Source organism: Amycolatopsis roodepoortensis, assembly GCF_014873915.1.
Taxonomy (GTDB): Bacteria; Actinomycetota; Actinomycetes; order Mycobacteriales; family Pseudonocardiaceae; genus Amycolatopsis; species Amycolatopsis roodepoortensis.
The window spans coordinates 1-55,068 of record NZ_JADBEJ010000007.1; the positions used below are offsets into that span (position 1 = coordinate 1).

The following is a 55,068-nucleotide window of genomic DNA, read 5'->3' on the forward strand; positions in this document are numbered from 1 at the left end:
ACCAGCCGGATGCAGTACCGGACGCCCGGCAGCACACAGATACCGGTCGCGCAGGCACAAGCCGGTGACCTGCTGTTCTGGGCGCACAACACGGCGAACGCCGAGACGATCCATCACGTCGCCTTGGTCGTGAAACCCGGCGAGCTCGTCGAGGCCCCCGAGAACGGGAAGACCGTTCGACAACGCCCGTACGCGCTCAACAGCGCGGGTTTGATGCCCTCGGCCGTGCGGGTGGGCGCATGAGCGAGCCGACCACGCAGGAGCCGGACGACGAAGTGATCCAGCCTGCATCACCTGTGAAGGCGGATCCGGTGATGCAGCCTGGATCAGCCGAGCGGGTGCCGCTGGTGGTGGCGGGGGCGTCCGGGGGAGTGGGCACCTCGGCGGTGGCGCGGCTGCTGGACGGCCGCGACGCCGGAGTGTGGCGCACCGACAATCTCGGACCGCTGATCATGCCCGATGTGCTGGTCGCCGGGGTCTCGGTGCAGTCGATGACCCGGGCCCGCCGCGCGCTGACGATGTTGTCGCTGCTGGGCGGGCGCCCGTTGCTGATCGTCGTCGGTGACGGCCGCGGACGCGCTCCCGCCGATTCGCGGGCCTTGCTGACGCTGCTAGGGCCGCTGGTCCAGGACGTCGTCCACCTCCCGTACACGCGGGCCTGGCGGAACTGCACCAGCCCCTACGGACTCACCCCGCCGAGCGGGCGGGCATTTCGCCGCGCGGTGACGCGGGCGCGCGAGGCGTGCGCCCTTCCACCGCTGGCGCTACCGACGATAAGGAGGCGCTGATGCTCGGTCATCCGAGACAGCCGAAACCCACACCACCGTTCGACTTGGATCCGCCGCCGTCCATGCCTCCTGGCTTGGAAAATTTCGGTTCGGACGTGGTCAGCTGGGTGAAAGGCCTGGGGATCCTCTCCGTGATCGTCGGGCTGGCGATTTGCGGGATCATGATGGCGCTCGGCCGCCGCAACCGGTCGGAGATGGCGGCGCAGGGCGCGATCGGAATCCCGTGGGTGATCGGGGCGGCGCTGATCATCACCGGCGCGGCCGCGATCGTCCGTGGCCTGATGTGGGACGAGTGACCGCGATGAGCTGGAGCTCGCGGGCCCCGCGCCGTCGACGCTGGCCGCTGGTCCTGGCCGGGATTGTCGTTCTCGTTGTAGGTCTGGTGATCGCCTCGGCGGTCTACGCGGATTCGCACGATCCGACGGGAACGGCTCCCTCCGCCGCGCCGACGGCGCCGGACGCTGCCCCGGCGGCGGGGCTGACGTGGCCGCCGAATGACGTGCGGTGGTTTTCCTTGCAGGGAACCATGGTTCCGCTGTCGCTCGCGCATGGACCGTCCACAAACGACGGAGTAGTCGCGTCGGGCTTCACCCACGATCCGAACGGCGCCGTCATCGCGGCGGTCAACGTCTTGACGCGGTCGTCCGGGCTCGCCGGCGACGAAACCGTGTTCGGTCCGGCGATCGCGCGGCAGACCACCGGCGACGTCTCCGGCTATCTCGCCTCGATCCGGGGCGTGCGTGCGGCACTCGAGCAGCGGGGCGGGGCACCGGCGACGGTGGTAGTCGGCTACCGCCTGGTTGAGGTCGGTGTCGACGACGTCCGGATGGACGTGCTCAGCCGCGCCACCAATCCGGCCCGCCCATCCCAGCACGCACTGATCACCGGCACGGCCCGGGTGCGGTGGCTGGACGGGGATTGGCGGCTGGTCGTCCCGACCGGCGCCGGCCGCCAGGTCGACCAGGTCCCGCCCGGCTTCGCGCCGATGCCTGGCCAGCAACTCACCTCGGCCGGTTGATCAGGTCCGATCAGGGAGAAGGGGAGCGGGATGTGCCAACCGGGAAACCTGCTGGCGACCGTCGTCTGCGAGGTCGTCCGGTGGGGCGACACGGCATCCACGCTCGCGCCCGTTGCCGCACAGCAGGGAGCGCAAGCGGTCGGCGGGTCCGTGTTGGACGGTGCCGCGAAGTCCGCGGGGCAGGCAGCGGGGCAGCTGATCACGACGTCACTCGGCTGGTGGACGGTCACGTCCTCGGTGGACTTCGGGTCACCGGCGCTGAAGACGGTGCGCGCGTACACGATGCCGTTGACGATGATCCTGCTGACGCTCGGTGTGATCGCGGCGGCGATCCGGACCGCGTTGGCTCGCAAGGGCGAACCGCTGATGCAGCTGGTCACCAACCTGGTCACGTTCATCATCATTTCGGCGGCCGGGCTGGGATTGCTGGCAGCGATCCAGGCGGGCGGCGAGGCCTACAGCGCGTGGATTCTCAAGGACGCGGGCAAGCACCTCGGCGACCGGTTCGCGGTCGCGGCCGCGAATCCTTACACGGCGTCCTTCGGAATCATCATGATCTCCCTGTTCGCCATCCTCGTGGCGCTGGTGCAATGGATTCTGATGCTCTTCCGGACGGCGGCGCTCGTCGTGCTGGCCGGAATGCTCCCGCTCGCCGGTGCAGCCTCCGTGCTGCAAGGACGGACCGACTCGATCAAGACCGTCGTGACGTGGTCGCTGACGATCGTCATCTATCCGCCCGTCGGCGCGACCATCTACGCCACTGGATTTTTGACGCTGGGAACGGGCGCGGACCTGCTCACGATGCTGCGGGGGCTGGTCATCCTCATCATGGCGGTGATCGCCCTGCCGATGCTCGCCAAACTTTTCTCCTGGGCGGGAACGTCGCTCGCCTCGGGTGGCGGGGGCCTGGCGGCCGCCGCCGGGCTCGCCGGGTTGGCGATGGCCCGGCGCGGCGCGGGGAAAGGGAAGAAAGGCGACAGCTCCGATACCGGGGGCGACAGCGACGGCGATACCGACGGCACCGACACCGGCGGCCCGGATCCGTCCGAGGGCACCAACCCCGGCGGTCTCGCCACCGAACACACCCGGGAAATGGAGACCGGCGGCCCGGAGTCGCCGGGCGGATCGCGTGGGGACACCCCGGCGAATTCCGACAGTGCGGGCCCGGCTGAGGAGCCGGGGCCGGGAGCGGCGGCGGATCTCGCCGACCCCACGCCGTCCGGCGGTGAGGACGAAGCGGCGGCCGCGGCGACGGCCGGAGCGAGCGGCGGCGCCACTGCCGGGGGCGATACACCCGCAACCTCAGGCGGAGGCGGCAATCCCGTTGCAGCGCAAGCGGAACAGGCGATCGGCGCGGCAGAAAGCGCGACGGAGACAGCGACCGACCCCGCCCCGCTGGGATCGGACGAACCGACATGACCACACACCACAGGCCGGGTGATGCAGCCTGGATCACCCCGTCGCGGCATGGATCACGGGGGACGTAGGGATGGCACGGACATACGGCGGCTGGAGGAGAAGACGAGGATTCGAGGTCTTCGGGTTGCCCGGGAGCTCGCTCGCCGCGGTGCTGGTGGCGCTGTGCATCCCGGTGCTGGTCGGTCTCGTCGACGCGCAAGCCGGGCTGTACGCGCTGATACCGGGCCTTCTGGTCGCGGCGGCGGTGCTGGTGCGCTCGGCCGGAACACCGGTGGTGGTGATCGCCGTCCGCCGCTGGATCTGGGCCCGCGCTCACCGCCGGGGCTTCACCTCCTACCGGTCCGAAGTGGTCGCGAAGCTTCCCGGCCCCTCCTACCTTCCGGGGCCGCTGGCGCCGCTTGAGCTGCTCGCGGTCCGGCAGGTGACCGGCGAGCCGGCCGCGTGGATCTGGGATCGGCGCGGCGGCTACTTGACCGCGCAGGTCCGGCTCACCTCCACGGGCACGCTGATGGCGGATCCAGCGGCCGCGCAGTCCTGGGTGGACAGCTTCGGAGCGTGGCAGGCCGGGCTCGGGCATGTCGCGGGAATCCGGTCGGTGACGATCGTGGTGGAGACCGCGCCGTCTGCCGGATCCCGGGTCCGCGACTACGTGCTCGCCCACCAGGTCGACGACGCGCCGGAACTGGCGCGGTCGCTGATGACGGACGTGCTCGACGAGCTACCGGGCCAGACGGCCGAAGTGCACCAATGGGCGGCCGTCACCTTCGATCCCCGGAAGCTGCCGACGTCACCGAGAACGATGGTCGAAGCCGTCGCGGACACCTCCGTCGCGCTCGGCGGGGTCGTCGACGGACTGAACAACGGCGGTGTGCGGGTCCTCGGCCGCGCCACACCGGGATGGACCGCCGCCCGGGTCCGCGCAGCATTCGACCCCGGCACCCGGTCCCAGATCGAACGCGACCGCGCCGACGAGGCGCCAGTGAGCTGGCAGCAAGCCGGACCCCAAGCCGCCACCGAGGAATGGGACCACCTGCAACACGATTCCGGGTTCTCGGTCACTTACGCGCTGCGCGATCTTCCGGCCACGCGGGTTCGCCACGAGGTTTTACGCCGTTTGATGGCGCCGGGCCGGTGGCCGCGCCGGGTCGCAGTCACGTACCAGCCGTATCCGGCGGCGACGGCCGCCTCGGTGGTCGACGCCGAAATGCTCGCCGCGTCGGTCCGACAGTCCGCGGCCCGCAAGGCGCGCCGGGACTTCACCCCGCGCGAGCGGCTCGACGCGGAACAGGCGACGTCGACGGCGGTCGAGCAGGCACGCGGCGCGGGCCTGGGGGAGCCGGGAATCCTGGTCACGGTCACCGTGCTGGACAAAGCCGATCTTCCGGCGGCGTGCGCGGACGTGGAGAACCGGGCGAGGGGCGCGCGGCTGCGGCTGGTGCGCCTCTACGGCGCCCAGCTGCTCGGCTTCTGCTCGACGCTCGGTGTCGGCGTCGACCCGCACGAGCTGGCCGCCCGGACACCGGGGAAGGCGAAATGACCCGCCCGGCCCCGGAAACCCCGGGTTCGGTGATCCAGCCTGCATCACCGGCGGAGCAGGCGGCGGCCGCGCTGTCCACGGTGGACGCGACGGCGGACGACACTGTCGAGGCCTTCGCCGCCGATCAGAACCGCGCTCTTCCGGAGCCGGACGCCGGGCTGCCCGCCGAGTGGATCGCCGCGCGGGACAAGCCGGTGCCGCCCGCGCTCGGCTGGCGGATGCGAGGCGCGGGCCGGTCACCTATCACCCCCGGTCTGCCGCGCTGGGTCGGCTCGACGACGCAGGTATCCGGGCTCTATCCGTTCGTTTTGCCTGCCGGAGTGCCCGCCGCCGGCGTCCCGATCGGCGTCCACCAGTTCACCCGTGAGCCGGTGGGTTTCGACGCGGGGGAGTACCTGCGCAACGGGTGGGCGACCAACACGGCGACCTATTTGACCGGTGAGCCCGGGACGGGCAAGTCGACGGTCGCGCGCCGGATCATGTGGGGCCTGTCCGCGTTCGGCACCGGCGTCCTGGTGCCTGCCGACACCAAGGGCGAACACAGGCGTCTCGTCGACGCGCTGGGCGGCACCAGCGTCACCCTGGGCCGTGGCCTGCACCGGATCAACCTGCTAGACCCGGGCCCGCTCGGGCTGGTGCTCCACCAGGTGAGCGCGGCGGACCGGGACCGGATCCGGCAGGAGATCCAGGCGCGGGCGCTGACGCTGGCCGAAGGCGGGCTCACGATCGCGTCCGGCCGCCCGCTCGACGACACCGAACGCCTCGGCCTCGCCCTGGCCTACGAATTGCACCGGCGGCGCAGTCCTGGGACGACGCCGACGCTGTCGGACCTGGCGGTGATCCTGCGGGAGGCTCCGGAGGAGATCCGCGCGGCGATGCTCGCGGTCGACTCCGCCGAGCTGGCGCGGCTGCTGCGGCCGCTGCTGGTCCGGCTGCACCTGCTGCTGCGCGGACCTCTCGCCGGGCTGTTCGACGGAGAGTCGACGTTCTCGATCGACCCGGGCACGCCGGGGGTGTGCCTGGATCTGTCCCGGCTGACCACCGACGCCGAAGATACCGCCGTCGCCGTGGCGATGCTGGCGGCGTGGGGCTGGTCCGCGGCGCTGATCGACGCCGGGCAGGCTCTCGGAGTCCGGCGGACCTGGGTGCAGCTCTATGACGAGTACTGGCGGGTCCTGCGCGCCGGTGCGGGCATGGTCGAGCTGTCCGACCAGATCACCCGCCTCGGGCGGCACCTCGGCGTGCAATCGATCATGGCCACGCACAGCGTCGATGACTTCGAGGCACTGCCGACACCGGAAGACCGGGCGAAAGCCCGGGGGATTATCGCGCGCTGCTCCATCTCGATCTGCCTCGCACAGCCTCAGTCCGAATTGGACAAACTGAGCCGCATCGTCCCGATGAGCCCTGACGAACAGGCACTGATCCGGCATTGGGCCGCTCCTCCGACCTGGGCCCCGGCGCTCCAGCATCCCGGGCGTGGAAAGCTCATGATCAAGCCGCGCGAACGACTGGGGATCCCGGTCACGATGCGGCTGCCCGCGTCGGAAAAACCGTTCCATGACACGGATCAGGCATGGGCGGCGTAGCGGAGCCGAAACCGGGACGGCGCGATGATCTGCTTGTGCCGTGGCTGGTCCTCGGCCTCGGCGCGGCCGTCGAGGTGTTCGCCGGTCTGCTGTGGATCGCGCAAGGTGCCGCGACCATTCTGGACGGACGCGGCTGGGTGCCGCCCGCGTTCGGCTGGGGGATCGGGCCTCTGCGTGAGCTCGCCACCGGCCGCGCGGAGATCCCGAAGGCCTCGACGTTCGTCGTGCTGGGCGTCCTGGTGCTCGCCGTCGCGGCCGGGGTGATCCAGGCTGCATCACTGATCCGTCGACGTCGACGGGACTATCGGCGTCTCGCCCCGGCGCGTGCGGTGAACGCCCGCGCCGACGTCGAGGGCATGACCGCGAAGCCGCGGGCGGCCGAGACCGCGCGCCTGCACCCCGCGTTGATGACGGCCGGACGGGTCGGCGGCCGCGCGGATGTGCGCGACGTCCTCGGCACCGTGCTCCCGTCCGGCCCGGAGATCTTCCCCGGTTTCGAGGACGTCGAGGTCGCGTGGATGGCGCCGCGCTCCGGAAAGACGACGTCGCGGGCGGTTCCCCGCGTGCTCGCCGCGCCCGGCGCCGTGGTCGCGACCGCGAACAAGCCGGATCTCTACCGGGATACCTGGCTGTACCGGCAGAAACTCGGCACGGTGTGGCGCTTCGACCCGCAGCAGGTCACCCGCGCGAAGCAGACGTTCTGGTGGGATCCGTTGCGGCTCGTCGTCGACGACGAGAGCGCGCGGCAGCTGGCGGCGCAGTTCGTTCAGGCCATCGTCCCCAACGGGGGAGATCCTTTTTGGGCCGACGCCGCGGCGGACCTGCTTTCCGCGTTGTTCCTCGCGGCCGCGCTGAACCGCCTGACGATGCGGGACGTCTGGCGGTGGCTCAACGCCCCGACCGACGACGAACCCGTCCGGATCCTGGAGGACAAGGGCGCGGGCAGCGTCGCCGAAAGCCTGCGCGGCACGCTCAACGTCTACCCCGAAACGCGGGACTCCATTTTCCAGACCGCCCGCACCGGCGCCAGTTGCCTGCGGAACCCGAACGTGCTGCGGTGGGTCACCCGTCAGCCGGGGCTGCGCGAATTCGACATGCGGGACTTCGTGAAGTCCAAGGACGCGATGTACCTCATGTCCAAGGACTCCGCCGGCGCGGCCGCGCCCCTGCTCGCGGGGTTCCTCGACCAGCTTTTCGACTGCTGCCAAGAGGAAGCTGAACGCCACGGGGACCGGCTCCTGGTCCCCGTCACCGCCTGCCTCGACGAGGTCGGGAACATCGCGCCGTGGGACAGGCTGCCAAAAGTGGCGTCCTTCGCCGGATCGATCGGCGTTCAGATCATCGCCATCCTTCAGTCCTGGGCGCAGGGCAAAAAGGTCTGGGGAGACGTCGGCATGGAAATGCTGTACGGCGCGGCCACGCTGAAGCTGTTCGGCGCCGGGATCGATGACGACCGGCTGATGCAGCGCCTCGCCCAAGCGGTCGGCAAACACGACGTGTTCCAGCGGTCGACGACCTACAGCGACGGCGGACATTCGGAAACCTCGAGTCCACAGGAGCGGGACGCGCTCCCGCCGGACGCCGTCCGCGCGCTGCCCAAGGGAACCGGGCTGGTGCTCGCGACCGGGCGGCGGCCGGTGCTGGTCCAGCTCATCCCGTGGTACGAGACGTCCTATCGCGACATTGTCGAGGAGTCGAAAGCCGCCTACTACGAAGAGCTTGACGCACGACTTCGCGAGGGCCGCCCCTGATGCAGGCTGGATCACCCGCGAAGAAGGAGAAGAAGAAGCCCGAGGCCGCGAAGTGGGACACCGCGGAGTTGCTGGAATGGCTGGAGAACTGTCTCTTCCCGGTCTACCTGCGGCCGCTCGGACGGCCGGGGATGCGCTGGTGCAGCCGGTGGTGGGCGCACGCGGAGGCCTGGGTCCGGCTCGCCGCGTGTCATCGCGCGTGGAAGGAACTGGCCCCGAACGCCGGCGCGGGACTGTCCACCTGGCACCGCGATCACCTCGACCCGATGCTGCTGGCGTTGCTGGGGGAGAACGGGCCGTTCGCCGCGTGCACCCCGAGGTCCCATGCCGATCCGACGCGCGCCCGGCACGCGCAATCGCCCCCGTACGACCGGGAACCCGTGCCGACCGAACCGCCCGGCGCGCCATGACGGACGAGCATCTTTTCGAGCTGGGCAGCTGGGCCGGTGACGCCACCCGTCCCGGCCGACACACGATCTCTCCGGCCGAACTCGTCGCCGGGCTGTCCCGCCGGGACCGGGAACGCCGCGTCCGCGCGCTGGTGGATCAGGCCCACGAGATCGTGGACGAAGCCCTGCACACTCATTTCGTCGCCCACGAGCTGACCGCGAGCTGTCTGATGTGGTCGGGCGGCAATGACAGCAACGTCCTCGCGCACCTCATGCGCGGCCGCGTCAGCCACGCCGTCCACGCCAACACCGGGATCGGGATCGAAGCCACCCGGCAGCATGTCCGGGACACGTGCAGGCAGTGGAAGCTGCCCCTGATCGAGAAGGCCCCCGCCGAGAAGGACAGCTACGAACGTTTCGTACTCGCGCACGGCTTCCCCGGCCCGGGGCAGCACGACCGCATGTTCCAGCGGCTCAAGGAACGCACCTTCGACGCCGTCCGCCGCCGTTTCAACACCGACCCGCGCCGTCAGCGGGTGCTGTTCCTCGCTGGCCGCCGCCGCGAAGAGTCCCGCCGCCGCGGCGGAAACGCCGTCGCCGGGATCGCGCCGCTGGCGAACTGGACCAAGCTGGACCTCAACACTTACCGGGCGATGCACCCTGACGTGCCCCGTAACGAGGTCGCTGATCTGCTGCACATGTCCGGCGAATGCCTCTGCGGCAGCTTCGCCCAACGCGGCGAACTCGCCCACTTGCGCACCTTCTACCCCGAGGTCGCCGCCTACCTCGACGACCTCGGCCGCCGGGCCCTGGCGAACGGGGTACCGCCTCGACGCTGCGAATGGGGCTGGGGATGGAACCGCACGGCCCGGTCCCGCACCTCCGGGACCGCTTCCTTGAGCAGGCTCTGCGGCTCGTGCCAGCGAACCGGCCAATTCAGCTTCCGGCAGATGCCAGATAGACACGCCACTCCGAGCCGCCGGACCCCGTCGTGATCCAGCCTGCATCACTGTGGTCGACGCGGTCCACGCTTGGTTCACGGACGTGATCAGGTGATGGCAGGCTGTGCCCGTGGCTTCCGTGGGCGAAATGATCAAGGCGCTACTCGGCGCCGTCGAAAAACTCGACGCAGCCCACCAGGCTCTTGAACACGCCCAGCCGGAGTTTGCCGACGCCGAAGCCGCCTACCTCCAGGCCCTCGGCGAGGCCGGTTACGAGGCGAAGGAGGTATTGACGATCTGCACTTCGGTGCCGCCGAAGGTCACCGAATACCTCGATGAACTCCGCGCCGTTCGCGGCAGGATCATGGGTTACGTCGACGACCTGCGCGGCGAGCACGGGCCCGCCGCTGCTGAAACCAGCAAGTCGGACGCTGCGGCCAGGCCGTCCTCGCCGGCCGTCACGCCGCCGTCCTACACGAACCAACATGGTGACGCATACCCGAAAGAGGCGGCAGAGCTCGCGGCGTTGCTGCCGAAGCGATGCCTTCACGGCGCCCCGAAGCAGAAAACGGTGGGAGTACCGCGTGTCAACGGCCGGATCGCGCCGCCGATCAGATCGGGCGGCGGGAAGAACGATCCACAGGTGATCGACGCGAAGAAGTTGCTGGAATCCCTGGGCTTCAGCGAGACACAAGCGGACTTCCTGAAGTACCACGTCGAGGTGAAAGCAGCCGCTCTTGCGCTGAAGTACCCTGGTGTGGAGAAGGTGGAGATGGCGATCAACAACACGCCATGCGGAACGGAGCAGTTCCAAGGCTTCAAGGCGGTGTGCGACAGGGTGCTGACGATGGCGTTTCCCTCGAACGGAGCCAAGAGTTTGACGCTGCATGGCTCTTACCAGGACAATCGCCCATTCCGCAAGCACTACGGAAGGCCAGTCACGTGACCAGCACACTGCCCGATCTGGACGCGGTCCGGCGTGACAACACGGCGACGGTCGCCACCTTGCGCGCGATTCCCGACGCGATCGGCCTGCTCCGATCCGCGGCCACAGTCGACCCGGATAACGGCGAGCCCCTCGGCATCGTGTGGGACTTCTGGAGTCACCACATCGAGGACGACCAGCCGATGATGCGGGTCGGTCTTCGCGGGAACCTCGGCGTGCTGCGCTGGTACACAGCTGAGGCGTCGTACGCGCCCGCGGGCACCACGGAGCGCGACGGTGACCATGAGTACTGGCATGGCGGATACCCCCAGAGCTGGTGCGAGGGCGAGGAAATTCCCGCCGAGTACGTCTATGCCGCCGTCGGCGAGTTCATCGCCACTGGTCAGCGCCCCACGGTCATCCGCTGGATCAACACGAAGGATGTTCCCAATCTGCGCACGCCCGCGCCTACGGACGAGTCCGAAGCGGCAGAGCAGGTCTGGCGCGCTGCCGCTTCGTAGTACCTGGGCAGGCACAGGAAGTCGCCAGCACATGCCGTGATCCAGCCTGCATCACTCTGAGGCCGGGCCAGGCTGAGCAGCGGCCTCGCCGAGACCGGGCTGCATACAGATCCGGTACAAGCAGTCCCAGCAGAGAACCCCTCCGGGCCCGGCGGGCTTTCCGCATCCACAGCGCTTTGGTCGACGTGCTTCCTGCTCCATACTCCCGATGATATGCGAAAACCGTCGTACACTCGCACGCATGTTCGAGAAACCCATGGACACCGTGCCGGAGGAGCGGCTGCCCCTTCGCCCGGGACGGATCACGGAGACGCCCGCACGCTGCCCCTGGGGCTGCGACCTGCGGATCGTCACGGCGACGTCGACGTGGTCGCATTGGTATCGGGCGCCGGAACGGACGTGCGAGGCGTGCCGTCAGGTACCCGGCGCCGGCGGGCCCGGCCGCGGGTCCTGGGTGACCATCGACACGGCGGTGCCGAATCAGAAGCCCGCGAGTGAGGCCGACGGATTGGCGTTGTCGCTGATCGTGACTCCGCCGGACGTTCCTGCCGGGCCCGGACGGATTTCGTTGGTGCATCACGGGGACACGTTCGGGTCCATCGATCTGTCGTTGTGCCGGACGTGCTCGACGGCGCTCGTCCTGGCGCTCACCGTGAACGTCGAGCGGCGGCAGATGGGCGTGGGGCGGGTTCTGGTCTCCGCGGCCCGCGCGCGGTGCACCGGCTACGCGGTCACGATGGTGCCGTTCCGGGATCCGGTGTCGACCTTGTTCTGGGCCCGGGTCGGGTTCTTGGGCGAGGTCGGCCCGAAGGCCTGCACGCACCAGTGGAATGCGGGCGTCAGCGGTGATGGCAGCTGGGAATTCGCGGCCTATCAGGCGAACAACGGCGTTCCGGGGCGTGTTCACAGGACCCCCAGCTCGTGAAGCTGGATCTGCTCCGTCCGCAACGGCCTAGTCCGCCCGCCGGTCGCGGTGATGATGCAGCGTGGATCACCAGGGCCACGCCGGGATGATCCAGGCTGCATCACCCGGGCGCGGCTGGTCGCACTCGTTCGAGTTTCCTCACGCGTCGGGTAAGGGCTTCGACCTGCTGTTCGAGTGCCTGGATCCTCGCGATTTGCTCGCCGAGCCGCGCGGCGATGTTGTCGTCGTCCGCGGGTTTCTCCTCGTCCGGGGTGGGGTGGCTGGCGGGATTGAGCACGTGGGCGGCCGCTGCCGCTGCGGCGGGGAGCGGACTGTTCTCGTCGCCGGTCACCGCGACTTCTTGGGGGTCTGGGTCTGCTCGGCGGCCGGCGAGGGCGCGGGCGCGGGCTTCGCCGTCTCGGTGGGTGCGGCGCTGTCGTGCTGGGCCTCGGCGGGCGTGGCGACGCGCTGAGCGGCGGCGAGGGCCTGGGCTCCTTCCGGATCGGTGAGGACGACGTCGGGTTCTTCGGCTCCGGCCGTTTCGGCCGGAGTCGCGCCCGGTGCCGCGACGTTGTCGGCTTCGGCTGCCGGTTGCTCGGGCCCGGGTGCTGGGGGAGCGGGGTTCTGGTTCTCGGTGTGCACCGGTTCCTGCGGGTTCTGTGGGACCGGCCCGGTCTCGGGGCGCGGCCGGTGTGCGTCGTAGTCCTGGCGGGCGCTCTTGAGCGACGCCAGAGCGGTCTGGTACTCGGCCGTGGTGTTCTCGACACGCCGGTCTGCTTTGGCGACGGCGGCGATGCCCCGGCTGACTTCCTCCTCGGCGCGGTTGGCGATATCGGCTGCGCGTTTCCTTTCCCAGTCGGGCCGGTTGCTCGCGGCCAACTCGTCGTAGTCCTGCCGTTTGGTGGCGGCGTCCTGCTTGAGCCATTCGAGACGGCGTTCTTGCTCGGCGAGGTCGGCGACGGCTTCGCGCGCGGTGCTGTTCGCGCGGTCGGCGCGCTCGCTGAGCTGCTCGACGCGGTTGGCCCGGCGTTCCTGGTCCCGCGCGGCAGACTCCGCGGCCCGTTTCGCCTCGCGGTCGGCCTGCTCGGCGCGGCGGTCTTGATCCCGCGCGGTCTGCTCCCGGCGGCGCTGCTCGTCCCGCTCGCCCTGTTCCTTGGCGCGTTTCTCGTCGCGGGCCTGTTCCCGCTCGTCCATCTCCTTCCGGCGTGCCTGGTCACGCTCGGCTTGCTCCTTGGCGCGTTTCTCGTCGCGGGCTTTCTCCCGCTCGTCCATCTCGGCGCGGCGTTCCTTGTCGCGCTCGGCCTGCTCGGTTCGGCGCTGCTCGTCGCGCTCGGCCTGTTCCTTGGCGCGTTTCTCGTCGCGGGCTTTCTCCCGCTCGTCCATCTCGGCGCGGCGTTCCTTGTCGCGCTCGGCCTGCTCGGTTCGGCGCTGCTCGTCCCGCTCGGCCTGCTCGGTGCGGCGCGCCAGATCTCGTTCTTCTTGCTCCTGGCGCCGCTCGGCTTTGTCGAGCTCCCGCTGGCGCTCGCGTTCCTCTTCGGCCTGGATGCGCTGGAGCATGTCGAGGTGGAGCAGGCGCAGCTGCGCGAGGGTCTGGGCGACGGCGGCGGTGTCGCGCAGGGGCGCGCTGGGCAGGGTCTCGAGTTCGTTGTTCGCGGGCATGGGCGTCTCCCCGGATCGGTGGGTCAGCGACGTCGCGGAACGTCCGTCGGCGTTTGAGGCCGGGGGATCGTCCTGGCGGCGCTGGTGTCGATCCCGGCTACGCCCTGCCGGGGTGTGACCGGCCGTGTGGCGGCCGGACGGTGTGGGGTGGTGAGTGCGCGGCGGGCTTGGAGCACGTGCTCGCGCGCGGTGAAGGCCGCGTGAGCGGCGGCTCGCCGGTCGGCGAGCTCGTGCCAGGCCTCCACCTGCACCAGAACCGACGCTACCGCGATCACGATGCGCACGGCGACGTCCCGGTCCGGATCGTCCTCACCGGACTGGTTGACGAGGATTCCGGCGCTGACACGAAGATCGCGCGCCATCTGCGCGACAGGGCCGGGGGAGGAGGACGGGATCATCGGCGCGTGCGCGGCGAGCCGTCCGGCGCGGTCGGCGGCTTCGGCGGCCGCGCGGAGCTCGTCGAGGTCGGTGTAGGCCGCGGCGGCGTGAAGGACGTCGCGGGTGGCTTTCCCAATGGTTCTGAATTCGTCGTCGGTGAGTTCGTCGGGGGCGTTGGCGGCGGCGCGTTCGAGCGCGTCGACGGCGGCGGAGACGGCCTCCGGTGTGTGGTCGGCGGCGCTGTTCCACGCGGTCCGGAGCTCGTCGAGGCGGAGTTCGGGCGCGAGTTTCCCGAGTTGGTACAGGATCGGGCGCCCGGTGCTGTCGGTGCGGATGCCGACGCGGTAGTCGAGCAGGGCGCCGGTGGGGTCGCGGTGTTCGGCGACGGTGATCCCGGCGGCGCGGAGCCGGTCGACGAAGCCCTGTTCGGCTCCGGCTTCGAGGGCGATCACGGTGCACCAGTGCCGTAGCCGCGCGGTGTCGGGCAGCGCGTGCCGGTCTCCGTCGACGGCGTGCCGTTCGGCTTTCGCTCGGCTGGCCTCGGCTTGGTGGTAGGGCCTGCGCGCGGTGCCGTCCGCCGATCCGGTCGGCGTCAGCCCGTACCGGGCTTCGTACTCGTGCCGCATGTCTTCCCAGGCCCGGGTGTAGTTGATCCAGCCTGCATCACGGCCGTTCTCGCGGATCCGGGAGTAGGTGATGTGGATGCCGGTGTCGTCGTGGCGGGTCGCGATCCAGCGCACTGCGGCGCCGTCGTCCGGGCCGTTCCACAAACCGGAGCGGCGCATGGTCGTTTCCGCGATCTCGCGCCACTGGTCATCGGTGAGGACGGGGTCGTCGTCGTGGTTGGCGACGATGATGTGCCCGGTTTGGCCGGTCGGGGAGACGCCGGCGAGCCGGGCGGGGAGGTCGAGGGTGCTCGCCATGTCGCGCACCGACTGCCCGCCATCGGTGCGCGGTACGGGCGTGTGGATCTCGGGGACTCCGTCCCAGCTGGCGATGGTGCGCGGGTCGACGTGCTCGGTTCCGCCGCGCTCGGGCCCGACGCCCGGCCCGTAGAGGTAGGAGAGAAGCCCTGTGGTGTTCGACCCGCTCGGGGCCGCGTGCACGATCATGGAACGCTCTATCTCGGCGCGATGAGGTCGGCGAGGCGGTTGGTGACGTGGTTGTGCCGGGAGAGCTGGGTGCGCAGGTAGGTCAGCGCCGCGTGGAGGGCTTGTGTGGTCGGGGAGACTCCGGAGTTCGCGGTCGCGGCGAGCTGATTCAACGACCCGGCGACCGATGCCAGTAACCGGCGTACTCGCGTCTGCTCGGCGAGGACCTGACGAATCAGGGTGACCTGTTCGGCGGTGAGCCCGGCGGGGCCGCGTCCCTCGGTGAGCCGGTAGCGGCCGCTGGCGACGGCGAGCGCGGCTTGGGCGATGAACGTGACCGGCGACTGGCCGCGCGCGGCGGCTGCGGTCTCGATGACGAGGAGTTCGGACGGCGCCCAGTCGATCGGCGCGGTTCGTTTGGTGCGGGTTTCGCCGTCGAGGCGACCCCTTCGCCGGGTCGTCATGCAGCTGGCTCCCTCTACCCCCTTGGGTCCAGCGTGCCACGACGTGCGGCGGTAGTGCCGTGTTTTCCTATGGAAAACACTATCTTGCTCCTGAGAACCAGACGTGTTCAGCCTCAATGAAGCTTCTTCAGTGGGAACCCAACAAGCATTCGCCTGCGCTGAAGGAAAAGGCGTTGGGTTCGCGACGAACCCAGTCGTGCGACGACGGCAGGGACGGCGATCATCGGTCCGGAGTGGAGGGTGCGTCCGGCTGTTCGATTGGCCGGGACGCGAGCGTGCGGGCGATCTCGGAGTAGTCGATGGCCGTCTGCATGCTGAGGCCGAACGCGGCCGCGAGGTGTAGCGGATCGGCGTCGACGGCCAGGGCTTCGGACAGGATGCGGTCGGCGCGCAGTCGCTCCAGCGGGATGTCGCGCATGGCCAGGTGCCAGGACAGGTAGTAGTCGCTGACCGGACCGCTCCCGGCAGCGGATACGCGGCTGAGCAGCACGTGCCTGTTGCCAGTGTGCGGCCACTTCCGGCGTCGCTGGACAAGCCAGTTCCGAAGCAGCCGATGCACCAGATCGGGCATCGGGCGGGCCGCTCCGGCGATGCGGATCCGCTTCCAGCGGAAGTCCAGATCGTCCAGGGTGAGCGTTCGGACCGCCGTCGCGCGGACGGCGTAGACGGCGACCAGGCCGACGACGAGCCGTTGCAGCGGAGAGACAGCGGCCTGCCGAATCGTGGCAGCTTCGGCTTCGTCCAGCGGCACTGTTTGGCGCTTCGGTGCGCGTCCGACGTGGACTTTCCGGGCGGGATCGGCGAAGGAAACCCTTGCGCGGCGGGCGAAGGCGAACAGGGAGCGCAGCGAGGTGAACGTGCCCGCCCGCTCGTGTCCGCGCTGGGCGTCCAGCACGGCGCGGACGTCGGCTTCGGTGACCTCCCGGAGGTGTTCGTAGGTGCGGGACCAGGTTTGCAGGTGCGGGTGCGTGCGGCCGAAGTAGGCGTAGAGGGTGCTGCGGGCTCGTGGTTTCGTCCTGGGGCCGCCGTCGTTCAGCTCCCGTAACCAGGCCCGGACCGGATCTCGGAATCCGTCCGGCAGATCGGCGGTCTTGCGATCGATCCAGGCGTGCATCGTCGGCACCGTGTCTTCGCGCAGCACGTCGTGCTCGGCCAGGACGGCCGCGACAACCGGCCACTCCGCAGAGCTGGGCAGCGCGGCCCGGACCCGGCTGAGCGCCACTGCGGCACCGGTTTCCGGCGTGGTGAGGACGTGATGCAGCTCGGCAACCGCCCGCCCGACAGTGACCGGCGGCCAGCCCGCCCCGGCGGCCCGTTCCGCGAGACCGGCCAAGGCGGCACGGTGCTGGGCGGGCAGCGCGGGGTCGGCCAGGGCGTCGTCGACGGACACCGGCGAGGGCTTGGCCCGGGAGCGATTGCGGGACGGCTCGCAGGTCTGGCAATACAAGCGCGGACGACCGGCAGGATGAGGGACCGGTGCGATCGTGCCGCCGCAACGGCGGCACGATCGCGGCAGCGGAGGTTCGGGCAGGCCCCGGCGCCGCGCGGCGGCGGACGGTCGGCAGGCCAGGCAGAACTCGCGGGGACGACCACCCCGGCGATTCGTGCCCGTTTCGATCGGCTCGCCGCAGCCCCGGCAGGTCCGTGCCGTCGCGGGCGCAATCGGATCGGTCACCGGGGCGGCAGGGACCGCCCGGTGCGCGGCTTCGGCGTGATCCGGCGGCCCGCGACCGCGTCGCCACCAGCCGCCTTCTGCGCCGTGTCCTCCGCCTCGACGGGCGCGGGCACCGTCTCCGGCTCGGCGGTGATCAGGTCGGCGATCTCACAGCCCAGCACCGCGCAGAACGCGTCGAGTTCTTCCGGGCGCAGCACGCTGGGCGTTCCGGACCACAGCCCGGACATCTTCCCGGTGCTCATCTCCAGACCGCGCGCGGCCAGCAGCCGACGCATCTCGCTGGCCTTCCAGATGCCCCGGTTCGCTGCGGCCAGCCGCAGGTTCCACTTCATCCGAGCAGTCCTTTCCAGCGTTGCGCGGCGCGTTCCTGGCCGCGGGCGACCGCGTCCTCGATGCGGGTGTTGCGGGCGTGGACGTAGTGCATCGTCGTGGCGATCCACGAGTGCCCGAGCAGCTCCTGGATCGCGAGAATGTCCACGCCCAGCTCATAGAGCTGGCTGGCGCAGTAGTGCCGCAGCACGTGCGGAGTGACCTTCCCCGCCCAGCTCGGCAGGTGATTCTCGACCGCCACCGTCAGTGCTCGACGAGCCACGTTGTCGGCCAGCCGCGCGCCAGGGTCGTCGCCGGCGCGGCGCTCGGACGGGAACAGCGGAACGCCGGGCAGATCGAAGTTGCAGTCGAACTGGCCCAAGACGTCTTCGATGTACCAGACCAGCAGTGTGTCCGCGCCGTTGAGCAGCGGCACGAGGCGCTGTTTCGGCCCGCGCCTGCCCGATCCCTTGCCGTGCCGGACATTGAGCTTGCCGAACCGGCCCAGTTCCCACCGCACGTCGGCGAGATCGAGCATCCGGGACTCGTTGATCCGTAGCCCGACGTCGGCCAGCAGCCGGGCCACGGCGTAGTTGCGGGCGTTCGGCGCGAACTTCCGGCATGTCGCCAGCTCTTCGCGCCACCCGGTGAACAGCTGCTCCATCTCCGCCGTCGTCGGCGGGATCCGCACCTGCGCCTCGACCGCCATCCGCGGCCGGTTCATCTCGTCGATCGGGCACTCAACGACCCGCCCGGTCAGCTGGTGCAGCTCGACCGAGTACCGCAGTTCCAGGAACCCGAAGTAGGTCACCAGCGTCTGCGCTCGGCTCGCCCGCGTCGACGGCGACGCCTCCCGCAGCACGCGGCCGAAGTACCGGTCGGCGTCGCGCGGCTCCATCTCCCACAACGGACGCCCGAACCAGGCCCGCACCTGGTCGAGATTCGAGGTGTCCGTGCGGATGCTGCTGTCGACCAAGCCCGCCGCGTTTCGCGCAAGCACGTATTCCGCCAGCACGTCCAGCTCGAAGTCGGCCAGCTCGTCCTCGGTCAGCGGCGTGCGGCGCTCGTGCAGCGACTGCACCACGGCCAGAGACAAACCCGCCCCCTCGGACTTCACTCACACTGAAAACTCGTCAAGTTCAGAGCGAGCTTGTCAGCACCGCTGATGCAGATTCAATGGCCGTGCCTCGATCAGGTGACACGCCGCAGGCCCATGTCCAGCACGGAAGCCGCCGTCGGCAACGACCAACGGAACGCCTCGAACTCAACTGCAATTGCGTAGCGGAGCGTTGACGGCGGACGGCGCGCCCTGCGAGGCCGGCCGCCCGGCGCTCGAAGCGCCGGGCGGCCGGACGAACCCCGCCATTACGCGACCGAGGACCCGATGCGAGACCCGTTCGCGCGGGAGCGGCCGGACCGCGTTGGCGGGCGCTCGATGCGCCCGACGACGCGAGGAACGCGCGGTTCACCGACCCGGCGTCGGCATGGCTGAGCGAAACCCTGAGCGCGACGAGCGCCACGAACGCGACCACGTCGGCGTCCTGGCGCGACACGGAAAGTCCTCTGTGGACACGTTTCGGACCTCGCGTGACCTCGCGTGACCTCGCCGTCGTCGCGGGTCGACGGCTGCGGCGGTGTGTGCGGCACACGTACGGTGGAGAGCATGGGGACCATTGAGACAGCAGCGGCCGCGCTGCAAAAACAGGAAGAGGCCAAGCGGCGAGAAGAAGCGGCCGCGCGGCTGCCGCTGATCACGCCGCTCGCCCGAGCGGCGCGGGTTGCCGCCGAGCTGGCCGAGGTTGTCGCGGGTGCCCAGAGGGCGCGCAACGACGCGCCTGCCGAGGTCCGCGCCGAACTCGACGCCGTCGTGGCTGCGGCGAAACACGCGGCCACGAAAGCGGCGGACGCGCAGGCGGCGGCGTGGGAAGCCGCCCGGCAAGGCGGCTGGTCGGCGCGAGACCTGCGAAAGCTAGGACTCCGGCCCGGCCGCCCGAAACCCGTTTCGACCGCTGAGCCCGCGGCCGAGACCGCGCCGTCGAACGAGAACCAAGCCCGCGCGGCCATTCCGGCTTAGCTGCCGCCTCGTCGAGGTGATCCAGGCTGGATCACTGACAGAATCGCGAGCGGGTGCCGGTCGGGCGAAGCGGGCCGCTACTGCTCGGATGCTTGCTCGCAGAGCGAGGCCAGTTGCTGCGGAGACAGAACGATGACCTTCGTACAGTTGTTCTCTTCGTCGAGCACCACGATCGTCGCCTCGCCGTCTCGGCCCGGCTCCAAGCGCAGTGTTTCCGTCGGCTCGATCTGCATACGCGATTGCGGCATCGAAAGTCCTCTCCACTTGTCGGCGAGACCGTCCAAGTATTCCGGTGCACCACCGCGATCCCAACTCCCGGCGCTCGCAAACGGGCACACGAACGCCACGGCCTGCGGTGTCCGGGGCGAAACCTGGTGCAGCTGATCCAGGCTGCATCATCGTGGCCGTCTTGTGCTCGGCTCGCCGCCGGGTGCTCGATCTGCGCGTGGCTCGGACGGCTCGGGTAGCCAGACTCCCCCGGCCGACGTCGACACGTCGCGGCCAACGGGCCGTGCGGCGGCTGGCGACACGATGCGGGCTGCATCACCCGGGGCTAGCTCCTGGCCGCCCGGCCACGCCGGCGGCGCGGTACTAGGTCAGGCCGGAAACGCTCGAACCCCCTCGACGATGAGTCGAGGGGGTTCGAGGTCATAGGCGACCGCGATCTCTGGTGATGCAGGCTGTATCAGCTAGGGATGCCGCCGCGCCGAGTTCGCGGAGACGACACCGGGCCGTAGCGGCTCGGGATCCGGTTGTACAGGCTGGCCGTTGTTGTACTCGATCTCGACGCGCCGGATGAGGCTTTCGACGGCTTCGGCGGCGGCCTGTGTGACGGTGTAGCGCGGTTGCTCGCGTGCTCGCACGAGCAGAACCGCCGCCCGAAGGCGGTCGTACAGCCCGCGGTCGAGAGCGACTGTGGGATCTCGGCGGTTCTTCTCCTCGCCGTCTGGTGTGCCGTTCATTCTGGTCACGGATGCTGTCCTCGTGCGCGGGCCGCCACTCCCCTGCTCCCCTGCGGCAGGAAGGAGGCGGCTACGGGTGGGCGGGTGGTCAGGCGAGGCACTGGCGCTCTTGAAGGTGAGCAAGCGCTTTGGCGTAGTCCTCGTTGACCGGCTTGGCCTTCCCGAACAGCGGGATGGCCTTCTGGTGTGTGAAGGCGGTGGGAACGGCGGCACTCCGGCGGATGGGCGGTGTGGTGATCAGGGGAAACGCCTGCTGGACGCTTTCGAGCTGCTCGGCGTAGACGTAGCCTTGGCGCTCGCTGAGCGGGACGATGCACGGAACGATCGCGAGTAGTTCGATGTCTCGCCGGTACGTCTTCGCGATCCTCTTCAACTCGTCCAGCAGAGCGACGATGCCCTGGTTCTCCTTCAGCATCGGCTGAGTGCAGGTGATGACGCCGGACACGGCGTCTTCATCGTCCTCGTCGGCCTCGGTCGCGAGAAGCGCGGCGACCACCAGAGTGGAGTAGCTACCGGGGCAGTCGATGATCACGTGGTCCACCTCGAGGTCCGAAGCGCGAAGCCGATCGTGGAACAGGAAGACGCCATCGGTGGCCCGGGTGAGTTCGACCATGACGGCGTCGAGGCCGAGGCGGGTTGCCGGGCACACGTAGAGCCCCGGGACTCCCTCGATGGCGACGGAAGCTTCCTTGAAGTTCGCTTCCCCGCGGATCACGTCAGAGATGGATTTGTCGCCCGGCTTGACCTTGATGCCGAACCATCCGCTGGTGTTGCACTGTGCGTCAAAGTCGATGAGGAGAACTTTCTTCCCCTGCTGCGCGACCTGCACGGCGAGGGTCGTTGCCGTGGTGGTCTTCCCTGCGGATCCGGCCATGTTGACGACGGAATAGGTGCCCATTTTCGGGTCTCCAAGCTCTGTGAGTCGGGTGATGCAGGCTGTATCAGTGCGGTGCTGGTCGGCCGGCGCGACGCTGCGCCCCTCCCCCGTGCGGGAGGTGACGCGCCCCGGCGGCGGCCGCGGGCCGGCGCTCGATGCGCCGGGCTGCGGTCATCCGCTCGCGGGTGACGCGCCCCGGCGGCGGCCGCTGGTCGGCGCTCGATGCGCCGAGCTGCGGGCTACGCGCGGCCGCGCCTTCGGGGGCCGGATAGCTCCGGCCCCCGGCGGCGGGGTCACTCGGCGTCGATCTTGACCTCGTCGGCCTTCGGCTCGTCGGCCTTCGGCTCGTCGTCGGCGCTCGGCTCGGCGTCGGCCTTCGGCTCGGCGTCGGTCTCGGCCTCTGCGGCGGCCTTCTCCTCGGCTATGGCCTTGTCTTCGGCGACGATGGCCGCCATCACGGCGTCATCCACCTTTGCCCGCGTCCGGTCCAACCGGGCTTGCTCCCACGCGGTGGGCATGTACTTGCCGCGTTCACGGAGCAAGTCGAAGTAGTCGAGGATTTCCGGCCCCCAGTCCGCGTGGATGTAGCGAGCCCTGAGCTCAAAGGCGGCAAGCGCTCGCGCCCAAGCACCGTGAAGGTCCACCTTGGGATCCTGGTTAGCCTCCATCCCCTCAATCCACTGCTCCACGTCGCCGAACTGCGGCTTGACGTCGGCAGTAATCCAGAGCTTCGCCGCCAGCTTTCCACCCTCTCGCGAACTGGCCATCTGGGCTAGCGTGTTGTTGTACTGGCGGGCGAGCAAAAACGGCATTTCCTTTTGAGGAAGTGGGGTCTTGACCATGGCCGCCAGGACGGCGCGGCGCTTGTCCCGCGCTTCGGCCTTGTCCTTCTCCTCTTGCGACGCTTTGGACTGCGCGGAATCGGCGCCGGAACCGGGATTCGTCTTCGGGCTCTTCGTCTTCGGCTTCTCTACCGTGGAGTAGTAGCGGATATCGCCGCTGCTGTCGACGGACGCGACCACGGTTCCCGCCTTCGTGCCTTCCTCGACGGCGGCCGAATCCCGGATGAGGCGTTCGTACATCTTCGGGCCGAACTTCTCGTTCGGGTCGACAATGTCAATCTTCTTCTTTGCGGCCATCTCCCGGTTAGCGCGCCCCTTGGTGACCGACTCACACGCGGTCGTGGCGCTCCACCCGCGCTTGATCACCAGGTCAAGGGCGGCTAGCTGGTCCTCGCGACGCTCCGGCGAGAGACTGCCTTCTTTCTTGACCGACGGGTCGCAGTAGGGCAGCTGTCCCGCGATGACGGCGGCCTCGGGGGCGGCGAGCTTCATCGGTTTGTTGTTGTCGCCGATGTAGTCGAGGTTTCGGCCCTCGATGGCGAGTTGGACTTCTTCGACGGTGTTGAGCAGGGCGAGACGGCGGGAGATGGTCGCCTGGCTGCGTCCGAGACGCTTCGCTAGTGTCCGCTGGGAAATGCCGTTGAGGAAGTTCGCGAACATCCGCGCTTCCTCCAGCTCGGTGAAGTCGTCGCGACCGTAGTTTTCCTCCGCGAGGTAAACGAGGTCTCCGTCGTTCTCCATGATGGAGTCGTCAACGGTGATCTTGAGGGGGCGGCCTGTGTCGATGGCTGCGGCGCGGCGGCGGTGGCCGTAGATCGCGACGTATTCCGGCGTCGGGGCTTTGTCCTCGGCCGCCTGGCGTTCGATCGCCTCGGCCTGCTCGGGCCTGGCCGCGAGGAATGCGGCCAGGGTGACCACCTTCGCGGGGACGAGAACGCCGTTTTTCTTCACGGAGCTTTGCAGCTGCTCCCACTTCGGGTTTCCGGGCTGCGGCTTGCTGCGCTCCGGAGAGTTGAACGGGTGCGGCGCGACCAATTTCGGGGCGATGCGGAACGAACCGTCTTCGCCGTCGATCGGGGCGGCGGTGACGGCCGCGCCCAGAGCGCCGGTGATTCCGCCCGCTTCGCCGGTGCTCTTCGGCGTCTTGTCCTCGGCGGGCGTCTCCTCCTCGACCGGGGTGGCTTCGGGTGCGCTCTCCTCGACGGGCGCGCTGTCCCCGGCGGTGGCGCTCTCCTCGGCGGGTGCTTCGGCGGTGGGCTCCTCGGCCGGGGTGTTGTCCTCGGCGGGCGATTCCTCCTCCCCCGTGGCATCGTCGGCCACGGGGGCGAAAAGGTCGCCGAACGCGGTGCTACCGGATGCCGTGGTCTTGCGGCGGGTCCGCTTCGGCTTCTCGGGGGCCGGGGTTTCGACGGCGGGGACGGCGGTGGAGTCGGCCGGGGCGGTTTCGGTGGCGGTCACGGTGCTGGGGTCCTCGCTGATGGTGTCGGGGATGGTGATCGGCTCGGCGATGTCGGTCGCGGTGGCCATGTTCTACTCCTTTGCATGTTTTACATGTAATTGGGGTCCGGGTGGGCCGGGACTCTCCGGCCCACCCGGTTCGGTTCTGGCGAACCGCCTACCCCATAACTAAATATTACCGTTCGTACCGTTCGTACGCAAGTCGATCGGCGTCGGGTGTCTCGTTCCAGGCTCCGGCCTCGGCGCGGTATTCCCGCTCGTACTCGGCGCCTTCGGCGGTGATCTCGTCCATGTGGATTTCGGCGTCGGCGGCGTCGAACCCGTTCCAAATACTCATGTCCTCGGTTCCTCTCGTGTGTGGTGCTCGCGGTGAGCGGTTCGCGGTGATGCAGGCTGCATCACCGGGCGGGTGTGGTCGCGGTCGAGTCGGCACCCGTCCGCCCAGTACGGGACGAGGGCGAACGCGGCCGCCGTCTTCTCGTTGTCGTAGTGCACTTCGATAGCGCGTACCGCGTCGCCGTACCGGCCGCTGCCGGTGATCACCTCGACGTCGGTGAGCTCGCGGCGGCCGTGCTCGCCGGTCCCGCGAACGATCACGAAACCGGCGGCGTCGTGGGTCCGGTGATGGTGGCTGAAGTCGTGCGGCCGGTATTCCTCCGGCGCGGGCAGAACGTTGGTACCCGGCGCGGCGGCCTGACAGATCGTGCACCCGTAGCCGTATTCGACGTACTCGACGGCACTTTTCGACGGGTACGCGGGGCTGCACGCCTGGCAATTCCACTGAACGCCGGGCCGGGCGTAATCGGGGAACTGCCCGATTGTCTCGATGGGGAGCGGGTACCGGCGCGTGTGTCCGCACTCCAGCATGATCGTGACGGTGGTGTAGTGCGGGTGGGGTTCGATGGGTCCGAGCATGGTGGGGCCTCCTTAGGGCTGTTCGGTCTGCTGCGGGTCGGTCTCGGCGAGTGCGGCATAGCGCGCGGCGGTGGCGGCGTGCTGGTCGCGTTCGGCGGTGAGGTCGGCTAGCTGCTGGTCGAGCTGCCGGGCGATGTGCTCGGCGTCGCGCTGAAAGGTCGGGGCCTCGAATCGGGCGCGGGCGGCGTGGAGGGTGTCCAGGTCTTCCCGGAGAAGCCAGTGCCGCAAGATCGCCCGAACGACGGCGGCGGCGCGGTCGGCGGTCTTCTGCGGGGCCTCCTCGGTGCTCCTCCACTTGTCCGGCTTGCGGATGTTCATCGTCCGGCGGGTGATCACCTGCGCCCGGTCCCGGGTGATGCCGCGCGTCCGGCCCACCACGTCGACGCCGTTGATGACGGGGGCTCCGGGCGCGTCTTCGATCCGGTAGTGGTCTTCCTTCGACCAGTCGCCGAACGCGACCATGGCCGCCGCGAAGAGATCGGTTTGGGTGGCGTCGCTGCTGGTGACGGTGATCATCCCGGACACGCGGGAGGCCTTGACGTCGTAGACGGTGGTTCCGGTCTCCCACTGGTCGTGAACCCAGGCGGTGGCGGTCCCGTAGTCCTCCCCCAGGTCAAGGCGGACCTTGGTCTTGGGGATCCCGTCGGCCGTCGTGCTGATGCAGCCTGCATCACCGGCGGTCCAGCGCTCGGCGGGCCGCTGCCGGGGTCGTTCCTTGGGTGGCAGGCTGAGGATCGAACCGAGGGCGACGGCGAGATCTTCGACGGCGAGACCTTCGGGAACGGTCACGGTCGGCGGGTCGGCGGTCACGACGGCGCCCGGCACGTCGCCTGTGGTGATGGTGTAGCCGAACCTTTCGAGCTGGTCGACCAACGACGCGTGAAGGACGCTGGTGACGTTCTCGATGGTCTCGGCGTCGTAGCCGGGCTGGTCCTCGTCGAAACCGTCCGTCTGCGAGATATCGAAGAACGGGAACATGCGGAACAGGGTCTTCGTCTGCTCCCCCTCGCCTCCCTGCTCGGCGGCCCCCTCGAACTCGGCCGTCTCGCTGGCCTCTCCGGTCTGCTCGCGTCCCTTCGGCACGGTGACCCGGTAGCCGACTTCGCCGCGCCGGACGGCGCGGCCTCGGTTGCGCCACCCCTTGAACGTGTCGACGTCGATGAGGAGCACGCCGCGCTCCTCGGCCTGCTTCAACAGCAGAACCTGATTGCGCAGCGAAAACCGGTGGATCTTCGGGCTCCGGATGCTGGCGAGCTGGTCGACCACCTTGAGAAGCGCGTGCGGGTCCGCGAGTACCGCGCTGGCCTGCTCGCTCAGCTCGTTGTCCGCTGCGGCACGCTCGGCGCGCTCGGCTTCGGTGTACTTGCGCCTGCCCATCGTGTGACTTCCTTCCTGCCGGGGGCGGGGGCTCCCCACCCCCGGCGTTATTACGTTTCGTACCGTTCGCGGTTAAACGGACGGCCGGGTCATGTTGTGGCGGGACGTGCGCGCGAGTGCGAACCGCTTACCGACTTCGATGTGCCCGTGTTTGACGTCGATGAGGACCAGGGCGGCGACGGCGGCGCGTTCGACGGCGTAGAGGGAGTGGTCCGCGATGTGGCCGGGAAGGCCGAATTCCTCGGCGAGCTTGCGACCGGCGTTGCGGCCGCTGTCGATGAGGAACAGGGGGCGGCTGTACGGGCTGCCGTCGTGGATACCGACCGTGGTCGCGTGGTGGTGGGCCTGGTGCGCCTTGTGACTGGCGATCGTGTGGAACACCTCGGCCTGGTCCTCGGTGAGCTCGACGCCTCCGGAGAGGGGGACGTCTTTCCAGATCTCGCTGACGGCGCCGCTCTCACCGCCCGTGATGGTGCTGTAGAAGTGGAGGAGCTTCCACAGGGGGTCGACGGCGGGTGATGCAGGCTGCATCACGTCGGTGGCGAGCTGGTCGAGCGAGCACGTGGGGCACGCGAGACATAGCGGCGTGGTGAGGAAGTTCATCCACTCCGGGAAACCGGAATCGCTCCGGTCGAGGGTGAAGCCGTGGAGGGCGGCGCACGACGGGGATAACGCCACATTGAAGCCCATGAGCCAGCCGGTGGGGACGATGTGCGGTCCGGTGCGTTCCTGGTCGTTGGTCATGCTCGGATCCTTTCGAGGGTGGGGGCCGTCGCGCGGTGGGCGGCGGCGTATTCGTTGAGTGCGATCACGACGTGCGCGATGACTCCGAGGGTGAGCGCCTGCGGGAGGTCGACCAACCCGACGCCGTAATGGGCGTCCGGGGACGGAAACCGCACGCGCACGCGGTCGCGCAACACGTTCACCTGCACGAGCGTCGCGGGGTCGTGCAAGGATCGGTTCTTAGTGCCCATGCGGAAACCGGCGTCCGTGATCAGCTGGGCGAGCACCCGGCCGTCAAGGTCGGACGATCGTTGCGGGGCGTGTCGGGTCACCTCCTCCACGCGGTCCAGGTCATCGAGGTTTCGCACTCCGGGCTCCTTTCACTGTCTCAACCTGACACCTAAATATTACCATTCGTACCGTTCGTACACACGCTTTTCGTTCATCCCTGACCTGTGCGCTGGGTCACACTTTCGGGTGGGTTTGTGGCCGCCAAGCAGGGGTTTTGTCTGTAGAGGTGAGGTGAGGCAGAGAAGCGGAGAAGAAGGGGGGCGGCACCTTCGGGACAGGCGGAGCCTGTCCCTGACTCCTGTCCGCGGTCGCAGGGGACCCGAATGTCAAGAGTTTGCCTGCTCGAAGTGAGCACCACGCTGGCCGTGCAAACTCTTGACATTTGGGGGAGGCGGCCGATTACAATCGCCCCCCTTCTTCTCCGCTTCGGACGTGACCGATCCAGCTCACGGCGCCGGCCAGCTGCTTTTGCCCCCTGCCCTTCGGGTGCTTCACCCTCAAGACCGAGCGGGATCTGTGCCTTGCAGTGGTGCCAGCGGGTGCCCGCTGGGTCGAGAGCGGCGGGAGCTGCGCAGGGTGAGCAGGCTGGAAGCACGCAAAGAGCGCTTTGGACTACTGGATCGCCCAAGCCCGGACCAGCCCGCGGGGCCTGTCGGGACGGCTGCCGGAAGGTCTGCGGGGTCGCTAGCTTGAACCCCAACGGTACGAAAGGTAAGTTTCTCTACATGCTGGTTAGCGCAACATCTGACTACACACGCAAGAACTGGAAAACGATCCAGCACCGGGCAAAGTTCAAGGACGACACCGTCGTGGTAACGACGCATGATGATCCGGTGGCGGCGGTCATGTCGGTGTCGGCGTGGCGACGGCGAGCGATCGACGGCGGCCTCGATCCGGACGCCGTCCTGACGCGGGGCGTGCGCGAGGCCCGGACGAAACAACACGCCATGATCGGCGACGCGCAGTCGGAGAAGGCGACCTTGCTGGTGTTCCGGGGCGTCGAGGAGATCGCGGTGGTCGCGCCGATCACGGTTTTGTCGGATGCGGAGGTCAGAGAGGCCCTGAGTGCCCCCTTGGGCGAGGAGCTGGCCGACGAGTGAGTGATGTCTGGGCGGGTGGTGATGCAGCCTGCATCACTCGGGAAGGCCCCGGCGTGAGTGAGGCCGGTGTGCCGGACGTCGTCGACGGAGCTGCTGCGTGCGAGGGTGAGCTGTGGCTGACTCGGGTCGCCACCCAGATGGCGGAGAGGGCCCGCATGTCCGCGGCTGGTAGCCCGGAAGCAAGCGGGTGGCGCTATCCGGGTCCGGCCGCGCTGCTAGCGGCGGAAGGTCGGCTGTTCACGCCGGCGGTGACGCCGGTTCCGGATGAGAGGCTCGGGAAGACCGGCGAATGCTGGTTCAACGCCTCGGTGTTCGCCGATGATCACCCTGGCGCCGTGTACGTCGAGGGGTGGGCGATGGCGGTGACCGGCTGGGAGGAAAAGCACGCCTGGTGCGGGGTCGGTGAGACGGCGATCGAACCGACCGCGGGCTGGGCGGGGGCGACGGTCTATCTCGGCATCCCGTTCTCGGCGGAGTTCAGGAGGCGGCTGTACGAGCGGTACGGCGTCGGCTCGATCCTGTGGGAGGTGGAGGTGTCGCGTGAGTACTTCCGCGAGGGCTTCCCGCCGGGCGCCATCGTGGCGGGCGTCGGCCGCGGGCTGCCACCGGTCTGAGGATGTGACGCGGCCGGGGTGATGCAGGCTGTATCACCCCGGCCGAGGTGCCTTTGTGGTCCGGGTTTCAGGCGAAGTGATACAGCCTGCATCACTTCGGGGGCGTTGTGGTCCGGGTTTCGATGGGCACGACGGCGGCGGCGAGGGCGCCATCGAGCAGCGCTTGTTTGAGCGCGGGAGGTGCGCCGCTGTGGCTCTCCCAGTCGGTGAGGTACCGGGTTCCGAGGATGAGCGCGGCCATGCCCGCTTCTTGGGCGGCCGATATCCACCGAGGTCCGGGAAGGATCTCGGTGTCGGCCTCGGGTCCGCGCGGGGTGGTGAACTCGAGCCGGCCGCGTCGGCCGGGGCCGGTGTGGGTGAACCGGAGTCCGTAGCCCGCTGGCGCTGCCGGGTAGTTGCGGTTCAGATCGGTCACGAGATCCCAGCCCTCGGCGAGGAGCGCCGCGAGGCGGGAATCCCGGCGGTCCGGTCCGTGCCAGGTCGCGGGTAGCTCGGCTCGGTAGGAGAGCATCACGAGCGGGTAGGCGCGGGCCGCGGTGCCTTCTCCGTACGTCCAGCACATCGCGACCACGTCGACGCCGCTGGCGTCCTTCGTCATCTCGACCCTCCCCTTTGCGCGGACCTTGGCGAGCTGCGCCAGGTCCCCCATCTTCGCGGATCCGCGGGCGTTGTGGTCCGGGTTTCGTCCGGCGCGGCGAACGGCATTCGAGTGATGCGGAAGGCGCCCCGTTCCGAGAGGTGATGCAGCCTGCATCACCTCAGCCGGTTTGTGGTCCGGGTTTGGCGCAAACCGGCCTCATTTATCTTGCAAGATAAGTTAGACTGATCCTATGTCGAAACTGCTGGTCGTGGCGGTCGCTAGGGGGGTTGTCGACAGGGTGGCCGAATCCGTTGACCCTGAGGCTTCCGAGTGGTGGGCCGCCGAACTGGATCGGGTCAGGGCGATTCGTGCTGCGACCGAACGTCGTGAGGCTCGGGCGGCGCTGGAAGAGGAACGGGACCGCCGGCGGCGGGGCGGTGAGCACAACGACACGAACTCGGCGGTGGTGCTGTATCAGCTTCTCGTCGAGCTGGATTCGCGCGGCTGGCTTCACCGGGATTGGGATCCGGTGGAGCCGGGGCACGCCCGTCTGGGTGGCCGCCCGTGGGGGGTGCAGCGGGGTTCGCGCGGGGAGCTGCCGGAGCGCTTGCAGGTGTGGCTTCCCGAGGACGTGTTCGAGGTGCTGCGCCGGTCGACGTGGCACGTTTCCGCGCCGTCCGTCAGGCGCTTGCAGCAGCTCGCCTCGCTCCCCCGTCCCTTGAGCGAGGCCCAGGTGTACGAGGCCGCACGGCTTCGGCGCGAGGTGGTCACTACTGCGGATGTGGTGCGGTCGGCGGCGAACCGGCTTGAAGTCGCTCATTAATCTTGCAAGATAAAAATCTGGGCGTGGTGTTTCTCTTCGCGCTCGGGGTTCCTCGCTATGCTTTGTGTTGGGCTAGCGCACAGCCCGTCTGTCGTTTCGCTCGGCGCCCACACCGTCGGCGGCACCTCGACCAAGGTCTTTGATCGCGCGAAGAGCTCCCTTCACCAGGTTCGTTTGTCGTCGAGCTATCAGGTGCGGGGTGTGGGTCCGTGCCGGAAGAGTTCGGATGACGTACAACGACCCGGAAAAGGGCAGGGTCCGGGACCGGATACAGGTCACGGGGGAGCGCTACGCGAAGGCGCGTCGCCTTCTGCTCCAGCGCCCGGCGCCTACCGCCGATGAGCTCGCCGCGGCCGACGCGGTCACCTTCGATCCGTACGCGGGTCTGGATTCGCAGTCCGGGGCGTTGCCGGTTTGGGCGGCGCGTTCGATGGGGCTCGTGGCCGGTGCTGGCCCGGATTGCTTCGTGCTCGACGTCGCGGACTCGTTCGGGCCGGCTCCGGGTGCGGCGGGGAAGCTGGCGATCGCGGCGCGGGGGTTCACCTATCGGGGCCTTCCGGCGGTGGTGCTCGAGTGCGTCGAGATCGTCGAGGGACACGGGAAGATTCCCGGTGCCTGGTGGCACAGCTTCGGAATCAGGCTGGCCGATGCCGGCTGGAGCTATTCGGCCGTCGGCGACGGCCAGACGCTGGATTGGCTGGCCGAGATCACACCGGATCCGCGATCGCCCTCTCGCCCGGTTCGTTTGCGGGTGACCGATCCGCTCGGCGCGGTCGTGTTCGATGGGCCGTTGCTGGTCTCCCCGGGCTGGCAGGCCCGGACACGCGTTCATCCGGTCGGCCTGCTGGTGGTCGCTGGCCCGGTCTCTGGTGCACGGGTCCCCGCCACGTTCGATGACGCCCTGGTCGACGAGACGCTCGGGATCGGGAATCTCGTGGCCGCGCGGCTTCCCGTCGATTTTCACTGACGTCCGGCTGCCCGATCCGGGGTGATGCAGCGTGCATCACCCCGGATCGGGCAGCCGCTGTTCCTCATCCCGGCGCCGGGGGCTGGCTTGATCGTCGGCGTGGTCCGGCGCCGGTCCTGCTCTGCACCCCCAGAAGATTCCTCGTCCGTCAGGTCGGTAGACGACGGACCAGAAACGAAAGGTTGAGCTCGTGCCCGCTGTTCACAAACCGAAAGTCGACTACGGCCCGGTCCAGCTGCGCAAGCATCTCGGCATCGCGGAATGGCAGTTCAACGCGCTGCTCCGGCACGGTCATCTCCCGCCGTCGACAAACGGCCGGTGGCTGGCGGAGGTCGTCGACGAGCTTCAGGCGCGCCTTCCCGAAGCGCTGGCGGCGATCGGAACGCAGCCGCCTTTGGGCGCATCGCGGTGCGCCCAGCTGGCTGCGGAGTGGCTGGATCTCGACGTCGACGGGCCCGATATCGAGGAGCTGGCCGAGCGCGGCTTGCTGGCGCCCGCGGCGGACTATCTCGGCAAGACGATCGAGTACAAGGGCTGGCCGCTGTTCGACGTGCTACAGGTTCGGGAGGTCGTCGAAAGCGAGCGGGCGGTGGTCGAGGACCTGGTGGCCGAGCGCACGGCGTGGATCGCGTCGTCGCGCGGCTGGCGCGAAGTCCGTGACGAACTGGGTTGGTCGTTCGAGGAGATGCTGCGGGTCATGCGGGAACGCGGCATTGTCCCGGGCAGGTTCAAGCGGATCGCGAACGCTGACGCGCAGGCCTTGCTAGGAGACGAGGACCTGGACCAGTCCGTGCGGGGTGCTCGGCTGGTCGGCGGCCGCGAGGCGGCGCGGCTCGCGGAACTGCGGCCGGTCGACTTCCGGTATTGCCGTGCGGCTGGGTGGATCGCGCCGGCGTCGTCGATGGAGGTGAAGGTGTCGCGGGGCAAGTGGGTCGACGTGCCGCTGTTCCGGGTCGCTGACGTGGAGGCGCTGGTGGTGACTCTGGCGGAGATGCCAGGTGTGGACCTGGAGGCGCTGCGGGGGCTTGGTGAGCGGGTGGCGTCGCCGTTGCGGGAGCTGGTCGCCTTGCCGACGTCGCGCGGGGTGTTCGTGCGCGGGTTCGCTGCGGACCTTGGTACTCGGCACGGGGTCGAGGTCGAGGCGGTGTATTCGGATCGCCGGGACCGGTGGACGTTGTCGTGGACGCCGAATGCGGATGGTGAGCCGACTGTCGAGGCCGTCCGGAAGGCGATCGTGGACGACGCGGACCTGCGTCCGTACGCCCGGCAGATAGACCTGAACGTCGTCGACGAGGCCTGACGATGGCCTCGGGAGGTTGGGGTGATGCAGGCTGTATCACCCCAACCTCCCGAGCGGCGCTCACGCCTGTGCGGTGTGGCGGGTGACCGGGATCTCGCCGACGAACAGGCGATCGTCGCGTTCGAGGTAGCGGTCGAGGGCGGCGAGGTCGCCGGTGAACGGGGCCGTTCCGAAGGTGACGATGACGAAGCGCTGCTTGATGGCCGCGTCTGTCCATTCGGGGGTGACGGGCCGGGTCAGGTCTCCGTCGTCGCCGTAGAGGACGTGGACGTCGGAGCCGCGGAGTTCGGCCCTGGTGATCACGGCGGGTATGTCCGGCATGACGCCGTTTTTCAAGGGGCGAAGCCCGAGCAGTTCGGCGAGGAGTTCGACGCCTTCGGCTACTGCGGTGGAGGAGCGCGGGGAGAGGAGCAGGTGAGCGACGTCGGTGCCGTTGATCGGGTGTTCGCCGACCCAGCCCGTGAGTCCTAGCTCACGTGGGTCTTGGGTGGCTGGTGAAGAGGCCATTGGACTTCCCTTAGGTCGAGGTCAAGGGAAGACAGAGGGAGCGGCCGCGTGTCGTGCCGCTGTTCTGTCTCCTCAACCCCGCTCCGGCGGGGACCACGATGGCGTTGAGCCATCCAGAAAAAGCCGTCCGAGACGAGTACGGCCCTGTGTGTGGAGTCTATCCGGCGGCGGCCGGACAGACTTCGCGTGATCCAGCCTGCATCACTTGCGTGACCGTTGAGGCGGTGGTTCAGTTGCAGCCGATCGACGCCAGGGTTTCGATGGTGGCGCGGTCGGCCGGTGTGACTCCGCGGTTGTTGAACTCGGCGCGGGCGAGCGAGGGCCAGGGTTCATCGGTCGAGACGAACCGAAGTTCCCGGTTGCCCTCAGTGCTGTGGAGGATGATGGTCCCGTTGTCGAGGCTGATCCGCGCTTCGGGCTTTTCGGGACTGATGAACTCGGTTCCGACGAGGCAGCTGCCTCGGTAGGTCTTCGCCTCTTCCCACGGTCCGGCTCCGAATGGGCCGCCGCCCGGAGCGCCGAGGCTGACGAGTTCGTAGCCCGATGAGCACGGGGGCGAAGAGCGCGGCGCAGATCGTGGCCTCGGTTCGGGGGAGACTGGACAGCGCTAGCCACCGCCCGATCGCGCCGCCGAGGAACCCGGCGCCGGCGACCAGCACGAACCACAAGGGCATGGCCACGTAGTAGCGCCCGCTCCAGGTCATGAGCGCCGTCCCGAGCGCGAAACAGGCGCCCCAGCCGATCGCGAGGCCGAGTGAGCGGCTGCCAGTGCTGGCGGGGCGGGTGATCGCCTTTATGTTCACGTGGCAAAAGTCGCAGATAGGCAGGCGACAGATACGAGGATCTGGCGTTTTCGCTCGATCGTGTCGCGACGTCGAGGCCTGCCGGGGGTGATGCAGGCTGTATCACCCTCGTCAGGGTTGTGGTCCGGGTTTTGGTTCGAGGTCGAACCCTTCATCTCCTCGAGGGCCTCCAGCGCCCCGAGAGCGATTTGCGCGGCGGGCGCGTTGGCGGCAGGTCGCGCCGCAGTACTTACGGGGCCTGCCGGTGTCGGCGGTGTCGATCGCGTTTTGGCAGCCGGGCGCCGCGCATCGTCGCTGTGGTCTGGTCGCTTCGGCGTGCAGTTGGTCAGCCAGTGCGGACAGCCGGATCGCGGCGGGCGCTGGGTAGGCCAGCTCGGCGGCCGGTCGCACCGCGGCCGCGAGCTGTTGGGCCAGTTGCGCGAGGAATCTTGGTTCGGGAAGCAGGCGTTCGGAACGTTCTCGGATCCGGCGAGGAGTGTTCCAGTCCGGAAGTGCGGCGGCGGCGAGGTCTTCGGCGATCTCGACGGCACGCTCGGACAGGGCGTCGAGTTCGTCCGGGGCGAGCGGGCTGATCCTGCCGAGTCGCCTGAACTCCTCCGCCTGGCCGCTGGCGTCGGTGAGACGGGCGTGCTCCAGGGCGAGCGCGGCCTGCCGGGCAAGTGGCCGCATCTGGCGGATGAGCTCAGCAAGGAGTCCGAGATTCCAGCCCCGACCGTCGCGTTCCTCCAGCAACGTCGGGTCGACCTTAACGGCAGCAACCGCGATCTCTACCGCTCGCACTCCCCGAGCACGGGCGCGATCCAGTACCGGCTCCCCGGCGGGCAGCTTATTGGCCCTGGCGGCCAGCGCCGTCAGATCTTCGACCACGACACCTCGTTTCGTGACAGATTTCGTGACGCTACTGGATGCCGGTTCGGGGGTGATGCAGGCTGCATCACCCCCGGCAGGGTTGTGGTCCGGGTTTCGGGAGTGCGGCGCGAACCTCTTGGGCTAGGACGTGGCAGGGCCGGGAGGCGTTGCCCGCGCTCGGCGGGTGAGGCCGGAGTAGTAGGCGCTTGCCGCGGCGGGGTCCTGGTGTTCGAGGAGTTCGATGGTGAGGACGGCCGCGAGGGCGTCGGTGAGGGATTCGGCTGGCCGGATCGTGGCGGTGAAGGCCTGGTAGCGGACGAAGGTGCTGCGGCCGTCCTGGATGACCTGGTGTTGTTGCCGGGGGTCGAGGTAGTTCCACCGCGCGAGTGCTGGGATGGGGTCGGTCATGCCGGGCCTACTTGGTGGTCGGGTTGTCGGTTGGCTGGGGGTCGGACTGGGCTGCCTGCTGGAGGCGGTCGAGTTCCGGTTTGAGCCGCGCGAGCTCTGCTTCGGCGTTGGTGGCCCGGAGACGGACAGCTTCGAGGGTTTCGGTGATCGCGGCGAGTTCGTCGCGGTGGACGTCCGTCATCCGCGTGACGGCCTCGCGGTGCGCGGTGTTGAGTGCGTCGAGGGTCGTCTTGTGGTCGGCCCGAAGGTCGTCGACGACGGCCTTGTGGTCCTTCCGCATCTCGGCACGGACGCTGTCGAGCTCCTTGCGGTGCTCGGCGCGGAGGTCGCGCATCTCGTCGCGCGCACTGTTGCGGTCAGCGATGGCGGCGTCGCGGGCGCTGGTGGCGACGGCGACGTCGGTGGCGGCCTCGGTCTTCACCTTCTCCGCTGCGGCTTCAGCCTTCCTGACAGCCGCTGCGGCGTCGTCCTGGGCCGCTTTCACCGCTCGTTCAGCGTCGGCCTTGGCCTTGGCTACCTTGTCGTCGGCGACCTTCTCGGCCTTGGTGATCTTCTCGGCGGTGTCCTGCTCAAGCTGTTGCATGGCCTCCCGGACGTCGTTTGCGGCCTTCTCGGCGGCCGTGACGTCTGCGGTGGTCTTCTCCTGGAGCTGCTGCATTTCCTTCCGGAACTCGTCGGTTTCGTTCTCGAAGTTCTTCGCTCGGGCGTTGGCCTCTTTGGCGATCTCGACGGCTTCCGCGAGTTCTCCGGCGACCTGGTCGAGCCGCTCGGCCATGGCCTTCTCGGACGCCTCTGCCTCGCGGCGGGCATCGTCGTGCTCTTCGACGAGTTCGCGCATCTCCTTCTCGAACTCTCGTTCGGAGGCCATCCGGTCCTCAAGGCTTCCGGCCTCCTTGACCGCCTGGATGAGGTCCGCGGCAACCTGTCCGATCTGGGCTTGAGCGGCGCCAAGCGCCTCCGGCACGGCGGCGAGCCTCTCGTCGAGGTTGAGGCGTTTACGAGGGCGGTCCGGGGTACTGGCGCCGGCTACGGCGCTGAGGTGCTGGCGCTTCGTCGTTCCGCCGTCGAGCTTCGCCCGCTCGGCGAAAGCGGTGTCCTTGTTGTGGGGGACCCCGGATACCGGGTCGTTCTGCTCGCAGTAGCGACCGGGGCGCCCGGTCTGCTGCGCTCGTCGCGGTTCCCGATCGCAGCCGTGAGGCCACGCGCACCTCTTCGGCACACGGGCCGCCGAGCCGCTCGTCCCCCCGGCCTCGCCGCTCACATTCTGCTGATCATCGATGCCCATGCGTAGCATCGTACCGTTTAGTTTCGTTTTCCGCAACTTTAGTTAAGTTTGGTTTAGTTTGATTAGTTATGTTTCGCTAGCTAGCGAAACATAACTATATGCAATAGCGAATACATCAAGGCGCGCGAAGGCCTCGCCGCCGTGCGTTTCGGCGTGTTCGGGGCGAGCCCGGCCGGGCAGGCTCCGCCGGACGGGTGAAGTCGACGACGTGAGCCCGGAGAAGCCCGGGGAGAGCGGCGCAGCGGGCACCGAGCCGGGCGGGCCCTGCGCGAGTGATGCAGCCTGGATCAACTCACCATCGGCGGCCCGGCAAGGCGTTGCCGGATGGCGTCGGCGCCGCGGAAAACGCTGGGAGCGTTGCGCTCGTCAGGGAACCAGCTCGCTCAAGGGTGGGCAGCACGAAGGTGTAGGCGGATGCTCGGGCGAAGGTGATGCAGCGTGGATCACTTCACGGGCATCGCGGGGAGCCCTACCTTTCGGTTGCTTCCCATGCTTCGCGGTCGACAACGCCCCAAATCTCGACGGGGAGGCCGCCGGATCCCCTGGGGGACATGAAGGTCAGCGTGCCGGGCCCGTACTCGCGCGGTTCGAGTTTCAGGAGCTTCGCCCAGACGTCGAGCACCGCGGCGATTGTGTCGGGACGGTGGTCACCTGCGGCGGCGAGGCCGACAAGGCGTTGTCCGCGCCAGGGCTCCCAAGGGTCACGCGGCTTGAGCTGCCAGTCCAGCGGCTTCGCTCCGGCTTGGTCGGAGCCCCAGGTGTTCAGGACTTCCGAGACGTCCCGGTGTAGGGCCTGCTCGTTGCGGTGGACGATGGGCGCGAGAAGGTCCCCTAGGGCACGCGCGGCGCCGGCGGTGCCGTCGGCCTCGTCCGCGTTGGTCATCGCTGGATCCCCCTCGGACATGAGCCTTCGCTGATCGGTCTCCACACTATCGCGCAGCCCGAAGGCGACGAGTTCAGCCGTGACCCACCGGGGTTTGAGCAAATCCGGGAGAATTCTATGCACGCTGCATCACGAGAAACGTCACCGTGACGAAACGAGGGTGGGTGATCCTTCATCGCCAGAACACCCCTTCCGGCGCGTCTCGACCTTCTGAGTTGTGGCGATAATGCCTTTTATCGCCACAACTCACTGCTAGGGTCCCCGCATGGGTGATCAGTGGCAAGACGAGGCGGCCGAGTTCGACGACAACGAGATCGTCCGTCGCCTGCGCGTCGCTTCGGCCGAGGCCGTGATGGCGGCCATCACGGTCGGCTATCTGAACGGCCTCGATGAGGCGGCCCGTGTTGGTCCGGTGAGCCGGGCGGAAGCGCTGTTCTATGCCGAAACCAATCTTGAGCGATGGTCGTCGAGTCGGGAGCGCGGCATCCGCGAGGCGGCGAACGCCGGCGAGCCGCTGGATCGGCTCGTCCGGGCCAGCGGGATGCGTTCGGAAGAGGTACAGAGGATCATCGACGCCGCCCGGTGAGGGCCCCGCGCCCGCGGGCGCGGGTTGACCGCTCGACGTCGGCTCGAACGGAAATCTGTCGGCATGGCGTGGTAGACCTGCTCCGAGCAACGGAAGCGATGCAGCCTGCATCGCCTGAGCCGAGGGCGACGGTTCGGATGGTGGAGATGGCGAGCGCGCTGGTACTGGGCGAATCCCGCGATGGCTGGTCGGGCTGGGACGGGTACGGGAAACAGCTGAACGATCTGACAGAGGAGTGGCTCGAAGATCTAGCGAGGCAGTCGCGTCACACCGCTCGGGCGTACGGCCGGGATTTGGGCTATCGCATCCCGGTGAGCAACCCGGATCGTACGGGCGCTCGGTCGCCGTTGCTCGGCGGAATGAGTTGGTGGGCCTGGGTTTCCTCACGCGGCTTCGACCCGCTGACGGTCCCCGAACGGGAAGTGAAACGGTGGCTGGGCGCGCTGGACGACGCGGGTTACAGCGCGAACACCCGCGGCCGCGCGCTGGCCGCCGTCCGATCGTGGTACCGGTTCCTGCTGAGTAAGAACGCGTTCCATGACGTGATGACGGTTTCGCCAGCGGCCGGTGTTTCCGCTGCAGCGCAAGGGATTCACCTGCCGACACATTCCCCGACGATCAAGTTGACGCCCGATCAGGGGGCCGCGATGATCGCGGCCGCGGACCGGATGAAAAGCCCGATGCGGCTCCGTCACTCGGCAACGGTGGCGCTGCTGATCACCACTGCGGTGCGGGTCGGTGAGTTGTGTTCGCACGCGATCCAGGATCTGACCTATGACCAGGGAAAACGCAAGATCCAGGTGCATGGCAAGGGTAAGCGAGTCCGTATGGTCGCTGTGCCCGATCTCGCCGACGTCCGGCTGTCGAGGTACCTGGACAGCCGCCCGGACCTCAAGGTGGTGGTCCGGCGCGGGCACGCCGGCGCCCGGGAGCGAGTTCCGTTGCTGATGACCAGGAACGGAAAGAAGCTGGCGCGTAACGAAGTGTGGCGTCTGCTTCGCCACGTGGCAGAGTTCGCCGACTTGCCGCCGGAGGTCGCCGCGATGATGACGCCGCACGCGACCCGGCACAGCGCAGCGACGTTCGCCCACCTGTCGGGCGCGGACATGGAGCAGATCCGTTTGCTGCTGGGCCACGCGGACATGCGGACGACACAGCGCTACGTGCAGGCCTCCGGCGCTGAGCTTCCGAACGCGGTCGCTTCGATGCTCCACGCGGTGATGCCCGGCGTAGCGTGATCCAGCCTGCATCACGCGGCCTCGCTGAACAGCTGCAGCTGGCCCCGCTTTCGGCGGGCCGCGGTGCCGTCGAGCCATGACCGGTCACGCATTCCCAAGTGGACGGTGATGGGCGCGGTCTCGAGTTGCGCGCGGTCGGATGCGGACTCGGTGCCGCTTCGTGCGCGCTGGGCGGCCTGGCCGAGGTTGTCACGGTGGTTCAACCAATCGAACCAAAGGCGCCGCTCGTCCGGTGCGACGCGCCCGAGGAACGCCCTGCGCTGCTTGCGTTTCTCGTCCTGTACGTCTGGTGGGAGTGCGTCCCATCGGGCTCGTTGTGCCCAGAGGCTTCGGGCCGCTTTGGCGGCGGGGTGCTGGCTGGTGGACCAGCGTTCACCTGTGGTTTTGGTGGCGTCTTCCAGGGTGCAGCGCAGTTTCCAGCGGAGGCGTTCGCGGGTGTGGTGCAGCCGCATCGCTTCGGGGTTGGCGGAGCCGTAGGAGCGGGGGGTGGGGGTGTACCACCTAGTGGTCTGCTTTTGGGGAAGTGCCTGTTCAGCACGGGATCCGAGGGCGTAGCGGTGACAATGGTCGGCTCCTCCGGCGTACCGCTCGGGAATGGCGATGACACCGTGTTCGGTGAGCTGAGCTTTGACCTCGATCGTCACTCCTTTTGAGACACAGGCGCGCTCGGCGAGGCTCCGGACGTCGATGCTGCCGTCGCGGCTGGTGATCGCAACGGCGAGCGCGTCGATCACGGCCCGGATGCTCTTTTGGCGCTGCGGACGGAATCTCGCGATGAGGTCGGCGGCCGCGTCGTGCATGGCGGTCCGGGTACGTTCGAGGTCGGCGGCCGCCGTCTCGGCGTCCTGTGTGGACTGTGGGGCGTCGAGTTCGGTGAAGCGGCGGGCGCGGTGCTGGGTCGGGTCGGCGGCGCGCTCGACGGCGGGCTGCCAGTAGCGCGCCCTCCAGCCGTCGCGGCCGAGCTTGCGGGCGCGGGCGGTACTGGCCTGGGAGGCGATTTGCCAGGCGGCGGATTCGTCTAGACCACGCTCGGCGGCGATCTCGGTCTGCGCCCGGAACCACATGAATTTGCGGAAATCGACCTGCCCGCGCGCGATGACCCGGCTGTCTTCCAGGATGGCCCACGTCTGGGCGAAGGTCAGGCCGTTCCGGATCGCCGCACAGGTACGGCGGTACTCGCGCTCGGATGCGGTCTGCTGCTCCGGGGTGCGGCGGCTGGACAACGACGGCCGAGGCGGGCTTTTCGGGGCTCTGGCGGGGCGTGTGGACGTCGTGGGGACGTCGGCGGGGGTCAGGGTGCCGTCGAGGACGGGCGCGGCGTAGCCGAGCCGGTGCGGGGCGCTGAGGAGCCGGAACGTGCGCGGAACACGGAGTTCGGCACGCACGCCGTGGCGTTCAGCGGCGTCCGCGACGTACGCGGCGTAGGCGTCCAGGAGGTTGTCCGGGACGCGCGCAAGGACGTGGTGGCCGCCGGGGCGTCCGGACGCGCGGACCAGGTACGCCAGGCCGTAGCCGGTGATCCAGTCGCGGAGGTCGTCGACGAGCGCTGTCCCAGCCTCGGCGAGGGCTCCGGTATCGGCGGGGTCGACGTCGACACCTTCGATGCCGGGCCGGAGGGTACCGGCGAGCGTGACGGCGTCCTCGCGCTGATGCAGCACGGAACGGGCCGTGTCGAGTTTCCGGCGTGTGGCGATGCCGTCGTTGTGCCTGTTGAGGACGATGAAGGGCCCGATGAACAGGGCCTGGTCGAGTTCGTCCAGGTGCCCGGCGGTGTGCGCACTTGCGCCGGGTGGTGCCTGCGGGTCGTGCGACACGCGGGCGTGTTTTCCGTCAGACGTACCGTCTGACTCAGGGTGTGCGCTACCCTGGGGGCAGCGTTCCACCGCTGGACCTCCATAGCTGGGTACCGGTGGGGCGCTACGGGAGACGGTGCTGGCAGGCGGGTCTCCCCAGACTTCCGGGGGCTCGCCGTTATGGCGGGCCCCCGGGCAATTCCGGGTTTCCGGAACGCCCCTAGTGTTTAGTTAGCGGTAAGTGGCGTGTCTAGCTCGCTTTCGCTGTGGGCATCTCGAAGGCTTGTTGTTTGGCCGGAATGGCTCGCCTTGCCGCCGATGCGGCGTGTATGACGCGCTTCTTCTTCGGCTTCCTCTTCTCATCCAGCAGTCCTTGCTCGATGAGCCATAGCTCAACCAGGTCGTTGACCACATCGGTCATCGAGACCCTGAGATCGGAGCAGGCGTCTTTGAACGTCTGCTTCGTTTCCGGGGTGACTGGCGCGTCGATCGCGTCGGTACGCCCTGTCTTGGGTCTGGCCATGCGCTATTTGTATCGGACACCACACGGGTGAACGGCCACGACACGCAGGCACGGAACGGGTTTTTTCCGGAAAAAACCCCTCCCCCGAGAGCGGCCGCCGACAAGATCGAACACGATACCGGGAGCCACACGGCGAAAGCGTGGGCGGGCTGTATCGCGCCGATGAGGCCTCCGGCTGCCATACCGGCGAAGATCACGGATGAGTCGATGGAGAGGACGGCGGGGGCCTGGTCGCGGGCGGTGTCGGTGAGCTGGCGGACGTAGGCGGGCTGGGCGGCCCAGAACGCGACTCCGGCGGCGAAGGGGAGAGCGATCGCTACGGGGGTCGGGCCGAGCAGTGGCCAGACGGCGAACGTGGCGACCTGTGCGGCGATGGCGGCGGTGGCGGTGGCACGGGGGCCGTGGCGGTCGGCGGCGCGGCCGCCGAGGTGGGTTCCGAGGACGGCACCGGCTCCGTAGGCGGCGAGCATCTGCGCAGGTGAGTACGTCGAAATCAGGGCTGTCAAATAGGTCTGGACCGCGAACGCGGCGGCCGATATGAGGAACTTCGCGGTCAGGATCGGGCGGATGCCGGGGAGCGCGACGGCGCGGAGGCGGCCGGCGAACGGGACGGGCGCGGCGTCGGGAGCCTGCTCGGGCAGGACGGTCCGGGCGACGGCGAGCGCCGCGACCGCCACGGCGGTGAGCGCGGCGAAAACGAGCGCGGGCCCGTGGTGGGCCGCAGTGAGCGCGGCCAGCGGCGGCGCGGTCGCGAGGGCGAAGGTGAGGCCGCCGATCACGACGGCCATCGCGCGGGCGCGGTGGCCGGGCGCGTTGAGTTCCGCGGCCTGGCCGAGCGCGGCCGCCATCGCTGCCGCGCTGCCGAGTCCGGCGAGGATCCGCGCAGCGATGAGGAATACGAAGCTGGGCGCCACGGCGGCGACGGCGTTTCCGGCGACGGTCAGCAGGAGCCCGGCCAGCAGGACGCGGCGGCGGGACCAGTGCGCGGTGAGGACGCCGATGATCGGGGCGGCGATGCCGGAGGCGAGGCCGAACGCGGTGTTGAGCTGGCCGACGACGGCGAGCGGCAGGTGGAGGCCGTCGACGAGCGCGGGAACCAGGCCGGTTACAGCGTGGTTGGCCGCGCCGGTGGCGACGGTGGCGGCCGCGAGGGCGTAGGTGGCGGGGACGATGGTCCTGGTGGTCATCGCGCGGCCTGGTTAGGTGTGGGCAGGCGGGCGGCGTAGTGGGGGAGGACGTCGGGGGCGCGGCGGGTGAGCAGCTGGCGCCGGACGGTTTCGGTGGTGAGGGCGACGGGGCGCCCGGCGGCGCTGAGGACGGCGCGGCCGATGAGGACGGGCGCGGTGTGTTCGTCGTCGAAGTGCCGGGTTTCGGGGCGGGTGACGAGGTAGGCGGCGCGGTGGAGGCCGTCGAGCAGGGTTTCGACGAGCTGATCGCCCTCGCGCAGGGCCCGGCGGGCGGCGAGGTTGAACCGCATGGCCGGTTCCGCGACCAGCTCGACGACCGTGGCGGCGATGAGGATGGGGCTGGACGCGGCGCTGATGAGGCGGGTGGTGCGGCGCAGCACGGGGGTTCCGGCCGGGAGGTCGAGCAGCGGCGCGTCGGCCTCGGTGAGCGCTTCGGTGGCCGGTTCGGTGGCCTGCTGGGCGGCGAGGGGGTATCCGGTCCACCAGGCGAGGGCGTCGTGGATGGCGGGGGCGGCGCGCACGATGCGGGCGAGCCGGGCGAGGTCGTAGTCGAGATCGTGGACGGGACTGGTGGTGATCATGGCGGTTCCCGGGGTCTGGGGGCGGTTCGTGGTGGGCGGCGGCCGCGCGGGGAGGGACGCGATCGGTGCGGGCCGTGTCGGTCACGGCGGCGCCCGATGAGGGGGGGTGTCCGGGCGGCACTGGCGATCGCTGAAAGAGCCGCGCGGCCGCCGGGTCAGTACGCCGACCTCCTTTCCGTGATGGGCTCCCCGGTCGCGGGGTCGGGCTCGCCGGGCACCGTGGTGCCGTCGGCGACGCTGAGGTGCGGTGATGCAGGCTGGATCAGTGAGCGCGGGCCGCTCCGGTGCTGGCGGTGAAGGGCGTGGTCGACGCGGGCGGTGCAGTGCGGGCGGCCGCGGGCGGTGTCGTCGGCGATTTGCCATTCCCGGAACGAGCGGGCGCCTTGGGCGCGGCGTGCGGCAGGGATGTTGTTCGCCGGGATGGCTACCTGCTCGGTGTCGTCGGCGGCGACGAGGTCGTTGCCGCGCTGGCTGCGCCATCCGGCGGGGATCGCGTCGTCGGGGAAGACGTCGGCGACGGGGGCGCCGGGGCGGATGAGGTGGTCTTCGCGGCCGCCGTAGCTGTAGCGCCACCGGAAGTTGCCGGGTGGGTCCGGCTCGACGAGCTCGACGAAGCGGCGGACTTCCTTGGTGTAGGCGTAAAACCGGGTGTCCGGTGCGGTGCGCATGATCCGCATCCAGGCGCGGGTGTAGTCGTCTGAGAAGAAATCGCCGGCGTCGTGGACGCGCACGACCGCGCCGCGAAACCTCGGTGCGGCGAGTTCGGCGATCATGGCGGCCTCCCATCCGGCGGGGTCGGAGATGACGAAGCGAAGGTTCGTTTCGTGGGCTTGGCGGACGTTGGACCAGCGGTAGGTGCCGGTCAGGGCGTAGCAGGCTCGCGCGCAGATCCCGGCTGCGGGACAGGTGCGGATCGTGGTGCCGTCGATTCGCGCGGAGAGTGCGGGGATCGTCCAGGTGTAGACGTCGATCGCGGCGAGCCGCTTGTTCCCCTTCCGGAGAAGGGTCTTGGTGTGCTGCACGGGTGGGTTGTGTGGCAAATGACGGGCTTTCTGTTGCGGCGGAACGGATTCCGGGGTGCGCGTATCGCCCGTCTGCGCACTGTGGACGGTGGGTGATGCAGGCTGGATCAGCGGTCTACGCCGCGGCGTCGCCCGGTTCGGCGGGGAAGGCGTCGGCGGGAATGTGGAGCCGCTCGACCGGCTCGCGCGGGTGGTTGTGGTTGAAGTCCTCGATGAGCGCGCGGTAGACGCGGTGGAGCGGGTCACCGGGGCCGAGCTGGTCCAGGAGCGCGCAGAGGGACCGGTAGATCCGATCGTCCACATCGGCCCTGCCGTCGCGGAAGTTGTTCCGCGCGACCCGGCAGCGAAGGAGGAACCTCGAGGCGTGCCGGTCGCCGCCGTCGGTGCGCGGCCGGGCCGGATACCGGGCCGACCTCCCCTGAAAGCCGTGTTCGACGCGAAGCACCCCGCCGAGCAGGAGCCGGTCGACGAGGTCGGTGTTCGTACCGAGATCGGTTCGGCGGTAGAGGGCGATCGTGCGCGCGAGGCGGTCCATCTCCTCGACGCTGAACGGGCTCATGCCGGGGTCGCCGTCGACGGCGTGCATGAGACCGTCGAGTTCGACGCGGGAGGGGAGGCCCTGGTGGCAGCCGGTGTAGACGGCCTGCATGAGGTCGATCAGAAGGTGCCACCAGAACGCGAACTCGGCGCGGATGACGGCGCGGTCGACGTCGATGTGCCCGGCGGGGAGCCGCTGGCGCTGCGCCCGGTCGGCAAGTGCTTCTCGGACGGTGAGGTCGAGCGGGACGCCGTCGGCGGCGAGGCGGCGCGCGTAGGCCTGCACGAAATGCACTTGCGTCGGCTGATCGCCCTGCGCGGCCGCGAAAGAGATCCGGTGCAGCCTGCGGGTATGGCGGCTGAACGCGGTCCGCGGGCGGGACGGTGATGCAGCGTGGATCGTCGGTGTGGTCATTGTGGTGTCTTCCGGCCGGGGTGGGCCGCGCGCCGACGGGGAGGTCGCCGCGCGGCCGCTCGGGTCGGCTACAGCTCGCGGCTGGCCGGGGTGATCGACAGTTCGCGGCTGTCGGGGGAGACGGACCAGGTGATTCGGGTGCCGTCGGGGGAGACGCCGGTGATGCGGGTGCCGTCCGGCGCGGCGCCGGTGGTGCCGACGCCGTGCAGGTACGAGGCGGGACCGCTGGCGACGTCCGGGGTGTCGGCGAGGGCGGTTCCGGCGGCGGCGAGGCCGGCGCCGGTGACGACCGCGCCGAGGAAGAGCCCGGCGACGGTCCGGCGGGTGAGGGAGTGGGACATTGAGGTACCTCCAGGAAAGAACAGAAATTCGTGGTGTGGGGATGTGCGAGCTCGCGGCGCGCGGTCACCGCAGGGTGTGCGGTTCACGGGCGCTGGTCAGCAGCGCGGGAGCGACCGGTCCGGGGACAGGTAGACGTAGTTGAAATTGACGTAGCCGTAGATCCAGCGGCCGCCGGTGTAGTAGGCGATCCAGTTCCACCAGGTGCCTCCGGCGGGCTGCTCGCACCAGATCCACAGGTGGGAGTACGGGGCCAGGTGGCCGCGCACCGTGCCCGACGGGACTGTGGCGCGGATCCGGACACCGGTGGCGCCGGTGCTGCGGCCGGGGAACCACTGGTAGCCCGCCATCGTGCTCATCTGCCCCTTGGGGCCCGCCGCCGGCGGCGGGGTGTTGTTGCCCGGACGGGGGCCGTGCTGGTCACGGGCGAGGGTGATCCCACCGGTGACCTTCACCGGGATGCTGACGGCATCCGGGGCCTGGCCCTCGGCGACGGCTGGGGCGACGCCGTCAGCCCAGCTGTGCCCTGGGATGGCCGATAGGGCCGTGATGCGGGTGCCGTCGGGCGCGTGGCCGCCGAGATAGGAGGCCGTGCCGCTCTGCGGCTGGGTGACGTGGCCGGGTGCGGCGTTGGCGAGGCCGGTACCACCCGCCATACTGGCCAGAGCGAGAGCACCGGCCACGCCGAGCTTCGCCCGCTGCGTGAGCAGCTGCATTGTTTTCTCCCTTTGCGATCGTCCATGGAAATGGATTCGCAGAGGCGTCACCCGGGCCATGCACAAGGGTCTTTCATCGCACCGATTGTCTCGGCGAAGAAATTTTCTTGCGGGGCGGGGCGGAATTGCGCAGGTTCCCCAACCTGTCCGCGCCTACTCTGGTCCGGGACTGTGTGACGTCCCCGCGATCAGCGCCTGTGTTGCTGATGAGACCTACGATGCAGTGCGAAAACACGGCCCGTCAAGCATTTTCGGGAAAAGTTTTACACTGAGTTTCGGCGGTCTTTTCCGGGCATGGCAAGGGCCCGGCTGACCCGAAGTCGGCCGGGGGCGGCAGTCAAATTTACTTCAATTATTGGCGCGAAATAGGACGCATTTATCTGTTGTCGAATTAATGCGAATGTTGCGCTGGTTTCTGTAGTGCGGGGGTGCCGTCGCCGCACCCGGCCTGTGAGCGGGTGCGGCGACGGACGAGGTGAGCTTCGCTACGGGGAAGCGCAGCGCGCTCTGGTCCGGGATGATGCAGCGTGCATCACGCGGCACTGGTCGGCGGCCGGACGAGGCGGGGCCGTCGTGCGGCACGCACCGTCTCGGCGGCGAGGATCAGTGAATTCGGGGCCCGCATTACCGGCAGGACCGGCGCGAGGACATCGGCGACGTCGTCGACGCTGGCGAACGCGTGGCCGAGTAGCCACACGGTGCGAGGCTGGCGGGTCTCGCGGTGGACGGCGTAGAGCTCCATCGTGGCGGGGACGTAGCCGAGTGACCAGGTGCCCGCGATGCCGCTGGGCTCGAGTTCGGCGGGCCGGTCGTCGGGTTCGCGGCGCCACTGGGTTCCCCATGGCTCGATGCCGCCGAGGATCGTGCCGCCCCAGGTGGCGCGCTGGCCCCGGTCGGGGTTGTCGGCGATGAACAGGTCGGCGTCGAGGAAGACCTCGACGCCGGCGGGCGGCGCCGGGTCGCGCTGCCATCCGGCGGCCGCCTCGGCGAGCGGTCCGTCGACGAGCCCGAGGCCGATCACGAACTCTCTCAGGATTTCGGCGGTGATCGTGACGTTGTCGAGCTGCTCGACCAGGACGCCGTGGGCGGTGGCCGCGTACGACCGTGCTTCCTCGATCGACAGGAGCGGGTCGACCGCTCGCGGACGCCGTCCGGCGTGCACCTGGATCAGGGTCGTCGCGGCGGCTTCGCCGTCGGCGCGGAGTTTCCGGGCGAGGAGGTGCAGGGTGGCGTCGAGGCGCATGAGATCCGCGGCGGGGTCCTCGGTGAGGCTGCCGGCAGTGTCGATGAGCAGGCCTTCGATCGGCACGGGCACGTGCTCGACGCGGCCGTCGACGAGATGGAGTTTGAGATGATGGCGCCTGCGGTGCCAGGTGTGCGGTGACATGGTCCTCCCCCGAGGGTCTGTCCGCTGGGTGATGCACGGTGCATCAGCCGGATACTGGGCGGTGGCCACCGGCAGAGGGATCCGGATGGGTGGGTGGTCCCATCTGCCGGTGGCCGCCTCGGACCGCGGGGCGTCGCGGTCCTGCTGGAGCCCACCGGTACCGCCCCACGGACCGGTGGACGACTCACTGAAGCTTCCCCAAAGTGCTGACTTCAGTTAACATCTGGCGTCGAGAGTAACTAGAACGGCTAGTTTGTCAACCAAGGTCAGCATTGCACGGTAAGGGTGGGTACAGTGCACGACTCCCAGCAAGGGGCCGGTGACGTGCAGAAAGACGCGTCCCAAGGCGATATGAGCGAGGCGGCGAACGAACAGGAAGTTGACGCGAAACCCTCGGCGTCACTCGCGGCTCGCTTGACGCTCCTATTCGAGACCGTGCGCCCGAAGCACAAGAAGCGGTTCAGCGACGCCGACGTGGCGAAATGGGTCTCCGAGAACACCGACGTCACCATGGACCGGGGGTATGTCTTCGCGCTGCGAACCGGCGCCAAGTTCAACCCGACGCAGGACCGGATCCAGGCGCTCGCCGACTTCTTCGGCGTCCCACCGGCCTACTTCTTCGACGGTGACCGCTCGACGAGGATTGTGAAACAGGTGGAGCTCGCGGCCGCGCTGCGGAATCCGCGAACCAGGAACCTGACTCTCGAACTACTGAACTCGTCGACGGCGGACGTCGAACTGATCGCGGAGGCCGTTCGCGTGCCGGAGCTGCTCGAAGTAGTGAAAGTCGCCCTCTCGATAGACCGCTCGCAGCTGCACCTGGCGGCGAAGTTGCTCCGGTCGCTGGCCGAGGACGGCAAAAGTACCGACTCTGCGGAGTGAGACGGTGATCCAGGCTGCATCACACGACCACCCATTTAGCCCAATGAACTTTGCTCGCCTCGGAAATCATGGCTACATGGAGTGAGGCGTCAAGGCCGTTAGAGTGAATCACCTAATTGGCATCTGCCCTCGCCTTGAACGCCGTTACGCTCCCAGCGGGGCGATTCGTGACAAGCGAGTTACGCAGGGTGGGGATTAGATGGCACGTCGGCAGGGGGAGGAGTCTGCCCTCGGGCTGCCGCGACGCGGGGAGTTTCCGGCTCTCTGGGTCAGCGAAGCGGCGTCCGTGGTGGGCGATCAGCTGGCCAAGGTCGCGGTCGCGCTGCTGGTCTACGACCGCACGGGCTCGGCGGGCTGGTCCGGTGCCGCCTACGCGGCCACCTTCCTCGCTCCGCTGATCGCCGGGCCACTGCTGGCCGGGCTCGCCGACCGGTATCCCCGCCGGACGCTGATGGTGACCTGTTCCACCCTCCAAGGCTTGATCATCGCGGCAATGGCGATCCCGGGTATGCCGCTGCTCGTCCTGCTCGCCGGGGTGATGTGCGTGGCGGTGCTGCAAATCCCGTTCAAGGGGGCGCAGGGCGCGGCGGTGCTACAGATCCTGGCCGACTACCGGATCGAGCACCACGGCGTCGCGTCGACCGACGACGCGCGGATGGCGCTGAACTCGGCGGGCCGGGCGCGGCTGATGCTGGTCCGCGAGGTCGGTCAGCTGGCCGGGCTCGGTGGTGGCGCCGCGGTGGTGCTCGCGATCGGCACGACCTGGGCGCTGGTCGTCGACGCGGCAACGTTCGTGGTCGCGGCGGTGGTGCTGCGGCTGTGGTTGCGAGCCCGGTCGGCGAGCGCCCCGGGGACGTCGACGGGGTTCGCCGTGTTCGGCGAACTCGGCGGGCAACTGTGGGCGTTCGGGCGGCAGGTCCGGGCCGACCGGCTGACTCGTGCCCTGGTCATCATCGTGGCGCTGATCGGGTTCACGGCCGCACCGGACGCCGTCGTGGTGCCGTTGGCCGACGAGCTCGGCGCCGGACGCTGGGCCGTGGGCTGGCTGCTGGCCGCCGACTGCGTCGGGGTCATCGCCGGGTCGAGATGGCTCGAACGCCAGACCGGGGACCGCAAGCGGCGACTGATCGTGCCGCTCGCGCTGGTGAGCATGGTGCCGCTCGCTCTGTTCTGGGCGAGCTTGCACTCCCTCGCGGTCGTCCTGGCGCTCCTCATCGTGTCCGGGGTCGGCGCCACGTACTACTCACCCGCCGTAGCCGACCTCACCGAGCGTGTCGACGACGGAATTGCGGGCACAACGAATGGCCTAATGTCGGTGTTGCTGCGCGCGAGTCAGGGCCTCGGCGCGCTCACGGCCGGTATTCTCGCTGAGATTTCTTCCGCCGTAATGGCCGTTGCGATTCTGGGCACAACAGGGGTACTCCTGACAGGGGTATGTGCCGTCCAATGGCGACGGTCCAATGTGCTGCAACCTGTCAGGAGGCCCGTGTAACGCCAGACTGGTCAGGTTTCGCGGTCGCCGAGGTGGAAGGTTTCACGGTCTCCAAGGTGGAACGTCTCCCGGTCGCCGGGGTAAAAGGTCTCACGGTCACCACGCACGAATGTCATCGTTTTCTCCAGACACGATAGGGATTGAGGAGTTCTGAGGGACGGAAACGACTGATCGGTCAGGTTTCGCGGTCGCCGAGGTGGAAGGTCTCCCGGTCGCCGAGGTGGAACGTTTCACGGTCTCCGGGGTGGAACGTCTCCCGGTCGCCCGGGTGGAAGGTCTCACGGTCACCGCGCACGAAGAACTGCATGTGTCTTTCTCCAGACAGTAGGGATCAGGAATTACGAGAACCATTCGGTACTGAACGAAACGGTCAGGTTTCACGGTCGCCGCGCTGGGTCATGAATCACCCCCAGCGCTGATCGGTGAACGAAGGGGGAAAAAGGGCATGAGAAACTTCCGGGCTGTCGTGGGCCCGGTAAAAAAGGCATCATCATCACCTCCGCGAGTAGGCAGTCCCGCGGGTCGGGATCCAGCGAGACCGGGAGGACCGGCCACGCTGAACGCCCTGAGGGTAATGGCAGCTCTAGCTGCGTGTCTCACTCTCACGGTGCATAGGGTGAGATACTGCGTCCGCGTCGTTACTCACCCGCGCTCGATGTGGCAGCTGTGGAGCTGGGGACGGCGCCCGGTCACCTGGGTTCTGGTCGTCGAACCGCTGGTATTCGGGCTGATCGTCGCCGCGTCCGTCCGCGCTTTCAGCATCGGCATCACCGGCGTGGACTGGCTGTATTTCGGGTGGCTGGCGCTCGGCGCCACGGCCTACCTCATCGCCACCAACGTCGCGGCGGAGCGCCGTCGCGGCCGCGACGGCAACGCCACGCACGTCGACCACACCAGCTTGATCTTCTTCGTCGCGGCGATCCTGCTACCCGTGCCGCTCGCGATCGCGCTGGTGATCCTGGTCCGCACCCACCGGTGGTGGATCGCGCGGAAGCCGGCGTACAAGTTCCTTCACACGACGGTGTCGATCTGCCTGTCGGTGGTGGGCGTGCACGCGGTGGCTGACTGGACGGCGTTGTCGTCCTGGACCCCGGGACAGACGAACCTCGCCCCGGTGGGCCTCGGCCTCGCGGCGGCGGTCGGGGTCTACTTCGCCGCGCAGGCGCTCATGGTCGGCGCGGCGCGCGGTCTGGCCTCCGACCTGTGGGACCAACCGCGCTCACAGCGGCCGCCGGACTGGCGCCGAACCCTGCGGCTCGACATGCTCGGCACCCTTCAGGACAACCTCGAGATCGTCGTGACCCTGCTGATCGCCCTCGCGATCACATGCGCCGCCGCCGCCTGGGCACCGCTGGCCCTGCTCGTCGCGCCCATCGGGGTCGCTCTCACGGTCTTCATGCAGCGTCACGAGGATCTGCTCCAGTCCTCGACGACGGAAGGCCGGACAGGTCTGCTCCGGCCGGAGGCCTTCGCCGAGCGCGCAGCGAAGATCCTCGACCGCGCGGCACGCTCGCACGTGCCGACCTCGGTGATGCTGGTCGACCTCGACCACTTCAAGAAGGTGAACGACACCTTCGGCCACCTGGTCGGGGACCAGGTCCTGGCGGCCGTCGCGGGCGAGCTGCGCCGCTCGGCGCGGGCGGGTGACGAACTGTGCCGGTGGGGCGGGGAGGAGATGGTCGTCCTCCTGCCCGATACCGACCTCGACGAGGCCGTCGCCGTCGCCGAGCGGATCCGCGCCGCGGTGGAGGTGCTGGAGATCCCGATCACCCGCGCGGCGGGCGGTGACCCGTGGGTGATGGGCGCGAAGGACGCCGACGGACACCGGCGCTCGGAGGAAGTACGGACGGTCTCCATCGGCGTCGCCACGATGCCGGAACACGGGATGACGCTCCACGCGGCAATGAAGGTCGCCGACGACGAGGTCTACCGGGCGAAACACGGCGGCCGCAACCGCGTGTGCGCGCCCGAGCGCGCGAAGACCACGGCGGCCGCGTAGAACCGAATTCGAGCGAGACGACGCGGTGATGCAGCCTGGATCAACACCAGATCCGTGATCCAGGCTGCATCACCGGCGATCGGCTCGCCTTGAACTGCCGCGCGCACGGCGTCCCTCCCCCCTCGCGTCGTGCGCGCGGCTCCCCTTCTTCCCGAGCCCGCGACCACACCATCTACCTCCGGGTGGCGAATAGGCCGTTATACGACTCGGTGGGCGGGGCCGCCCACCCTGCTGGCGGTCGCGACCGGCAACGCACCAGATGATCCAGGCTGCATCAGTCGACCCGATCGCCCGCGTGCCGGGGAATCGACCACCGGGTTTCGAGGCTGGGGCGCGGATCGGGCTCGTGGTCCGCGGCACTGCAGCCCGCGAGGTGGCCGTCGCCCCTGCACGCCCCGCACGTTGCGATGAGGTCAGTGCCGAAACCGAGACACGCCGGGCAACAGCCTCCGCCCGCCTACGCCTGGCACGGTGTCGTCGCGCTGTCCGCTACAGCGTGGCTCGTCATGGCCTCGATCGTGCTCCCGCTCGGCGGCGTCGCGCCACGGTGTCATCTTTTTGTCCAGTTGTTGACCACCGCGCGGTGCTAGCGGCGGCGGGCTCGTGGGCGCCAGCCGGGCGGCCGGGGGGAGCGGACTTCGTTGTCGCGGCTGAGGTCCGTCCGGATCTTGGCGACCAACGCGTTGTCGCTGTAGGCACGGGAGACGCGGACCAGATGACGCGCTTCGGCCAGTGTGGTGCGCTGCAGCTCCGGGCAGCACTGGGGGACGCCGACGTCGTCGGCGCGCTCGTAGCGGCGGCCGTGGCGGTAGCCGTCGATCGCCGTCGCCAGCTCGGCGGCCTCGCGGATGGCGATCCAGCTCTCGCCGCCGGAGATCCAGATCCCGGCGCGGCCGTGCCGCGCCTGCTTGCTCTGTTCGGCGACCACCCGCGAGGCCTCGGGATGGACGTGGGAATGCAGGCGCATCTGCGCGTCCCGGATCTCGATCACCTGCCGGTAGAGCCGCATCCGGACGGGCGGATCGTCGGGCATTGGCAGGGCGAGTTCGGGCAGGACGTCGAGGACGACCTGGTGCAGCGGTTCGAGCTGCACCACGAGCCTCCGGGCCAGCAGCGCGGTAACCGCGCGGGTCATCGGCGCGGCCCAGCTGGTGTAGGTGGCGCCGATGGTGAGCAGCAGCAGCGCCAACCCGCCGAGCAGTTCGGCGGTGGCGGAGAACGGCCCGGCCACGGCGGCGAAACCCCGGGATCCGAGCCACACCGACAACATCACGTAGGAGGACCACACGACCCAGAGCACTCCGACGGTGACGCCTCCGGCGGCGAAGGTCAGGGAGCGGTGCAGCAGGACGCCGGTGTCCTCGCGCCGGAGATACCGGCCGATCAGCACATGGCTTCGGGCCAGCGCCCACAGCAGGTACGCGAGATAGACCAGCATCGCGGCGGCCTGTAGGACGTCCCCATCGGTCACGGCAGCGCCGGGCACCGTGAGGGAGGGCTGTGTCCCGGCCGCGCTCGCGAGGGACACCGCGGCCGCCAGCACAACGGCCATGCCGAGCAGCGGTTTCGGCGTGGGCCCGCCGGCGATCCGCACGGCGGCGGTGTGCAGGCAGGCGGCGCCGAGCATCGCGCAGCAATGCGCGATCCACGGCATGAGGTGGGGCTCGCCGGGCAGGTTGATGATGTCGGCAGGAAGGCCCACAGCCCCGCCGAACCCGGCGAGCGCGCCCGCGAAGTAGAGCAAATCCGCGCGTGCGGCACCCGCTCGCAGAGCCTCGCGCACCTTCGCCACGGCGGCCGCGAGGCTGAGCACGGCGGCCACGACGGTGACGGCCTCCATCCTCAGCCCGCCGTGCCGAAGAGAACCCGGAGTTTGTTGACGGCGGGATCCTGGCGGGGGTGCTCCCAGTAGTCCGCGAAGTGCCCGATCCGGTCCATCACGAGCCCGGCGAAGGCCTCAGCCTGGAGTTCGTGGTCGGTGTCGTAAACGGTCCGGCCGAGAAGACGGATGATGAGCTCCGGGCTCAGATGCGGCGCGAGGACGGGCGCGTATTCGCGAACCATGTCCTTCACCGAGCCGGGCAGCGCGTCGTGATGCTTGAGCAGGATGTGGCCCAGTTCGTGGGCGATGATGTGGGTGCGATGGAGAACCGTCGACGTGCGCGGGTACACGATGATGTACGCATCGGGGGTCGCCACCGCCATCCCGCACGGCAACGCGCCGTCGAGGTCGGCCGCGCGCACCTGGACGCGCCGCCCCACCGCCTCGGCTACGGCGGCGATCAGGACGTCGAGGCTGTACATCGGCGGAAGTCGCAACGCCCCCAGCGCCCCGGCTGGACTGCGATCCGGTGCGGGCGCGGACTCCTCGGTGACCGCCCTGCCGACGGCCGGAATGTGGACCGCAAGCGAGTCCTCCGCACAACTACGGTAAGTCATAATTGCTCCCCCTACGTCCGAACGGGTGACAACTCTTCGGAGGCCGTGGGATGGGTCTTCGGGGCGGACCACGGGGTGATGGTTACGAAGAGTGCACCTATGCGTTGTAGCAGAATTCGTGCCGAACGACTGCCCTAAAGAGCAATAACGCGGTAGCGCTCCACCCTAATGGATGAACCGTTATCACTCAGGGTTATATGTTTCGCCCGGACAGCTACAAGTCGGCCGATCGAAAGACGAACACGCGTTCGATTACCGAAGGTCACCTTAGCAGTGTTCAGTTTGATCTACGCCAGGTGATCCAGGCTGCATCAAGAGACCACGGCGGACGACAAGGCTGGCCATCCGCGGACTGCGCGATTCAGGAGTTGCGACGAGGCGGCCGGAAGTCCGGCAGCGGCACGGCCGCGCCTCGGCGGACGCCGGCGTCCGTGTCCTCCTTCATGACCACCGATTCGGCTTTGAGCTGCCTCACCAGGTTGACGACCTGCTTCGCCTGCTCCGGCGTGAAGCCGTCACCGAGCGAGCGAAGCAGGACCTGCGTGTCGTCCTCGTCGAGGTTGTCGGTCAGAGCGCGCAGGGCGAGGACGTTCTTGATCTCGTCGTCGATCTCGCGGGCGACCTCGTCGTCGTAGAAGTAGGCCGTCGGAACGCCGAAGAACTTCGCCAGATGGGGCAAGTACCGGTCGGTGGGCAGCTTGTCCTTGTCCGGCGAGAACCAATAGCCGATCATCTGCCGACTGATCGTGGACTGGGTCGCGGCCTCCAGGTGCTCCTGGATCTCCGTCAGCGAATACACGTGGCCATCCGGGCGTCGCACGCGCTCGCGAATCCGGATCAGCCGCTTTTTCAACGCGGGAAACCGCACACCGTGCGCAGGCACCCCGCCAGCTGCGCCGTCAGGCATACCCCGCCCTTCCTCGTGATGACCAAGCA

59 protein-coding genes are annotated in these 55,068 nt (G+C 68.9%); 24 read left to right on the top strand and 35 right to left on the bottom strand.

Annotated elements, in window-relative coordinates; genetic code table 11:
- From H4W30_RS37210 to H4W30_RS37270, 13 genes are all read left to right on the top strand, one after another.
- Positions 1–243, top strand: a 243-nt coding sequence (locus H4W30_RS37210; RefSeq protein WP_192747048.1) for an NlpC/P60 family protein, incomplete at its 5' end; no start/stop codon positions are given.
- Positions 240–788, top strand: coding sequence for a hypothetical protein (locus tag H4W30_RS37215; protein WP_192747049.1), 549 nt, complete (start codon positions 240–242; stop codon positions 786–788). The genes H4W30_RS37210 and H4W30_RS37215, both read left to right, overlap by 4 nt.
- Positions 788–1,084, top strand: a complete 297-nt coding sequence (locus H4W30_RS37220; protein WP_192747050.1) for a hypothetical protein — start codon at positions 788–790, stop codon at positions 1,082–1,084. The genes H4W30_RS37215 and H4W30_RS37220 overlap by 1 nt, the downstream gene beginning before the upstream one ends.
- A gap of 5 nt (positions 1,085–1,089) precedes the next feature.
- Positions 1,090–1,806 carry a hypothetical protein gene (locus tag H4W30_RS37225; protein ID WP_192747051.1) on the top strand — a complete coding sequence of 239 codons (717 nt, stop codon included), beginning with the start codon at positions 1,090–1,092 and terminating at the stop codon, positions 1,804–1,806.
- Positions 1,807–1,836: 30 nt separating this feature from the next.
- Positions 1,837–3,225, top strand: a complete 1,389-nt coding sequence (locus H4W30_RS37230; protein WP_192747052.1) for a hypothetical protein — start codon at positions 1,837–1,839, stop codon at positions 3,223–3,225.
- A 70-nt stretch (positions 3,226–3,295) separates the two neighbouring features.
- Positions 3,296–4,762: an SCO6880 family protein gene (locus tag H4W30_RS37235; RefSeq protein ID WP_192747053.1), complete on the top strand. Its 1,467-nt coding sequence runs from the start codon at positions 3,296–3,298 to the stop codon at positions 4,760–4,762.
- Positions 4,759–6,351, top strand: a complete 1,593-nt coding sequence (locus H4W30_RS37240; protein ID WP_192747054.1) for an ATP-binding protein — start codon at positions 4,759–4,761, stop codon at positions 6,349–6,351. Before H4W30_RS37235 ends, H4W30_RS37240 begins: the two co-directional genes overlap by 4 nt.
- Positions 6,339–8,102: a type IV secretory system conjugative DNA transfer family protein gene (locus H4W30_RS37245; RefSeq protein WP_192747055.1), complete on the top strand. Its 1,764-nt coding sequence runs from the start codon at positions 6,339–6,341 to the stop codon at positions 8,100–8,102. Before H4W30_RS37240 ends, H4W30_RS37245 begins: the two co-directional genes overlap by 13 nt.
- Positions 8,102–8,512 (top strand): DUF4913 domain-containing protein, encoded by a 411-nt coding sequence (locus tag H4W30_RS37250; RefSeq protein WP_192747056.1) that lies wholly within the window; start codon positions 8,102–8,104, stop codon positions 8,510–8,512. Before H4W30_RS37245 ends, H4W30_RS37250 begins: the two co-directional genes overlap by 1 nt.
- On the top strand, positions 8,509–9,486 hold the full coding sequence (locus tag H4W30_RS37255; RefSeq protein WP_192747057.1) for a phosphoadenosine phosphosulfate reductase domain-containing protein: 978 nt from the start codon (positions 8,509–8,511) through the stop codon (positions 9,484–9,486). Before H4W30_RS37250 ends, H4W30_RS37255 begins: the two co-directional genes overlap by 4 nt.
- Positions 9,487–9,562: 76 nt before the next feature.
- Positions 9,563–10,378, top strand: coding sequence for a DddA-like double-stranded DNA deaminase toxin (locus H4W30_RS37260; RefSeq protein ID WP_192747058.1), 816 nt, complete (start codon positions 9,563–9,565; stop codon positions 10,376–10,378).
- Positions 10,375–10,878 (top strand): Imm1 family immunity protein, encoded by a 504-nt coding sequence (locus tag H4W30_RS44655; RefSeq protein WP_192747059.1) that lies wholly within the window; start codon positions 10,375–10,377, stop codon positions 10,876–10,878. The genes H4W30_RS37260 and H4W30_RS44655 overlap by 4 nt, the downstream gene beginning before the upstream one ends.
- A 241-nt stretch (positions 10,879–11,119) precedes the next feature.
- Positions 11,120–11,803: a hypothetical protein gene (locus H4W30_RS37270; protein ID WP_192747060.1), complete on the top strand. Its 684-nt coding sequence runs from the start codon at positions 11,120–11,122 to the stop codon at positions 11,801–11,803.
- Between the two features lie 100 nt (positions 11,804–11,903).
- On the opposite strand, the gene H4W30_RS37275 is transcribed toward H4W30_RS37270, so the two are convergent.
- The 7 genes from H4W30_RS37275 to H4W30_RS37305 all read right to left on the bottom strand — a co-directional run bounded on the left by H4W30_RS37275 (position 11,904) and on the right by H4W30_RS37305 (position 18,454).
- Positions 11,904–12,134 carry a hypothetical protein gene (locus H4W30_RS37275; RefSeq protein ID WP_192747061.1) on the bottom strand — a complete coding sequence of 77 codons (231 nt, stop codon included), beginning with the start codon at positions 12,132–12,134 and terminating at the stop codon, positions 11,904–11,906.
- A complete protein-coding gene (locus H4W30_RS37280) occupies positions 12,131–13,441 on the bottom strand; it encodes a hypothetical protein (RefSeq protein WP_192747062.1) in 1,311 nt (436 codons plus the stop codon). The genes H4W30_RS37275 and H4W30_RS37280 overlap by 4 nt, the downstream gene beginning before the upstream one ends.
- A 23-nt stretch (positions 13,442–13,464) precedes the next feature.
- Complete coding sequence (locus H4W30_RS37285) at positions 13,465–14,931, bottom strand: relaxase/mobilization nuclease domain-containing protein (RefSeq protein WP_192747063.1); 1,467 nt, start codon at positions 14,929–14,931, stop codon at positions 13,465–13,467.
- A gap of 8 nt (positions 14,932–14,939) precedes the next feature.
- Entirely contained in the window at positions 14,940–15,374 is a 435-nt protein-coding gene (locus tag H4W30_RS37290; protein ID WP_192747064.1) for a hypothetical protein, read from the bottom strand.
- A 220-nt stretch (positions 15,375–15,594) separates the two neighbouring features.
- A complete protein-coding gene (locus H4W30_RS37295) occupies positions 15,595–16,764 on the bottom strand; it encodes a site-specific integrase (protein ID WP_192747065.1) in 1,170 nt (389 codons plus the stop codon).
- A 281-nt stretch (positions 16,765–17,045) separates the two neighbouring features.
- Entirely contained in the window at positions 17,046–17,381 is a 336-nt protein-coding gene (locus H4W30_RS37300; RefSeq protein ID WP_192747066.1) for a helix-turn-helix domain-containing protein, read from the bottom strand.
- Positions 17,378–18,454 carry a tyrosine-type recombinase/integrase gene (locus tag H4W30_RS37305; protein ID WP_192747067.1) on the bottom strand — a complete coding sequence of 359 codons (1,077 nt, stop codon included), beginning with the start codon at positions 18,452–18,454 and terminating at the stop codon, positions 17,378–17,380. The genes H4W30_RS37300 and H4W30_RS37305 overlap by 4 nt, the downstream gene beginning before the upstream one ends.
- 567 nt (positions 18,455–19,021) lie before the next feature.
- Here H4W30_RS37305 and H4W30_RS37310 point away from each other — a divergent pair.
- A complete protein-coding gene (locus H4W30_RS37310; protein WP_192747068.1) occupies positions 19,022–19,432 on the top strand; it encodes a hypothetical protein in 411 nt (136 codons plus the stop codon).
- 77 nt (positions 19,433–19,509) lie between these two features.
- Here H4W30_RS37310 and H4W30_RS37315 read toward each other — a convergent pair whose 3' ends face one another.
- The 9 genes from H4W30_RS37315 to H4W30_RS37355 all read right to left on the bottom strand — a co-directional run bounded on the left by H4W30_RS37315 (position 19,510) and on the right by H4W30_RS37355 (position 26,954).
- Complete coding sequence (locus H4W30_RS37315) at positions 19,510–19,680, bottom strand: hypothetical protein (RefSeq protein WP_192747069.1); 171 nt, start codon at positions 19,678–19,680, stop codon at positions 19,510–19,512.
- A 441-nt stretch (positions 19,681–20,121) separates the two neighbouring features.
- The gene (locus H4W30_RS37320) at positions 20,122–20,403 is read right to left on the bottom strand and encodes a hypothetical protein (RefSeq protein ID WP_192747070.1); all 282 of its coding nucleotides are present in this window, start codon (positions 20,401–20,403) and stop codon (positions 20,122–20,124) included.
- Between the two features lie 79 nt (positions 20,404–20,482).
- On the bottom strand, positions 20,483–21,292 hold the full coding sequence (locus H4W30_RS37325; protein WP_192747071.1) for a ParA family protein: 810 nt from the start codon (positions 21,290–21,292) through the stop codon (positions 20,483–20,485).
- 272 nt (positions 21,293–21,564) lie between these two features.
- Positions 21,565–23,640 carry a hypothetical protein gene (locus H4W30_RS44390; protein ID WP_192747072.1) on the bottom strand — a complete coding sequence of 692 codons (2,076 nt, stop codon included), beginning with the start codon at positions 23,638–23,640 and terminating at the stop codon, positions 21,565–21,567.
- A 106-nt stretch (positions 23,641–23,746) separates the two neighbouring features.
- A complete protein-coding gene (locus H4W30_RS37335; RefSeq protein ID WP_192747073.1) occupies positions 23,747–23,908 on the bottom strand; it encodes a hypothetical protein in 162 nt (53 codons plus the stop codon).
- Complete coding sequence (locus tag H4W30_RS37340; RefSeq protein ID WP_192747074.1) at positions 23,905–24,486, bottom strand: hypothetical protein; 582 nt, start codon at positions 24,484–24,486, stop codon at positions 23,905–23,907. The genes H4W30_RS37335 and H4W30_RS37340 overlap by 4 nt, the downstream gene beginning before the upstream one ends.
- Before the next feature lie 12 nt (positions 24,487–24,498).
- A complete protein-coding gene (locus H4W30_RS37345; RefSeq protein WP_192747075.1) occupies positions 24,499–25,863 on the bottom strand; it encodes an ArdC family protein in 1,365 nt (454 codons plus the stop codon).
- Positions 25,864–25,935: 72 nt separating this feature from the next.
- Complete coding sequence (locus H4W30_RS37350; protein ID WP_192747076.1) at positions 25,936–26,607, bottom strand: hypothetical protein; 672 nt, start codon at positions 26,605–26,607, stop codon at positions 25,936–25,938.
- Entirely contained in the window at positions 26,604–26,954 is a 351-nt protein-coding gene (locus tag H4W30_RS37355) for a hypothetical protein (protein ID WP_192747077.1), read from the bottom strand. Before H4W30_RS37355 ends, H4W30_RS37350 begins: the two co-directional genes overlap by 4 nt.
- A 648-nt stretch (positions 26,955–27,602) precedes the next feature.
- Here H4W30_RS37355 and H4W30_RS37360 point away from each other — a divergent pair.
- On the top strand, positions 27,603–27,977 hold the full coding sequence (locus H4W30_RS37360; RefSeq protein WP_192747078.1) for a hypothetical protein: 375 nt from the start codon (positions 27,603–27,605) through the stop codon (positions 27,975–27,977).
- 53 nt (positions 27,978–28,030) lie between these two features.
- Positions 28,031–28,591, top strand: coding sequence for a hypothetical protein (locus H4W30_RS37365; RefSeq protein ID WP_192747079.1), 561 nt, complete (start codon positions 28,031–28,033; stop codon positions 28,589–28,591).
- 91 nt (positions 28,592–28,682) lie between these two features.
- On the opposite strand, the gene H4W30_RS37370 is transcribed toward H4W30_RS37365, so the two are convergent.
- A complete protein-coding gene (locus tag H4W30_RS37370) occupies positions 28,683–29,189 on the bottom strand; it encodes a hypothetical protein (RefSeq protein ID WP_192747080.1) in 507 nt (168 codons plus the stop codon).
- Positions 29,190–29,421: 232 nt separating this feature from the next.
- Here H4W30_RS37370 and H4W30_RS37375 point away from each other — a divergent pair, with 232 nt between their 5' ends.
- The 3 genes from H4W30_RS37375 (at position 29,422) to H4W30_RS37385 (ending at position 32,261) form a co-directional block, all read left to right on the top strand.
- Positions 29,422–29,994 (top strand): hypothetical protein, encoded by a 573-nt coding sequence (locus H4W30_RS37375; RefSeq protein ID WP_192747081.1) that lies wholly within the window; start codon positions 29,422–29,424, stop codon positions 29,992–29,994.
- Between the two features lie 226 nt (positions 29,995–30,220).
- Complete coding sequence (locus tag H4W30_RS37380) at positions 30,221–30,961, top strand: hypothetical protein (protein WP_192747082.1); 741 nt, start codon at positions 30,221–30,223, stop codon at positions 30,959–30,961.
- Between the two features lie 190 nt (positions 30,962–31,151).
- Complete coding sequence (locus tag H4W30_RS37385) at positions 31,152–32,261, top strand: hypothetical protein (protein WP_192747083.1); 1,110 nt, start codon at positions 31,152–31,154, stop codon at positions 32,259–32,261.
- A 60-nt stretch (positions 32,262–32,321) separates the two neighbouring features.
- Here H4W30_RS37385 and H4W30_RS37390 read toward each other — a convergent pair whose 3' ends face one another.
- The 5 genes from H4W30_RS37390 to H4W30_RS37410 all read right to left on the bottom strand — a co-directional run bounded on the left by H4W30_RS37390 (position 32,322) and on the right by H4W30_RS37410 (position 36,996).
- On the bottom strand, positions 32,322–32,768 hold the full coding sequence (locus tag H4W30_RS37390; RefSeq protein ID WP_192747084.1) for a hypothetical protein: 447 nt from the start codon (positions 32,766–32,768) through the stop codon (positions 32,322–32,324).
- Between the two features lie 914 nt (positions 32,769–33,682).
- On the bottom strand, positions 33,683–34,438 hold the full coding sequence (locus tag H4W30_RS37395; protein WP_192747085.1) for a hypothetical protein: 756 nt from the start codon (positions 34,436–34,438) through the stop codon (positions 33,683–33,685).
- 123 nt (positions 34,439–34,561) lie between these two features.
- Positions 34,562–34,828 (bottom strand): hypothetical protein, encoded by a 267-nt coding sequence (locus H4W30_RS37400; protein WP_192747086.1) that lies wholly within the window; start codon positions 34,826–34,828, stop codon positions 34,562–34,564.
- Positions 34,829–34,835: 7 nt separating this feature from the next.
- On the bottom strand, positions 34,836–36,149 hold the full coding sequence (locus tag H4W30_RS37405; protein ID WP_192747087.1) for a coiled-coil domain-containing protein: 1,314 nt from the start codon (positions 36,147–36,149) through the stop codon (positions 34,836–34,838).
- Positions 36,150–36,582: 433 nt separating this feature from the next.
- A complete protein-coding gene (locus tag H4W30_RS37410; protein ID WP_192747088.1) occupies positions 36,583–36,996 on the bottom strand; it encodes a hypothetical protein in 414 nt (137 codons plus the stop codon).
- Positions 36,997–37,261: 265 nt separating this feature from the next.
- Here H4W30_RS37410 and H4W30_RS37415 point away from each other — a divergent pair, with 265 nt between their 5' ends.
- Both H4W30_RS37415 and H4W30_RS37420 read left to right on the top strand, forming a co-directional pair.
- Positions 37,262–37,582 (top strand): hypothetical protein, encoded by a 321-nt coding sequence (locus H4W30_RS37415; protein ID WP_192747089.1) that lies wholly within the window; start codon positions 37,262–37,264, stop codon positions 37,580–37,582.
- Between the two features lie 146 nt (positions 37,583–37,728).
- Complete coding sequence (locus H4W30_RS37420; RefSeq protein WP_192747090.1) at positions 37,729–38,820, top strand: tyrosine-type recombinase/integrase; 1,092 nt, start codon at positions 37,729–37,731, stop codon at positions 38,818–38,820.
- A gap of 11 nt (positions 38,821–38,831) precedes the next feature.
- On the opposite strand, the gene H4W30_RS37425 is transcribed toward H4W30_RS37420, so the two are convergent.
- From H4W30_RS37425 to H4W30_RS37460, 9 genes are all read right to left on the bottom strand, one after another.
- A complete protein-coding gene (locus tag H4W30_RS37425; RefSeq protein WP_192747091.1) occupies positions 38,832–40,634 on the bottom strand; it encodes a hypothetical protein in 1,803 nt (600 codons plus the stop codon).
- A 229-nt stretch (positions 40,635–40,863) separates the two neighbouring features.
- On the bottom strand, positions 40,864–41,136 hold the full coding sequence (locus tag H4W30_RS44805; protein ID WP_192747092.1) for a plasmid partition protein ParG: 273 nt from the start codon (positions 41,134–41,136) through the stop codon (positions 40,864–40,866).
- The gene (locus H4W30_RS37435; RefSeq protein ID WP_192747093.1) at positions 41,031–42,323 is read right to left on the bottom strand and encodes an MFS transporter; all 1,293 of its coding nucleotides are present in this window, start codon (positions 42,321–42,323) and stop codon (positions 41,031–41,033) included. Before H4W30_RS37435 ends, H4W30_RS44805 begins: the two co-directional genes overlap by 106 nt.
- A complete protein-coding gene (locus tag H4W30_RS37440) occupies positions 42,320–42,904 on the bottom strand; it encodes a hypothetical protein (RefSeq protein WP_192747094.1) in 585 nt (194 codons plus the stop codon). Before H4W30_RS37440 ends, H4W30_RS37435 begins: the two co-directional genes overlap by 4 nt.
- 155 nt (positions 42,905–43,059) lie before the next feature.
- Positions 43,060–43,926 (bottom strand): GP88 family protein, encoded by an 867-nt coding sequence (locus H4W30_RS37445; protein ID WP_318780747.1) that lies wholly within the window; start codon positions 43,924–43,926, stop codon positions 43,060–43,062.
- Between the two features lie 115 nt (positions 43,927–44,041).
- Positions 44,042–44,878 (bottom strand): hypothetical protein, encoded by an 837-nt coding sequence (locus H4W30_RS44010; RefSeq protein WP_225950769.1) that lies wholly within the window; start codon positions 44,876–44,878, stop codon positions 44,042–44,044.
- A gap of 68 nt (positions 44,879–44,946) precedes the next feature.
- Entirely contained in the window at positions 44,947–45,219 is a 273-nt protein-coding gene (locus H4W30_RS37450; protein ID WP_192747096.1) for a hypothetical protein, read from the bottom strand.
- A gap of 96 nt (positions 45,220–45,315) precedes the next feature.
- On the bottom strand, positions 45,316–45,933 hold the full coding sequence (locus H4W30_RS37455) for a hypothetical protein (RefSeq protein ID WP_192747097.1): 618 nt from the start codon (positions 45,931–45,933) through the stop codon (positions 45,316–45,318).
- 532 nt (positions 45,934–46,465) lie between these two features.
- Positions 46,466–47,320: a hypothetical protein gene (locus H4W30_RS37460; RefSeq protein WP_192747098.1), complete on the bottom strand. Its 855-nt coding sequence runs from the start codon at positions 47,318–47,320 to the stop codon at positions 46,466–46,468.
- Between the two features lie 435 nt (positions 47,321–47,755).
- On the opposite strand from H4W30_RS37460, the gene H4W30_RS37465 reads away from it, so the two are divergent.
- Entirely contained in the window at positions 47,756–48,202 is a 447-nt protein-coding gene (locus H4W30_RS37465; RefSeq protein ID WP_192747099.1) for a hypothetical protein, read from the top strand.
- A gap of 199 nt (positions 48,203–48,401) precedes the next feature.
- Positions 48,402–49,694 (top strand): MFS transporter, encoded by a 1,293-nt coding sequence (locus H4W30_RS37470; protein WP_225950770.1) that lies wholly within the window; start codon positions 48,402–48,404, stop codon positions 49,692–49,694.
- A 175-nt stretch (positions 49,695–49,869) separates the two neighbouring features.
- On the opposite strand, the gene H4W30_RS44400 is transcribed toward H4W30_RS37470, so the two are convergent.
- Positions 49,870–50,001 carry a hypothetical protein gene (locus H4W30_RS44400; protein ID WP_264082935.1) on the bottom strand — a complete coding sequence of 44 codons (132 nt, stop codon included), beginning with the start codon at positions 49,999–50,001 and terminating at the stop codon, positions 49,870–49,872.
- 348 nt (positions 50,002–50,349) lie between these two features.
- Here H4W30_RS44400 and H4W30_RS37475 point away from each other — a divergent pair, with 348 nt between their 5' ends.
- Positions 50,350–51,693 carry a GGDEF domain-containing protein gene (locus H4W30_RS37475; RefSeq protein ID WP_192747100.1) on the top strand — a complete coding sequence of 448 codons (1,344 nt, stop codon included), beginning with the start codon at positions 50,350–50,352 and terminating at the stop codon, positions 51,691–51,693.
- A gap of 586 nt (positions 51,694–52,279) precedes the next feature.
- Here H4W30_RS37475 and H4W30_RS37480 read toward each other — a convergent pair.
- From H4W30_RS37480 to H4W30_RS37490, 3 genes are all read right to left on the bottom strand, one after another.
- On the bottom strand, positions 52,280–53,533 hold the full coding sequence (locus H4W30_RS37480; protein WP_192747101.1) for an MAB_1171c family putative transporter: 1,254 nt from the start codon (positions 53,531–53,533) through the stop codon (positions 52,280–52,282).
- Between the two features lie 2 nt (positions 53,534–53,535).
- Positions 53,536–54,132, bottom strand: coding sequence for a hypothetical protein (locus H4W30_RS37485; RefSeq protein ID WP_192747102.1), 597 nt, complete (start codon positions 54,130–54,132; stop codon positions 53,536–53,538).
- A gap of 361 nt (positions 54,133–54,493) precedes the next feature.
- Entirely contained in the window at positions 54,494–54,931 is a 438-nt protein-coding gene (locus H4W30_RS37490; RefSeq protein WP_192747103.1) for a M41 family metallopeptidase, read from the bottom strand.
- Between the last annotated feature and the right edge of the window lie 137 nt (positions 54,932–55,068).

Excerpts from the sequence above, each read along its gene's own strand:
- H4W30_RS37215 (WP_192747049.1), top strand. The coding sequence starts at position 240 with ATGAGCGAGCCGACCACGCAGGAGCCGGACGACGAAGTGATCCAGCCT.
- H4W30_RS37220 (WP_192747050.1), top strand. The coding sequence starts at position 788 with ATGCTCGGTCATCCGAGACAGCCGAAACCCACACCACCGTTCGACTTG.
- H4W30_RS37225 (WP_192747051.1), top strand. The coding sequence starts at position 1,090 with ATGAGCTGGAGCTCGCGGGCCCCGCGCCGTCGACGCTGGCCGCTGGTC.
- H4W30_RS37230 (WP_192747052.1), top strand. The coding sequence starts at position 1,837 with ATGTGCCAACCGGGAAACCTGCTGGCGACCGTCGTCTGCGAGGTCGTC.
- H4W30_RS37235 (WP_192747053.1), top strand. The coding sequence starts at position 3,296 with ATGGCACGGACATACGGCGGCTGGAGGAGAAGACGAGGATTCGAGGTC.
- H4W30_RS37240 (WP_192747054.1), top strand. The coding sequence starts at position 4,759 with ATGACCCGCCCGGCCCCGGAAACCCCGGGTTCGGTGATCCAGCCTGCA.
- H4W30_RS37245 (WP_192747055.1), top strand. The coding sequence starts at position 6,339 with ATGGGCGGCGTAGCGGAGCCGAAACCGGGACGGCGCGATGATCTGCTT.
- H4W30_RS37250 (WP_192747056.1), top strand. The coding sequence starts at position 8,102 with ATGCAGGCTGGATCACCCGCGAAGAAGGAGAAGAAGAAGCCCGAGGCC.
- H4W30_RS37255 (WP_192747057.1), top strand. The coding sequence starts at position 8,509 with ATGACGGACGAGCATCTTTTCGAGCTGGGCAGCTGGGCCGGTGACGCC.
- H4W30_RS37270 (WP_192747060.1), top strand. The coding sequence starts at position 11,120 with ATGTTCGAGAAACCCATGGACACCGTGCCGGAGGAGCGGCTGCCCCTT.
- H4W30_RS37280 (WP_192747062.1), bottom strand. The coding sequence starts at position 13,441 with ATGCCCGCGAACAACGAACTCGAGACCCTGCCCAGCGCGCCCCTGCGC.
- H4W30_RS37285 (WP_192747063.1), bottom strand. The coding sequence starts at position 14,931 with ATGATCGTGCACGCGGCCCCGAGCGGGTCGAACACCACAGGGCTTCTC.
- H4W30_RS37290 (WP_192747064.1), bottom strand. The coding sequence starts at position 15,374 with ATGACGACCCGGCGAAGGGGTCGCCTCGACGGCGAAACCCGCACCAAA.
- H4W30_RS37300 (WP_192747066.1), bottom strand. The coding sequence starts at position 17,381 with ATGAAGTGGAACCTGCGGCTGGCCGCAGCGAACCGGGGCATCTGGAAG.
- H4W30_RS37310 (WP_192747068.1), top strand. The coding sequence starts at position 19,022 with ATGGGGACCATTGAGACAGCAGCGGCCGCGCTGCAAAAACAGGAAGAG.
- H4W30_RS37315 (WP_192747069.1), bottom strand. The coding sequence starts at position 19,680 with ATGCCGCAATCGCGTATGCAGATCGAGCCGACGGAAACACTGCGCTTG.
- H4W30_RS37325 (WP_192747071.1), bottom strand. The coding sequence starts at position 21,292 with ATGGGCACCTATTCCGTCGTCAACATGGCCGGATCCGCAGGGAAGACC.
- H4W30_RS44390 (WP_192747072.1), bottom strand. The coding sequence starts at position 23,640 with ATGGCCACCGCGACCGACATCGCCGAGCCGATCACCATCCCCGACACC.
- H4W30_RS37335 (WP_192747073.1), bottom strand. The coding sequence starts at position 23,908 with ATGAGTATTTGGAACGGGTTCGACGCCGCCGACGCCGAAATCCACATG.
- H4W30_RS37340 (WP_192747074.1), bottom strand. The coding sequence starts at position 24,486 with ATGCTCGGACCCATCGAACCCCACCCGCACTACACCACCGTCACGATC.
- H4W30_RS37345 (WP_192747075.1), bottom strand. The coding sequence starts at position 25,863 with ATGGGCAGGCGCAAGTACACCGAAGCCGAGCGCGCCGAGCGTGCCGCA.
- H4W30_RS37350 (WP_192747076.1), bottom strand. The coding sequence starts at position 26,607 with ATGACCAACGACCAGGAACGCACCGGACCGCACATCGTCCCCACCGGC.
- H4W30_RS37360 (WP_192747078.1), top strand. The coding sequence starts at position 27,603 with ATGCTGGTTAGCGCAACATCTGACTACACACGCAAGAACTGGAAAACG.
- H4W30_RS37370 (WP_192747080.1), bottom strand. The coding sequence starts at position 29,189 with ATGACGAAGGACGCCAGCGGCGTCGACGTGGTCGCGATGTGCTGGACG.
- H4W30_RS37375 (WP_192747081.1), top strand. The coding sequence starts at position 29,422 with ATGTCGAAACTGCTGGTCGTGGCGGTCGCTAGGGGGGTTGTCGACAGG.
- H4W30_RS37380 (WP_192747082.1), top strand. The coding sequence starts at position 30,221 with ATGACGTACAACGACCCGGAAAAGGGCAGGGTCCGGGACCGGATACAG.
- H4W30_RS37390 (WP_192747084.1), bottom strand. The coding sequence starts at position 32,768 with ATGGCCTCTTCACCAGCCACCCAAGACCCACGTGAGCTAGGACTCACG.
- H4W30_RS37400 (WP_192747086.1), bottom strand. The coding sequence starts at position 34,828 with ATGACCGACCCCATCCCAGCACTCGCGCGGTGGAACTACCTCGACCCC.
- H4W30_RS37410 (WP_192747088.1), bottom strand. The coding sequence starts at position 36,996 with ATGACCAACGCGGACGAGGCCGACGGCACCGCCGGCGCCGCGCGTGCC.
- H4W30_RS37415 (WP_192747089.1), top strand. The coding sequence starts at position 37,262 with ATGGGTGATCAGTGGCAAGACGAGGCGGCCGAGTTCGACGACAACGAG.
- H4W30_RS37420 (WP_192747090.1), top strand. The coding sequence starts at position 37,729 with ATGGCGAGCGCGCTGGTACTGGGCGAATCCCGCGATGGCTGGTCGGGC.
- H4W30_RS44805 (WP_192747092.1), bottom strand. The coding sequence starts at position 41,136 with ATGGCCAGACCCAAGACAGGGCGTACCGACGCGATCGACGCGCCAGTC.
- H4W30_RS37435 (WP_192747093.1), bottom strand. The coding sequence starts at position 42,323 with ATGACCACCAGGACCATCGTCCCCGCCACCTACGCCCTCGCGGCCGCC.
- H4W30_RS37440 (WP_192747094.1), bottom strand. The coding sequence starts at position 42,904 with ATGATCACCACCAGTCCCGTCCACGATCTCGACTACGACCTCGCCCGG.
- H4W30_RS44010 (WP_225950769.1), bottom strand. The coding sequence starts at position 44,878 with ATGACCACACCGACGATCCACGCTGCATCACCGTCCCGCCCGCGGACC.
- H4W30_RS37450 (WP_192747096.1), bottom strand. The coding sequence starts at position 45,219 with ATGTCCCACTCCCTCACCCGCCGGACCGTCGCCGGGCTCTTCCTCGGC.
- H4W30_RS37455 (WP_192747097.1), bottom strand. The coding sequence starts at position 45,933 with ATGCAGCTGCTCACGCAGCGGGCGAAGCTCGGCGTGGCCGGTGCTCTC.
- H4W30_RS37460 (WP_192747098.1), bottom strand. The coding sequence starts at position 47,320 with ATGTCACCGCACACCTGGCACCGCAGGCGCCATCATCTCAAACTCCAT.
- H4W30_RS37470 (WP_225950770.1), top strand. The coding sequence starts at position 48,402 with ATGGCACGTCGGCAGGGGGAGGAGTCTGCCCTCGGGCTGCCGCGACGC.
- H4W30_RS44400 (WP_264082935.1), bottom strand. The coding sequence starts at position 50,001 with ATGCAGTTCTTCGTGCGCGGTGACCGTGAGACCTTCCACCCGGGCGAC.
- H4W30_RS37475 (WP_192747100.1), top strand. The coding sequence starts at position 50,350 with ATGTGGCAGCTGTGGAGCTGGGGACGGCGCCCGGTCACCTGGGTTCTG.
- H4W30_RS37480 (WP_192747101.1), bottom strand. The coding sequence starts at position 53,533 with ATGGAGGCCGTCACCGTCGTGGCCGCCGTGCTCAGCCTCGCGGCCGCC.
- H4W30_RS37485 (WP_192747102.1), bottom strand. The coding sequence starts at position 54,132 with ATGACTTACCGTAGTTGTGCGGAGGACTCGCTTGCGGTCCACATTCCG.